Source organism: Desulfuromonas acetoxidans DSM 684, from assembly GCF_000167355.1.
Taxonomy (GTDB): domain Bacteria; phylum Desulfobacterota; class Desulfuromonadia; order Desulfuromonadales; family Desulfuromonadaceae; genus Desulfuromonas; species Desulfuromonas acetoxidans.
In genome coordinates this window covers 1-57,671 of the sequence record NZ_AAEW02000021.1, presented here as the reverse complement: position 1 = coordinate 57,671, position 57,671 = coordinate 1, and the positions used below count along the sequence as shown (strand labels likewise).

The 57,671-nt window shown below is 54.8% G+C and carries 51 protein-coding genes (1 of these 51 running past the window's edge); 18 read left to right on the top strand and 33 right to left on the bottom strand.

Annotation, left to right across the window (positions count from 1 at the left end; all coding sequences use genetic code 11):
- Together DACE_RS14615 and DACE_RS14610 are read left to right on the top strand one after the other, a co-directional pair.
- A protein-coding gene (locus DACE_RS14615; protein ID WP_006002485.1) for an efflux RND transporter periplasmic adaptor subunit crosses the window boundary here: on the top strand, nucleotides 1-593 show its 3' portion. Its footprint begins 643 nt before the window's first position; the window shows 593 of its 1,236 coding nt (coding positions 644-1,236); its start codon lies off the left edge, out of view; its stop codon occupies nucleotides 591-593.
- Nucleotides 590-3,712, top strand: a complete 3,123-nt coding sequence (locus tag DACE_RS14610; protein ID WP_006002484.1) for an efflux RND transporter permease subunit — start codon at nucleotides 590-592, stop codon at nucleotides 3,710-3,712. Before DACE_RS14615 ends, DACE_RS14610 begins: the two co-directional genes overlap by 4 nt.
- Nucleotides 3,713-3,795: 83 nt before the next feature.
- Here DACE_RS14610 and DACE_RS14605 read toward each other — a convergent pair whose 3' ends face one another.
- Complete coding sequence (locus DACE_RS14605) at nucleotides 3,796-4,461, bottom strand: hypothetical protein (protein WP_006002483.1); 666 nt, start codon at nucleotides 4,459-4,461, stop codon at nucleotides 3,796-3,798.
- A gap of 310 nt (nucleotides 4,462-4,771) precedes the next feature.
- Here DACE_RS14605 and DACE_RS14600 point away from each other — a divergent pair, with 310 nt between their 5' ends.
- From DACE_RS14600 to DACE_RS14585, 4 genes are read left to right on the top strand one after another with little or no spacing between them, the layout of a single operon-like run.
- Nucleotides 4,772-5,026, top strand: coding sequence for a FeoA family protein (locus DACE_RS14600; RefSeq protein ID WP_006002482.1), 255 nt, complete (start codon nucleotides 4,772-4,774; stop codon nucleotides 5,024-5,026).
- A complete protein-coding gene (gene feoB / locus DACE_RS14595) occupies nucleotides 5,023-7,449 on the top strand; it encodes a ferrous iron transport protein B (protein WP_006002481.1) in 2,427 nt (808 codons plus the stop codon). The genes DACE_RS14600 and feoB overlap by 4 nt, the downstream gene beginning before the upstream one ends.
- Nucleotides 7,450-7,487: 38 nt before the next feature.
- Nucleotides 7,488-7,799 (top strand): hypothetical protein, encoded by a 312-nt coding sequence (locus tag DACE_RS14590; protein WP_006002480.1) that lies wholly within the window; start codon nucleotides 7,488-7,490, stop codon nucleotides 7,797-7,799.
- Nucleotides 7,800-7,852: 53 nt separating this feature from the next.
- Nucleotides 7,853-8,671: a DUF4198 domain-containing protein gene (locus DACE_RS14585; RefSeq protein ID WP_006002479.1), complete on the top strand. Its 819-nt coding sequence runs from the start codon at nucleotides 7,853-7,855 to the stop codon at nucleotides 8,669-8,671.
- 1,200 nt (nucleotides 8,672-9,871) lie between these two features.
- Here DACE_RS14585 and extKL read toward each other — a convergent pair.
- The 29 genes from extKL to DACE_RS14440 all read right to left on the bottom strand — a co-directional run bounded on the left by extKL (nucleotide 9,872) and on the right by DACE_RS14440 (nucleotide 40,229).
- Complete coding sequence (gene extKL / locus DACE_RS14575) at nucleotides 9,872-11,233, bottom strand: multiheme c-type cytochrome (seleno)protein ExtKL (RefSeq protein ID WP_272940876.1); 1,362 nt, start codon at nucleotides 11,231-11,233, stop codon at nucleotides 9,872-9,874.
- 81 nt (nucleotides 11,234-11,314) lie between these two features.
- Nucleotides 11,315-11,548, bottom strand: coding sequence for a selenite/tellurite reduction operon protein ExtJ (gene extJ, locus DACE_RS14570; RefSeq protein WP_006002477.1), 234 nt, complete (start codon nucleotides 11,546-11,548; stop codon nucleotides 11,315-11,317).
- 45 nt (nucleotides 11,549-11,593) lie between these two features.
- Nucleotides 11,594-13,336 carry a DUF3373 family protein gene (locus tag DACE_RS14565; protein WP_006002476.1) on the bottom strand — a complete coding sequence of 581 codons (1,743 nt, stop codon included), beginning with the start codon at nucleotides 13,334-13,336 and terminating at the stop codon, nucleotides 11,594-11,596.
- A 408-nt stretch (nucleotides 13,337-13,744) separates the two neighbouring features.
- Nucleotides 13,745-16,057: an FAD-dependent oxidoreductase gene (locus DACE_RS14560; RefSeq protein WP_006002475.1), complete on the bottom strand. Its 2,313-nt coding sequence runs from the start codon at nucleotides 16,055-16,057 to the stop codon at nucleotides 13,745-13,747.
- A gap of 11 nt (nucleotides 16,058-16,068) precedes the next feature.
- Complete coding sequence (locus tag DACE_RS14555; protein WP_006002474.1) at nucleotides 16,069-17,712, bottom strand: glutamate synthase-related protein; 1,644 nt, start codon at nucleotides 17,710-17,712, stop codon at nucleotides 16,069-16,071.
- Nucleotides 17,700-18,806, bottom strand: coding sequence for a class II glutamine amidotransferase (locus DACE_RS14550; protein WP_006002473.1), 1,107 nt, complete (start codon nucleotides 18,804-18,806; stop codon nucleotides 17,700-17,702). The genes DACE_RS14555 and DACE_RS14550 overlap by 13 nt, the downstream gene beginning before the upstream one ends.
- A 254-nt stretch (nucleotides 18,807-19,060) precedes the next feature.
- The gene (locus DACE_RS14545; RefSeq protein ID WP_006002472.1) at nucleotides 19,061-20,128 is read right to left on the bottom strand and encodes a branched-chain amino acid aminotransferase; all 1,068 of its coding nucleotides are present in this window, start codon (nucleotides 20,126-20,128) and stop codon (nucleotides 19,061-19,063) included.
- Nucleotides 20,129-20,423: 295 nt separating this feature from the next.
- Entirely contained in the window at nucleotides 20,424-20,582 is a 159-nt protein-coding gene (locus DACE_RS18240; RefSeq protein ID WP_155809155.1) for a hypothetical protein, read from the bottom strand.
- A gap of 132 nt (nucleotides 20,583-20,714) precedes the next feature.
- Nucleotides 20,715-21,458 carry a ComF family protein gene (locus DACE_RS14540; RefSeq protein ID WP_006002471.1) on the bottom strand — a complete coding sequence of 248 codons (744 nt, stop codon included), beginning with the start codon at nucleotides 21,456-21,458 and terminating at the stop codon, nucleotides 20,715-20,717.
- 20 nt (nucleotides 21,459-21,478) lie between these two features.
- On the bottom strand, nucleotides 21,479-23,014 hold the full coding sequence (gene gpmI / locus DACE_RS14535) for a 2,3-bisphosphoglycerate-independent phosphoglycerate mutase (protein WP_006002470.1): 1,536 nt from the start codon (nucleotides 23,012-23,014) through the stop codon (nucleotides 21,479-21,481).
- 5 nt (nucleotides 23,015-23,019) lie between these two features.
- A complete protein-coding gene (locus DACE_RS14530; protein ID WP_006002469.1) occupies nucleotides 23,020-24,375 on the bottom strand; it encodes a tetratricopeptide repeat protein in 1,356 nt (451 codons plus the stop codon).
- Nucleotides 24,376-24,488: 113 nt separating this feature from the next.
- Complete coding sequence (gene rlmH, locus DACE_RS14525; protein WP_006002467.1) at nucleotides 24,489-24,965, bottom strand: 23S rRNA (pseudouridine(1915)-N(3))-methyltransferase RlmH; 477 nt, start codon at nucleotides 24,963-24,965, stop codon at nucleotides 24,489-24,491.
- Between the two features lie 12 nt (nucleotides 24,966-24,977).
- The gene (gene rsfS, locus DACE_RS14520; protein WP_006002465.1) at nucleotides 24,978-25,343 is read right to left on the bottom strand and encodes a ribosome silencing factor; all 366 of its coding nucleotides are present in this window, start codon (nucleotides 25,341-25,343) and stop codon (nucleotides 24,978-24,980) included.
- A 5-nt stretch (nucleotides 25,344-25,348) separates the two neighbouring features.
- On the bottom strand, nucleotides 25,349-26,002 hold the full coding sequence (nadD, locus tag DACE_RS14515) for a nicotinate (nicotinamide) nucleotide adenylyltransferase (RefSeq protein WP_006002462.1): 654 nt from the start codon (nucleotides 26,000-26,002) through the stop codon (nucleotides 25,349-25,351).
- 13 nt (nucleotides 26,003-26,015) lie between these two features.
- The gene (locus DACE_RS14510) at nucleotides 26,016-27,272 is read right to left on the bottom strand and encodes a glutamate-5-semialdehyde dehydrogenase (RefSeq protein ID WP_006002460.1); all 1,257 of its coding nucleotides are present in this window, start codon (nucleotides 27,270-27,272) and stop codon (nucleotides 26,016-26,018) included.
- A 28-nt stretch (nucleotides 27,273-27,300) separates the two neighbouring features.
- Nucleotides 27,301-28,443 (bottom strand): glutamate 5-kinase, encoded by a 1,143-nt coding sequence (proB, locus tag DACE_RS14505; RefSeq protein ID WP_040367614.1) that lies wholly within the window; start codon nucleotides 28,441-28,443, stop codon nucleotides 27,301-27,303.
- Nucleotides 28,444-28,447: 4 nt separating this feature from the next.
- Complete coding sequence (gene obgE, locus DACE_RS14500; protein WP_040367608.1) at nucleotides 28,448-29,482, bottom strand: GTPase ObgE; 1,035 nt, start codon at nucleotides 29,480-29,482, stop codon at nucleotides 28,448-28,450.
- A 248-nt stretch (nucleotides 29,483-29,730) separates the two neighbouring features.
- Nucleotides 29,731-29,985, bottom strand: coding sequence for a 50S ribosomal protein L27 (gene rpmA, locus DACE_RS14495; RefSeq protein WP_006002455.1), 255 nt, complete (start codon nucleotides 29,983-29,985; stop codon nucleotides 29,731-29,733).
- Nucleotides 29,986-29,996: 11 nt separating this feature from the next.
- Nucleotides 29,997-30,305 (bottom strand): 50S ribosomal protein L21, encoded by a 309-nt coding sequence (rplU, locus tag DACE_RS14490; RefSeq protein WP_006002454.1) that lies wholly within the window; start codon nucleotides 30,303-30,305, stop codon nucleotides 29,997-29,999.
- 89 nt (nucleotides 30,306-30,394) lie between these two features.
- Nucleotides 30,395-30,847, bottom strand: coding sequence for a PaaI family thioesterase (locus tag DACE_RS14485; protein ID WP_006002452.1), 453 nt, complete (start codon nucleotides 30,845-30,847; stop codon nucleotides 30,395-30,397).
- Entirely contained in the window at nucleotides 30,837-31,172 is a 336-nt protein-coding gene (locus tag DACE_RS14480; RefSeq protein ID WP_006002451.1) for a NifB/NifX family molybdenum-iron cluster-binding protein, read from the bottom strand. The genes DACE_RS14485 and DACE_RS14480 overlap by 11 nt, the downstream gene beginning before the upstream one ends.
- Complete coding sequence (locus DACE_RS14475; protein ID WP_006002449.1) at nucleotides 31,169-32,083, bottom strand: ATP-binding protein; 915 nt, start codon at nucleotides 32,081-32,083, stop codon at nucleotides 31,169-31,171. The genes DACE_RS14480 and DACE_RS14475 overlap by 4 nt, the downstream gene beginning before the upstream one ends.
- Nucleotides 32,080-32,928, bottom strand: a complete 849-nt coding sequence (locus DACE_RS14470) for a nucleotide-binding protein (protein WP_006002447.1) — start codon at nucleotides 32,926-32,928, stop codon at nucleotides 32,080-32,082. Before DACE_RS14470 ends, DACE_RS14475 begins: the two co-directional genes overlap by 4 nt.
- On the bottom strand, nucleotides 32,925-33,293 hold the full coding sequence (locus DACE_RS14465) for a NifB/NifX family molybdenum-iron cluster-binding protein (RefSeq protein ID WP_006002445.1): 369 nt from the start codon (nucleotides 33,291-33,293) through the stop codon (nucleotides 32,925-32,927). The genes DACE_RS14470 and DACE_RS14465 overlap by 4 nt, the downstream gene beginning before the upstream one ends.
- A 122-nt stretch (nucleotides 33,294-33,415) precedes the next feature.
- On the bottom strand, nucleotides 33,416-33,667 hold the full coding sequence (locus DACE_RS14460; protein ID WP_006002443.1) for a DUF5320 domain-containing protein: 252 nt from the start codon (nucleotides 33,665-33,667) through the stop codon (nucleotides 33,416-33,418).
- Nucleotides 33,668-33,685: 18 nt separating this feature from the next.
- Entirely contained in the window at nucleotides 33,686-34,078 is a 393-nt protein-coding gene (locus tag DACE_RS14455; RefSeq protein WP_006002441.1) for a NifB/NifX family molybdenum-iron cluster-binding protein, read from the bottom strand.
- Between the two features lie 201 nt (nucleotides 34,079-34,279).
- A complete protein-coding gene (locus DACE_RS14450; RefSeq protein ID WP_006002439.1) occupies nucleotides 34,280-35,656 on the bottom strand; it encodes a sigma-54 interaction domain-containing protein in 1,377 nt (458 codons plus the stop codon).
- A gap of 11 nt (nucleotides 35,657-35,667) precedes the next feature.
- A complete protein-coding gene (locus tag DACE_RS14445; RefSeq protein ID WP_006002438.1) occupies nucleotides 35,668-37,176 on the bottom strand; it encodes an Rne/Rng family ribonuclease in 1,509 nt (502 codons plus the stop codon).
- A 539-nt stretch (nucleotides 37,177-37,715) separates the two neighbouring features.
- Complete coding sequence (locus DACE_RS14440) at nucleotides 37,716-40,229, bottom strand: TIGR03960 family B12-binding radical SAM protein (protein WP_006002434.1); 2,514 nt, start codon at nucleotides 40,227-40,229, stop codon at nucleotides 37,716-37,718.
- Between the two features lie 148 nt (nucleotides 40,230-40,377).
- Between DACE_RS14440 and DACE_RS14435 the strand changes: the two genes are divergently transcribed.
- Both DACE_RS14435 and DACE_RS14430 read left to right on the top strand, forming a co-directional pair.
- Nucleotides 40,378-41,109, top strand: coding sequence for a phosphatase (locus DACE_RS14435; RefSeq protein WP_006002432.1), 732 nt, complete (start codon nucleotides 40,378-40,380; stop codon nucleotides 41,107-41,109).
- Nucleotides 41,106-41,762 carry an L-fuculose-phosphate aldolase gene (locus DACE_RS14430; protein ID WP_006002431.1) on the top strand — a complete coding sequence of 219 codons (657 nt, stop codon included), beginning with the start codon at nucleotides 41,106-41,108 and terminating at the stop codon, nucleotides 41,760-41,762. Before DACE_RS14435 ends, DACE_RS14430 begins: the two co-directional genes overlap by 4 nt.
- 94 nt (nucleotides 41,763-41,856) lie before the next feature.
- Here DACE_RS14430 and DACE_RS17985 read toward each other — a convergent pair whose 3' ends face one another.
- Both DACE_RS17985 and DACE_RS14420 read right to left on the bottom strand, forming a co-directional pair.
- Nucleotides 41,857-42,111, bottom strand: a complete 255-nt coding sequence (locus tag DACE_RS17985; RefSeq protein WP_006002429.1) for a hypothetical protein — start codon at nucleotides 42,109-42,111, stop codon at nucleotides 41,857-41,859.
- A 102-nt stretch (nucleotides 42,112-42,213) separates the two neighbouring features.
- Nucleotides 42,214-42,534: a hypothetical protein gene (locus DACE_RS14420; protein ID WP_006002427.1), complete on the bottom strand. Its 321-nt coding sequence runs from the start codon at nucleotides 42,532-42,534 to the stop codon at nucleotides 42,214-42,216.
- Nucleotides 42,535-42,900: 366 nt separating this feature from the next.
- Between DACE_RS14420 and murI the strand changes: the two genes are divergently transcribed.
- The 10 genes from murI to DACE_RS14370 all read left to right on the top strand — a co-directional run bounded on the left by murI (nucleotide 42,901) and on the right by DACE_RS14370 (nucleotide 55,396).
- Nucleotides 42,901-43,737 carry a glutamate racemase gene (murI, locus tag DACE_RS14415; protein ID WP_040367601.1) on the top strand — a complete coding sequence of 279 codons (837 nt, stop codon included), beginning with the start codon at nucleotides 42,901-42,903 and terminating at the stop codon, nucleotides 43,735-43,737.
- A gap of 5 nt (nucleotides 43,738-43,742) precedes the next feature.
- Nucleotides 43,743-44,351, top strand: a complete 609-nt coding sequence (locus tag DACE_RS14410) for a GerMN domain-containing protein (RefSeq protein ID WP_006002423.1) — start codon at nucleotides 43,743-43,745, stop codon at nucleotides 44,349-44,351.
- 9 nt (nucleotides 44,352-44,360) lie between these two features.
- On the top strand, nucleotides 44,361-46,772 hold the full coding sequence (locus DACE_RS14405) for a homocysteine S-methyltransferase family protein (RefSeq protein WP_006002422.1): 2,412 nt from the start codon (nucleotides 44,361-44,363) through the stop codon (nucleotides 46,770-46,772).
- A gap of 14 nt (nucleotides 46,773-46,786) precedes the next feature.
- Nucleotides 46,787-47,200, top strand: a complete 414-nt coding sequence (locus tag DACE_RS14400) for a hypothetical protein (protein WP_006002420.1) — start codon at nucleotides 46,787-46,789, stop codon at nucleotides 47,198-47,200.
- 27 nt (nucleotides 47,201-47,227) lie between these two features.
- A complete protein-coding gene (locus DACE_RS14395; RefSeq protein WP_006002417.1) occupies nucleotides 47,228-48,736 on the top strand; it encodes a sensor histidine kinase in 1,509 nt (502 codons plus the stop codon).
- Nucleotides 48,729-50,093, top strand: coding sequence for a sigma-54-dependent transcriptional regulator (locus DACE_RS14390; RefSeq protein WP_006002414.1), 1,365 nt, complete (start codon nucleotides 48,729-48,731; stop codon nucleotides 50,091-50,093). Before DACE_RS14395 ends, DACE_RS14390 begins: the two co-directional genes overlap by 8 nt.
- Nucleotides 50,094-50,159: 66 nt before the next feature.
- Nucleotides 50,160-52,835 (top strand): DNA polymerase I, encoded by a 2,676-nt coding sequence (polA, locus tag DACE_RS14385; RefSeq protein WP_006002412.1) that lies wholly within the window; start codon nucleotides 50,160-50,162, stop codon nucleotides 52,833-52,835.
- Nucleotides 52,836-52,983: 148 nt separating this feature from the next.
- On the top strand, nucleotides 52,984-53,850 hold the full coding sequence (locus DACE_RS14380; protein ID WP_006002411.1) for an NAD(P)-dependent oxidoreductase: 867 nt from the start codon (nucleotides 52,984-52,986) through the stop codon (nucleotides 53,848-53,850).
- Between the two features lie 90 nt (nucleotides 53,851-53,940).
- Nucleotides 53,941-54,753, top strand: coding sequence for a DUF4405 domain-containing protein (locus DACE_RS14375; protein WP_006002409.1), 813 nt, complete (start codon nucleotides 53,941-53,943; stop codon nucleotides 54,751-54,753).
- 280 nt (nucleotides 54,754-55,033) lie between these two features.
- Nucleotides 55,034-55,396 carry a hypothetical protein gene (locus DACE_RS14370; RefSeq protein ID WP_040367597.1) on the top strand — a complete coding sequence of 121 codons (363 nt, stop codon included), beginning with the start codon at nucleotides 55,034-55,036 and terminating at the stop codon, nucleotides 55,394-55,396.
- A 367-nt stretch (nucleotides 55,397-55,763) separates the two neighbouring features.
- On the opposite strand, the gene DACE_RS14365 is transcribed toward DACE_RS14370, so the two are convergent.
- A complete protein-coding gene (locus DACE_RS14365) occupies nucleotides 55,764-57,605 on the bottom strand; it encodes a TonB-dependent receptor plug domain-containing protein (RefSeq protein WP_006002407.1) in 1,842 nt (613 codons plus the stop codon).
- Nucleotides 57,606-57,671: the final 66 nt, after the last annotated feature.

The window sequence follows — 57,671 nt, the reverse complement described above, 5'->3', positions numbered from 1 at the left end:
AAGCCGTTGATCTCGGCAGCCAGCTCAGCAGCCAATCCACGGTTGCCACTCTGGTCGCCACCGACGAATTCTGGGTGGAACTGTCCGTGCCGATGCAGGCTCTGGCATGGATTGAGATCCCCGACTACAACGCGACACAAGGCTCTCACGTGAAAATCACCACGGCTGCCGGCAACCGCACAGGAACCATTCTGCGGCTGCTCGCCGATTTGGAAACCCAAGGCCGTATGGCACGGCTGCTGGTACGCATCAGTGACCCGCTTGATCTGGGCCATCCGGTCGCCCAACGCACCCCGTTGCTACTTGGCGATTATGTTGAGGTGACCATTCTTGGCCGTACCCTCGCTGAAGCCACCAAGGTGCCACGCCAGATAATCCACGACAACCGCCATCTGTGGCTGGCCAAAGACAAAAAACTGCATATTCGCCCGGTTCAAATCGCCTGGCGCGATAAGGAATACTTTTATCTGACCTCCGGCGTTTCTGCCGGCGAACTGATTGTTACCAGCGATCTGGCTGCTCCGGTCGAGGGTCTGCCGTTGCGCCTTGATCGGCCGAAGGCCCAAACCAGCGGTGACGAGGCCGGCCGATGAGCGACCAGTTTCGTAGCCCCGGTGAAGAACGGGGGGCCATTGCCTGGATGGCGGGCAATTCGGTGGCGTCCAACCTGCTGATGTTGATCCTGATGATCGGTGGCCTGCTCATTGCCACCCAGATCAAGCAGGAGGTGTTTCCCGAGTTTGACACCGATATCGTCACAGTGACCGTGCCTTACCCCGGTGCCAGCCCCGAAGAGGTGGAACAGGGAATCATCCTCGCCATTGAAGAGGCGGTACAGGGCCTCGACGGTGTGGATGAGGTCACCTCCAGCGCCAGGGAAGGTGTTGGTGTCGTCACCGTCGAGCTGCTGCTCGGTGCCGATCTGCAAAAACTGGCCAGCGACATCGAAAGCGAAGTGGATCGCATCAGCACCTTTCCCGACGATGCCGAAGAGCCGGAAGTGGAGATTCTAAGCCGCAAACGCGACGTGGTATCAATCGTCGTATACGGCGACCAGAGCGAGATCGTTCTGCGCAATGTGGCTGAACAGTTGCGCGACTTCCTGTTGCAGGACAAAAACATCACCCAGGTGGAGCTGGAGGACGTGCCTGATCTGGAGATCTCCATTGAGATCCCCCAGCAAACCTTGCGTCGCTACGGCCTGACCACCGGTGAAGTGGCCAGCCGCCTCGCCGCCGGTTCCATCGATCTTCCCGGCGGCGGCATCAAAACCGACGCTGGCGAAGTGCTGGTCCGCATGAAGGAGCGACGCGACACGGCGCAGCAATTTGCCAGCTTGCCGGTGGTCAGCAATAACGACGGCAGCATTGTCCGGCTCGGCGAGATGGCCACCATCAAGGACGGCTTTGAAGACACCGATTATCGCGCGGAGTACAACGGCAAACCCGCCCTGATGATCGAGATCTACCGCATTGGAGAACAGACCCCTATCGACGTTGCCAATGCCGTATTTGCCCAGATGGAGGCATTTGACGAGCACCTGCCGCCCGGCATTAAGCTGGCAGCGGTCAAGGACCGTTCTGAGATCTTTAAACAACGGGCGGACTTGTTATCGCGCAACGCGTTTCTCGGTCTGGCGCTGGTGCTGGTGCTGCTGAGTATTTTCCTCGAAACGCGATTGGCCTTCTGGGTCACCATGGGCATTCCGATTTCGTTTCTCGGCGCCTTTCTGATGATGGCCATGACCGGAGTCAGCATCAATATGGTGTCGATGTTTGCGTTTATTATCGCGCTCGGTATCGTGGTTGATGACGCCATTGTCGTCGGTGAAAACATCTATAAATTCCGCCAGCAGGGCTTGCCCTTTGTCCAGGCGGCGATCGCCGGGGTGCGTGAAGTGGCCGTGCCGGTCACCTTCAGCGTGTTGACCAACATTGTGGCGTTCATGCCGCTGTACTTTATTCCCGGCACCATGGGCAAGATCATGATGACCATCCCGGTGGTGGTTATCAGCGTCTTTGCCATCTCTCTGGTCGAGTCGCTGTTTGTGCTGCCGGCCCACCTTGGCCACCTTAATGATCGCCACAAGCGCAAAGGTCCGATGGCTTGGCTGCATGAGCGACAGCAGCGTTTCAGCGCCTTTTTCACCCGAATGATTGAGAAATACTACGGCCCGTTCCTCGACAAGGTGCTGCACACCCGCTATATCACTATCGCCATTGCCGTGGCTGTGCTGCTGGTCACCATTGCTTATGTCAAGAGCGGCCGGATGGGCATGAGCATGTTTCCGAAAATCGAGTCGGATTATGCCCAGGCGTCCGTCACCCTGCCCTACGGTGCGCCCATAGAGCGCACGGAACAGATCGCCCGCCAGATCATGTCTGCGGCGGATGAAATCATTGCTGAAAACGGCGGGGACCAACTGGCCGTCGGCACGTTCAGCCAGCTTGGCCGCAGCGGCAGCCACCAGGCACGCATCCGCGTCTATCTCACCGATGCTGAAATCCGTCCCATGTCGACGGATCAATTCACCAAGCTATGGCGTCAACGCAGCGGTGAATTTGTCGGCGTTGAATCGATCAGCTTTTCTTCGGACTCCGGCGGTCCCGGCTCCGGAGCCGCGCTAACCATGGAACTGAGCCATCGTGACCTGTCGGTGCTTGAAAACGCCAGCGAGGAGCTGGCCGCGGCATTGGAAAGCTACAGCCAGGTCAAAGATATTGACGACGGTTTTGCCCCAGGCAAACAGCAACTCGATTTCACCCTGAAACCGGCGGCGCGCAGTCTCGGCCTCACCGCTTCTGAGGTGGCCCGGCAAGTGCGCAACGCCTATGACGGCGCGGATGTCCTCAAACAGCAACGCGGGCGCAACGAGATCACCATTGTCGTGCGCTTGCCTAAAAAAGAGCGCATCTCTGAATACAATTTGGAGCAGATGATCCTGCGCAACAGTGAGGGCATTGAAATTCCGCTACTCGATGCTGTCGAGATCAAACGCGGTCGCGCTTACATCACCATTGACCGCCGCAGCGGTCGACGCATTGTCACCGTCACCGCCGATGTCACGCCACGCCCCCAGGCCGGTCAGGTCATCGCCGCCCTGGAAGAGGAGACCATCCCCGACCTGCTCAATCGCTATGCCGGGCTGAGCTTGTCGTACGAAGGTCGTCAGGCCGACATGAAGGAGAGCTTTCAGGGGCTGGTGTCCGGTTTGCTGCTGGCGCTGCTGTTGATCTATCTGCTGCTGGCCATTCCGTTCCGCAGCTATATCCAGCCCGCCATCATCATGATCAGCATTCCGTTTGGTATGGTCGGCGCCACCCTTGGCCATCTGGCCATGGGCTACAGTCTCAGTATCATGAGTCTGCTCGGTGTTGTCGCGCTGTCCGGCGTGGTGGTCAACGATTCACTGGTCTTGATCGATTTTGCCAACCGTCGTCTGCATAAAGGGGAAAATCCGCACGATGCTGTACTGGCCGCCGGGATGCAGCGCTTTAGGCCGATTATGCTCACCACCCTGACCACCTTCTTCGGTCTGGCACCGATGATCTTCGAAACCTCACGTCAGGCGCGGTTTCTGATCCCCATGGCGATCTCGCTGGGGTTCGGCATTTTGTTTGCCACTCTGATCGCCCTGGTGCTGGTGCCGGTGTTGTATATGGTGGTGGAGGATATTCGCGCCCATTGGAGAGAGACGCACCCGATGGAATAAGAGTCGGGAACACCCTGAAAAAACGAACGGCCACTCAATGATTTTGAGTGGCCGTTCGTGGTCTGATTTGTCGCTAAAGAAATTTACAAACGATCTGCCGAAATATTTTCGTAATCCGGCGTCCTTACCGCGCTATAGCCAAACGAAATATCCAAGTTGATGATCTCTTCATCCCAATCCAGATCAACGACCAGAGCCTTATCATAGTAATCCGACACAAAAAAAGCCGCATGGTCAAATTCGCCATAAGCCCCCAGGTAAATCGCCGCATTATCCCAGACGAAGTCATTATCATAATCTATGAAAATGATGTCGCCGACGGACAACAACTCCCAACGCATGTTTTTTAAATCGTCTTGCGTGACGCTGGAGGCAAGAGTGTAGCTGAAGTCATTAACAGCAACATCCGGATCGGATCCATCTTCCGCATAGCCATTACTGGTATATTCATTGTCAAACAAACCCTGGACCGTTGTTGGCGGCACGGAATAACCCATTTCTTGAAATGTTTCGACAAAAACCACAGCATCGTCAGCATCAATGTCGCCATCGCCGTCGGAATCAGTCGTCCCATCGGGATTGACCATTGAATAATCGTAGTCCTCCCAAAGCTCAACAGCGCGAAGAGTAAAACTCTCTGCATCAACCTCGGAAGGTTGTGATGAGCGAGAGGATGAATCATCTCCGCAACCATAAAGAGTCAAAAGCAAAATCAGCATCAGCTCCATAATATAATTATTTTTTTTCACGTACGCCCCCTCTTGTTTCGCTGGTTGAATTGAAATCTAACCATTTTTAGTAAAATCGTATCGCAATGTCAAACAATGCAACCCGCTTGTTTGGATTTTGCTAAAGGGCCTACAAAAGTCTTTTTCAGCCGGCAAATTATCGGAATGCACCAAGACGCACACACCCAATGTTGTTCCAAACCAGATTCACCATCTGCGTGAACAACCTGCCATATGCGTGACCACGGTCACAGACTTTTCCTCCTTACCTTGTAGAATGCGTTCCTATTCGCCGTATACCTCCTCAGCGAAGCTACTCAAGGAGTTCAGCATGATCCACCTCAATAATCCACAACAGACCATCCCGCTGTCGCAACTGGCCGAACAGCATAAAGCCATTGTCCACGCCTGCTCCGCCGGGGGCGCGCTCAAGCAGAAACTTCTCAACATGGGGTTTATTCCCGGTGCTGAGATTCTGATGATTCGCAACGCTCCTTTACGTGACCCTATTGAAATTGGAATTCAAAACTATTTTCTTTCACTGCGCCGCAGCGAAGCGGAAATGATTCTGGTGGAACAATTATGATCAATGTCGCCCTGGCCGGGCAGCCCAATTGCGGCAAATCAACCATCTTCAACATGCTCAGCGGTGTCAACCAGCACGTGGCCAACTATCCCGGCGTAACCGTCGACAAAAAATCAGCAACGGTCAAATTTAATCAACACAATTTTCAACTGGTCGATCTGCCCGGCACCTATTCGTTCAGTATGTTCTCGCTTGAAGAGCGGGTGGCCAAATCATTCCTGCTCAATGAAACCACCGATGTCATTGTCAATGTGGTGGATGCGGCGAATCTGCGTCGTAACCTCTACCTGACCTTTCAGCTTCTCGAACTGGGCAAGCCGGTGGTGATGGTGCTGAACATGATGGATGTCGCCGAGCGACGTAACATCGCCATCAATGTCGACCTGTTATCCCAACTGCTTAATATCCAGGTGATTGAAGCGGTCGGCACCCGGCAAAAGGGCAAGGCCGATATTCTCAATGCGATTGAACGGGCCAGTCAGCAAACGGTATCACGTCCGTTTCGCATTGACTATGACCGCTTCGAACCCTACATCGCCCAATTGGAAGAAAAGATTACCGTTGAATCGACGATTGCTCGTCGCTGGCTGGCCATCAAAGCGCTGGAAGGTGATGATGTGGTACTCGACAAAGTTGGCCTGACCACGGAAACCATCCAATCCCTGACGGAGGAGATCCACGAACGCTGTGACCTTGATGTGGATCAGACCTTTGCCGCCATGCGCTATCAGAATGCCGACATTGTCTATCACCGCTGTGTCCGCGAAACACCCACTATGAAGCGCAACCTCACCGACAAGCTCGACCGGATCATTCTCAATAAATGGCTGGCGTTCCCTATTCTCGGCCTGATCATCTACCTGGTCTACCAACTCTCTATTGTCGCCGGCTATCAACTGACCAATTACACCTGGCCGCTGTTGGCCTCGATCAAAAATTTTATTGTCGGTTTCCTGCCGCCACCGGCCATGGTTGATGTCCCGTTATTCACCGATTTGAGCGTATGGATGATCAACAGCACAATTGCCCTGCTCAATTATCTGCCGATCTTCTTCATCCTGTTTGCTCTGATCGCCATCCTTGAAGATGTCGGCTACATGCCGCGCATGGCATTCATTCTCGACCGTGTCTTCAAGCGCTATGGTTTGCATGGTCAATCCACCCTGCCGCTGGTGCTCGGCGGGGCCCTTGTCGGCGGCTGCGCTGTGCCCGGTGTCATGGCCACCAAAGGGATTGCCGATGAACGCGCACGATTGGCGACCATTCTCACGGTTCCCTACATGAACTGCCTGGCCAAGGTGCCGTTTTACACCCTGCTTCTCGGTGCCTTCTTTGCCGACAACATGACACGGATGATGTTTTACATCTCCACCGTCACCCTGTTTATCGCCCTGATCGTTGCCCGGCTGTTAACGTCAACGGTGTTATCCAATCGCGAAACCGCACCGTTCATTATGGAGCTGCCACCCTATCACTTGCCGACCGTCAAAGGGGTGCTGCTGCGCGCCTGTCAACGGGTGTGGCTGTACATCAAAAAGGTGGTCACTATAGTTCTAGCCGTTGCCGTGGTGTTGTTTGCTTTGCTGCAATATCCCGGTGTGCCGGACGACACCATGACCAAACTTCGCGCCGAGGCGGATCAGGCCCTGCAGACCTTTGATCGTAACGTGAAGAAAACCGCGCTTTACACGTTGGTCGACGAACAAGACGAGGTGGTGACTCTGCTCAACCTGTACAACAGTTACAAGGCCAAGCGGATGCTGACCAGCAGTAAAGAGGCGGTTGCAGCTCTCGACAATGACTTCCTCAACACCAATCCACATCTGTTCCCGATTGTCCGCGGCAAAAGTCACGATGAAAAAACCGTCAACCGGGCAGTGCGCAAACTGTCAAAAGTTGCCAAAAAACTGCAGATAGAGATCAAAAACGAAAAGATCACCCACTCGTTCCTCGGCATGTTTGGGCGCGCTCTGGAGCCGGTAACGCAATTCTGCGGGTTTGATTGGCGGGTCAATGTCGCCTTTCTCAGCTCCTTCGCCGCTCGTGAAAGTGCCGTGGCCACTCTTGGTTCCATCTACGAAAAAGGCAAACAGGAACGGGCCGAAACCTCCATCGCTTCAGATGGTGCCTATACCCCCATCCATGCCGTGGCCATGTTGATCTTCATGATCCTGACACCGCCGTGTATTGCCACCATGGTGGTGGTGAAACTGCAATCCGGCTCGTACCGCTGGATGACGTTTGCCATCTTCTTCCCCATAACACTCGGACTGCTGTTATCGGCAGGTTTTTTCACCATGGCTCGCAGCTTCGGCTGGAGCGGTGTCGACATGATGCACTACTTCTATCTCAGCGTCGTCACCGTTGCCGTACTGCTGGCATTTATCCGTTCTAAACAACCGGCCTGGGAGGTCGGAGAATAAATTCACCCCGTTCACCTATGAACAGAAAGGTTATTCCCATGAAAAAACATATTCTCTTTACGTTGTTAGTCCTGTTGCTCAGCGCCACCTCAGTGATGGCTCACACCGCTCTGATGTCGTGCTTTGATGAAGGCGACGGCACTATCACCTGCGAAGGCGGCTTCAGCGACGGCAGCAGCGCCAGCGGCGTCGAGGTGCGGATTGAACAACAGGGCAAAGTGCTGCTCAAAACAAAAATGGATGACTATAGCGAAGTGAATTTCAAAAAACCGCAGGGTGATTACACCGTGATTTTTCACGCAGGTGAAGGTCACAGCGTCACGGTTTCCGGTAAGGACATTGTCGAGTAAGCCGCTCCTTAGCAAACAGCGTGTTATCTACTTTCAACCAAGGAAGGATCATCATGAAAAAAGCATTACTGCTCAGCATCACTGCCATGATTTTGGCCGCCTCTCCTGCCCTGGCCCATTTCCAGATGCTCTACACACCGCAATCGGCTCTGGATGGCAGTACAACAATTGAACTGCGTGAAGTGTTTACCCATCCATTTGCTGATGAACACACCATGGATATGGGGTTGCAGGAGGGTGGTAAAAAGAACCCTGTCGAAGCGTTTTATGTCATCAACAAGGGCAAGAAAAAAGATCTTCTCAACACCTTGAATCCGATCAATTGGCAGGGTCATCACAACAGTGGCGCTGCTTATCAGTCGCAGTACAAGGCCCGGCGCATGGGCGACCATGTCTTTGTCATGCAACCCGCTCCGTACTATGAAGGCGGAGAGGGGATCTACATTCAGCAAATCACAAAAATGATGGTCAATGTGGCTGGCGCGCCGACAGATTGGGACACGGATCTCGGACTGAAAGCAGAGATCGTTCCGCTGACAAAACCCTATTCCATCTGGACCGGTTCTACCTTCAGCGGCATTGTCAAAAGTAACGGTAAACCAGTCCCCTTTGCCGAGATCGAAGTGGAGTACCTCAACCATGACGTCGATCTGGAGAAAAACGCCATGGGCAAAGCGTATGTCGAAGCACCGCATGACAGTTTTGTCACCATGGGCATCAAGGCCGATGCGAACGGCAAGTTTACCTTCGGTCTTCCCAAAGCCGGCTGGTGGGGTTTTTGCGCCCTCGGAGTCGGCAGCGACAAAGAGTACCAGGGCAAAGAACTCAGTCAGGATGCCGTCATCTGGGTTCAGGTGACGGATATGAAATAAGCAGCGTGATACACTCGTAAGCCAGCATCTAGTCGCTGTCCGGTGGTCGGGCAGCGGCTTTTTGTTTTCCCCTTTCTCCAAAAATGTTTACAGCCACGTCACGTCAGACCATCTTCGCAAACGGGTGGCCTGTTATTTAGCAACTAAGCTCTCCCGTTCAGCAGCACCGAACGCAATGAACGTCAGCGCGATGTTTGTCGGCAACCTGTCTGAGCGGTAGCGAGTTTTGCCGACATCGCGATGTAAGAGAATGGAGAGAGGGAACCCGCAAGGGTGCAATGGTCGGGAGTCGATTTTGCGCCACTTTTGTCGACGCAAAATGTGGCCCGAGGTGTGGGCGCGGAAGCCCAAGTCACGTGGGTACCAACATTACGAGCGGATGAAGTTTGCCAGCGCGATCAGTTCCGTATAGCGAACCACTAAAGATCAAGATTAAAGTCAAGGTCGCCGGGTTTCGTCCCGGCAGCCGACATACTTTTGACAGGCCGCTCAAAAGTATGCAAAAGCCAGCTTGAACACCTCCTGAACCTGGACTCACCGACAATGGGTCTGCTTCCGTGATGCTTCACAGATTCGGCTCGCCGCCCTTTAGGTCGACGAATCGTGCAACTTATCATTTTTGGCGTAAAACGTTGATAACGGTTTGACGTTGCACTCTATTTCTTCCGTGGCACCGATTAAACGGGTGGGCAGTGCCACCCTGTCTGGGTTTGTTATTGTGCAACCCAGCTCTCCCGTTCAGCAGCACCGAACGCAATGAACGTCAGCGCGATGGTTGTCGGCAACCTGTTTGAGCGCTAGCGAGTTTTGCCGACATCGCGGTGTAAGAGAATGGAGAGAGGGAACCCGTAGGGTGCAATGGTCGGGAGTCGATTTTGCGCCACTTTTGTCGACGCAAAATGTGGCCCGAGGTGTGGGCGCGGAAGCCCACGTCACGTGCGTACCAACATTACGAGCGGATGAAATTTGCCAGCGCGATCAGTTCCGAATGACGAACCACTGAAGCTCAAGGTCAAGACCAAGGTCGCCGGGTTTCGTCCTGCCAGCCCACGTCACGTGCGCATCCAAATTGCGAACGGATGATGTTTGCCAGAGCGATCAACTCCGAATGATGAACCACTGAAGATCAAAGAGGCCCACAAACAAAAAAGCCCCTGCAGAGATCTCTGCAGGGGCTTTAAAGTGTTGCTTTAGCGCCTTTTAGCGCGGGCTACCAAGACCATCTGACTTGATCGTGATAGTTTCTTCCCACTCTTTCCACAATTGAGCAGAAGTCCGCTTGTTGCCGAAAGGCAGGTACCACAGCTCAACGGTGACGTCCATCTCGCGCTCGAGAGTTTCTCGTACCATTTTGCCGGCAGCATTTTTTACGTCATCCGTGGGGAAGAAGATGTCGAAACGCTCTTCAACTTCTTTTCCTGGAGGAAGACAGGTGTCTTCGATGATGCCGCTCTTTTCGTAAGGTCCACGACCCATGATGTCGCTGCGACCGAACTGCTGAGGCGTCGGCATGTAGATGATGTCTTTGGTGAAAATTTCCCCTTCTTCTTCAGTTGTTGCACGTACCGACAGAACCAGTCGGTTAGGGGTCGGTCAGCCATCAGGGATTGCGTGGCCGGCACGGTTGGTCATTTTCACTTTCAGGACGGTTTTCGGAGTCAGCTTGCTGCCATCACGCCAGCGGGTGGCAAAGGCTTCGACGTCGAAGTCAACAGCCATTTCCTGCATGGTGGGATCGCTGTAGCTCAGGATCTTGTGACCCAGGCCGGATTTCTCCATGTGGCATTCCTGGCAACGCTCGTGGCCACCTTCAGCGGTGTAAGACCACAGGTAGCTGCCGTACAGGGTGGCGCACTGGGTGGGGTTTTCCAGCTCGAAGTTGGGGCCGAGACCGTGGCACTGACCACAGAAGATCGACTCGTTCATGATCGGGCTGACCTTCATTTTGGTGAAGTGCTCGTCTTCGTGCTCACCTTCGTTGAAGCCATAAACGGTATCGCTTTGCGGATAACCGTCGGTCCACTTGTGAGTGATGGCCATGCGGTTGTGACAGATCAGGCAGTTGATGTTGAGGGCCAGCAGAGTTTCCTCGTACTTGGCGCGCTCGTCAGCTTTGCCGGCTTTGGCAGCGGCATACCAGCTGTTGAGAGTTTCAACCAGCTCAACGGCAACGCTGTCTTCGGCGTCAGCCAGTTGCGGCAGGTGGCACTTGGCGCAGCCCATCAGGTGCTCAACCTTAACGTCTTCCGGACCATTAACACCGGAGTACGCCCAGGACATGAAACCGTTTTTCATAGCGGTGATCATGGTGGCAGCGGTGCGGCCGGTGCCGTACATGGGACGAGCGTGGGGAGATGCCGCCCAGTCGTCGTGAATCTCTTCGTGACAGTCGATGCAGGCGGTCGAGTCATACATCTCGATCAGCTCTGCCAGGGTCTTGGCTTTGCCTTTGGTGGCTGCGATGGTGCCGTCACGACCAACGCCGGCGCCAATGGCGAAGACGCAGGTGGCGCTGAGCAGCACGATCAGCAGCGAAAGGCTGATGTTTTTGATTGATTTCATTGTGTATTCCTATTGATGTGCGTAAAAGAGACCCGCATCTTGCGATGCGGGCCTCGGGGTCAAGCTATGATCGCGAAAGGCTTAGCAGCCAGTCAGCATATCGTTGCCGCCGGAAGGAGCTGCAGCAGCACCTTTTTCAACGTCCATCTCAACTTTGTCGCCTTTAGAGATGTCTTTAGCGTCAGAGCGGGATACTTCTACAGTTACTTTGCTGCCGCGTACTTTAACAACTTCGCCTTTAACACCGGCGAAAGCAGCGCAGCTCAGGCCACCGATAAATGCAGCAGTAGCCATCAAAACGATCATTTTTTTCATGTTGCTTCTCCTTAAGTGATTGAAATAAAACCTGGAAGTCTTAGCTTAAAAGAACGCTTCCATGGTCAGGTAAACTTGGTCCATGCTGTCGATCGGAGCGAAGAACTGGGCCTTGAGAGGGTCGCTCAGCTCGTCAATGTCAGCCGGGGCACCCAGCCAGTTGCCGCTGCCAGTGTACTCGTACTCGTAGTGCTGGTAGCCGAGGCGCATGAAGGCTTTGGTCTTGCTGCTGAGCAGGTTGCCAACAGGCAGGTCCCAAATCAGGTACGCTTCGCCAACGTGACCGCGAGTCGCCAGTTTGGCTTGAGTCATGTCGTCGTGTGCCGGAGTCATGGAGATCCAGTTCTTGGTGCCGTAGTTGTACTCAAGACCGAACTTCAGACCGTAGTCATCCATGTCGTAGCGGACACCGCCGTAGACGCAGTAGCCGTCTTTCTGGCCGGGATCTTCCCACCAGGAACCGAGCAGGGTGGAACCCATCTCGTCAACACCATCAGGGTCAGTGCGGCTCCAACCACCTGCGATGAAGTAGTTGAGGTCGGCAGCTTTGTCCATGTAGACGGTAGAGATGTGGTAGATGTCACCAAGGTTTTCTTGGTCCAGGGTACCGTTAAAGTTGGTGCCGAGAACATCATTCATGGCCAATTCCATCGGGTTAGCGAAGGTAACGCCATCAGGAACGTTGATGATGTTGGCAGCCAGGAAGGCTTGGATGTTCATGAAACGGGGACCTTTGTTGATGATGTCCCAGCTCAGACCACCGAAGTCCATGTCGTCCAGTTCGTTGCTGGTTTCGGTCGGGCCTGCTTCGAAACCACGGCCATAGCAGAAACGGATTTTGCTGTAACCCATGAATTCAAAGGGATTGTTGAATACGGCACCCAGAGTTGCACCGTCGAAGGCATAGTCCATGAAGTTAACCGGAGTTGCCATGCGCTTGCCGGTACCCATACGCAGGTGCGCCGGGGGACCATCGGTAGTCGGACGACGACCAACGGAGAACCAGATCGGCAGATCAGCGATGCCGGTCCAGTTGATGTAAGCACGGTCAACACGGACAATGCTGTCGGAAGGTTGACGGGTGGTCGCACCATCCATCTCAGTGAAGGAGTTCATGAAGTAAGGACCATTGGAGGTCGGGTTAGACTGCATACCCCAAGCTTTGTACATGGCCAGACGACCTTTGAACTCCATTTGATCGGAGATCTTGGCTTTCATGCCGAGGCGGAAGCGGTTGGTGTAGAGAATGTCATTCTCATAGTTGTTCTTGGGGGTCATTTCATACCCCGTGGCTACTGCGGGATCCCATGCCATCATGGCCGGACCAACAACTGCAGGATCCATGCTGTAACCGACGCTGCGAACGATGTTGAAGTTTTCCATCAGGAACTGGCGGTCTGCAGCAGATACGCTGTTCATCATGCCGAGAACTTGGTCCACACTGAAACCATCGCCAACCATAACTGCCATGGCACTGGCTACTTCGCCAGCACCCCAGTATGCTTCGGTGTCGGTGTCGCTGTAGTCCATGCGGAAGCGGTAGTCGCCAAAGAACTCAAAGCGGCTGTGCTCGTCCCATTTTTCAGCGCTGGTTTCCAGCAGCTCAACGGAATCGGCATTGTCATAAGTTGTGTCTTGAACTTCGTTCAGTTGCTCCTGCAGATCGCTCAGTTGCTTGGTCAGCATGTCGATCTGACGGGCGAGATCTGCTGTCGAGGGTGCTGCAAATGCGCCTGCGGGCAGGAGCATCAGAGCGACCAGGATCAGACCTAGTGTTCTTTTCACCATGTGTTGCCTCCTTGTGGTGCGTTTTGATTGAGTTAGAGCGTTCGCTCTACGAAATCATTTCACAGCAGACCGTCTGCTGTGCTCTAAGACGATGTATGAGATCAGGCGTGTGTGACAGGGGCCACGTCTGATCACGTATCGCATTTATCTAGATAGCGACAATGTTATGTCCTTATATACGCATATCACAATGTGTGCCACTTTTTGTAACTGGTGGTTTTTGTGTCTTTTCTTGATTTCTTCCGTGATGGAAACGTGAAAATAAGGGTTTTGTTAGGCGATATGACGACTCCTGTTTCGTAAAATGACCGTATCGGCTGAAGTTCATCACAGGAGTATACTGCAGGAATAAAAAAAGGCGAGCCGCAGCTCGCCTTTATTAGGGTTTTTATTCTTTAGAATGTGTAACTAAACCACTTGCTCCATTGTCCAGATGCCGCAGGGGCAGAGGCCGGCACAGATGCCGCAGCCGATGCAAACGTGGTCATCGGAGACGTATTCGAAGGTGCCGTTCGGCCCTTCAATGCGGCGGATTGCCGCTTCCGGGCATGCTTCGAGACACATGGAGCAGTCACGACAGGTGCCACAGGAGATGCAACGGGTGGTCTCTTCACGACCGTCGGTGATATTGAGCCGTCCGCGATTTCGCGGGCGGAACAATTCTTTGCTCAGGCGGTGTTGGGGGATCACCTCCAGCTTTTTGCGTTCCACCACCTCAAGACCGTTGAGCCAGTCGCTGCAGTAATCTGCTGCTTCATGGCCATGACCAATGGCATTGGTCAACAGGCCGGGGCGTGTAGTGTCGCCAATGGCGAAGATGTTGTCCTGGCCGTGAACCTGCCAGCAGCTGTTGACATCCATCATGCCGCGATCGGTCAGCCATTCGCTGGGAACGTACGACAGGTCTGGACGTTCACCGATGGAGATGATGACATCATCCGCTTCGATCAGTTCGCCATCCTTGGTGTGTAGGCCTTGTTCGCTGATGTGGTCGGTAAAGACCGGCCAACGGATTTCACCACCGAGTGATTTGACGTGATCGATCTCTTTCTGGTAGGCCGCAGGACGTTGAACGTCGATGGCAATGACCTTTTCTGCACCCATGGCGTAGGCGCCGAGAACAACGTCCATGCCGGCGTTGCCTGCACCGATAACAACCACTTTTTTACCAATGGACGGTTTTTGACCGGCATTGATCTGTTTGAGGAAGTCGAGTCCTTTGACCATGCGCTCGTGGCCGGGGAATGGAATGACCACTGGGTTGTGAGCTCCTGTGGCAATGACGACAGCATCGTTGTTCTGACGGATTTCGTCAAACAGGGCGGCATCGACCTTGGTGCCGGTCTGGGCTTTGATACCGCTGCTGAGCATGCGATCAATTTCGCCTTGAAGAATCTTTTCAGGCAGGCGTTCTGTCGGGATGGCCTGGTACAGCTTACCACCGAGGCGCTCGTCTGCTTCATAGACGGTGACGTCGTGCCCTTTGAGGCGCAGTTGCCAGGCTGCGGACAGACCGCCGGGGCCACCACCGATGACGGCGATTTTCTTGCCGGTGTCCGGTTCACATTCTGGAGCCGGTGTGCCGACGGACAGGGCACCGAGTTGCTTCATGGAAACCGGACTGTCGAGGAAGCGACGGCTGCAGGCGTCCATGCACAGATTGGGACACACCTGGCCGCAGACGCTGGCCGGGAACGGCGAGTAGCGCAACACCAGTTCCATGGCCTCTTTTTCTTTGCCTTCACGCAGCAGTTTGAGGCGGTCCTGGGTCGGGATGAACGACGGGCAGGAGGACTGACACGGTGCGGCGTAGCGTTTTTCCATCCAATGTGGCACTTTCAGGCGGTCGTCGCCGGCATTAACCAGTCCGGCAACGTGGTTGTAATCGTCGTCAACGATGTCGCCGAAAATGCCGCCCTCGACCCACTTGCCGAGCCGGAATTCATTCAGAGAGATGCGCTCCTTGGCGTTGCGTTCTTCGTAGGTCTTGGCAACAATCTTTTTCCACTGGCGCATATCGGTCAGGGTGTCGGTCAGATCCTGACGCTCAATGCGCTCCAGAAATTCCGGAAGACCCTGGCGGAGGAATTGGTGGTCAGCTTCGTCCAGTTCCATCAACCAGACGTCGTTGGACAGGCCGGTAACTGGGCCGCGGATGTACAGAGTGCCGCCAACCATACCGGCGCAGCCGCGATCACCGAGGATGGATTCCTCGTTTTCGCAGTCAACACCGCAGATGACACCAATACCGCCACCCATAAATTCAAACGAGAAGGATCCGGTCTTTTTCAGAACCCACAGTTCCGGGGCGTCAAATGCCGGATCGTGTTTCATCAGCGAACCACTACGGGTTCCCACCTGGCCGGCGACGTAGATTTTACCGCTTGCCGCACAGTGGGCCGTGGTGTCGCCGCTGTCGCCGAGAATCGTCAGGGTGGCACCGGCATTGAGCCAGCCGGCATCAGCCGGTGCTGAGCCATCAACAACAATATCGGTGCCATTGAGGCCGAAAGAGCCGACACGCTGGCCGGGGTTTTTAACCCGGAATTTCAGCGGTGTGCCATCTTCGGTCCACAGCGGGCCGCCAATATTGTGATGCCCGGAGGAGAGTACCTCAAATTCGGTTTCTCCCTGTTCCAGAGCGGTGTAGATTTTTTGCAGTAATATTTGAGTGGAGAGACGCCGGGCATTGGCATCAAAACCATTAATTTGTGCAGCCATTGAGATCCTCCTTAACACACGTACTGGATTTGCAGGCGATCGGCGACGGCTTTATCCATGGCGACCAGTGCATCGGAGCGACCGATGGGCAGCGAGGAGTTGCCGATAGGAGCCATGAGCTTTTTCAGCTCCTGGTCCATGGCCAGGAAGTAGTTGACGATGTTTTCGGCAACCTTTTCCGGATCGAGACGGTGGGCCAACGCCGGGATTTGCGAGGTGATTCCTGCCGGGCACAGGCCGGTGTTACAAGCATTGCAGCGACCGAGGTCGTTGCCGACACAGCCGGCCATCTGCAGGATCAGCTTGCCGCTGAACACGCCGTTGGCACCAAGGCACATCATTTTAAAGGCATCTGCCGCCAGATCGCCGGTTTTGCCAAGTCCGCCGGCAGCCCACAGTGGGATCTGCCCCTGGCGTCCCTGGGTGACAGCCGCAAGGTAGCAATCGCGCAGCTTGCTGACGATCGGATGGCCGGTGTGGTCAAGAGAGACCTCGTGGGCTGCTGCGGTACCGCCATCGATACCGTCGAGGAAGAAACCGCCGACGATATTGTAAGGGTCACGGACCAGGTTGTTGAACACCGAAACACTGGTCGCTGAAGCCGCTACCTTGATGGACACCGGAACTCGGAATTTGAATGCCGCGTTGAACGACAGGAACATCTTCTGAACACTCTCCTCAATGGAGTAGAGGCCCTGATGGTTCGGTGGGCTAAGCAGGTCGGCTTTGGGAACCCCGCGAATGGCCATGATATGTTCGGCTACTTTCTGCGCCTGAAGTAGACCGCCGTCGCCGGGCTTGGCGCCCTGGCCGATCTTGATCAGGACACCGGCCGGGTCTTCCACCATGTGTGGCATGGCTTTGATGATCCGGTTCCAGCCGAAGTGGCCGGAGGCGACCTGTAGGATCAAGTATTTGAGATATTTGCTGGTGAGTAAACGCATCGGAACGCCACCTTCACCGGAGCACATGCGCACCGGCAGGCCACATTCCTCGTTGAGGTAAGCGACGGCCATAGCCACGCCTTCCCACATCCGCCACGACAACGCGCCAATGGACATGTCGCCAATGATCACCGGATAGATCCAGTTGACTGGCGGTGTCTGAGCGTTGTTGACCAGCTTGCCGCTGCTGTCCAATGTCATGGACAGTTCGTCGGCAGGTAGAATGCGACCGAAGGGGGCCAGCATGTCAAAGGTGTGACGCTGGGCATCGAGGCTTGGGTCGGTCATTTGCGAAATGCGGCCAACGCGCAGTTGGTCCAGGGTACGGGTGCTGCCGGTAAGGTTTTTACGACCGCCACGTTTGATCGAGTCACCACCGCTGCAGCGGGTGACGATGGGGTGGCGCGTATCCGGATTGCGCACTGGGGCAATGGCGTCGTTAGGGCACACCTTTTCGCAGATACCGCAGCCGCGGCAGTAGTTTTTCAGCGAGTTGACCTGTTGGATTACCGGCACCGCGGAGAAGCGGGCACGCGGATCAGGCAGGTCGCCTTCGGAAAAGACCATGCGACGACGCTCGATTTTCGGCTCGATGGCGCGGAAAGAACAGGCCGCAACGCAGGAGCCGCACAGGGTGCAGCGGCTGGCGTCGTAGCGTAGCTTCCACGGCAGGTCATTGGGGGTGATGTCCTGTATTTTTACTGTTTCCATCGTGCAACCTCCAGCTCATCATTGATCACGACGATTTCGCGTTCGTTGGGGTAAATATCAGTCGACCATTCACGATCCGGCAGGATTTCGTTAATGCCGCATACTTCTGAAGCGATAGCGATGGTGTCCTCGGTTTGGCCAAGAACAACCGGACGCAGTTTTTTAGCGTCGCAGCAGGTGAACAGTGTGTTGTCCGGCAGCACACCGATGATGGTGTTTGGTCCGTTAATCTCCAGGTGAGCAAGGGACTGACGGATGGAGCGCAGCTGGTCAGCATCGTCACGGCTCTGCAGCTCATCGAATGGCAGGGGCGTGATGACGTGCTTGAAGTACTGCAGTGGCCATTTCAGTTGGCGGTGGATGTAGTGCAGGCTGTAGAGGAAGCACTGCGAATCCGATTCAAAGCCGATGTAGCCGCGGTGCAGCTTGGCCTGCATCTCCTTGTTCTTCTGGTAGAATGTGTTCTCGCCGTTGGCCAGTCCGGTATATCCCTGGAGGAAAAACGGGTGAGCCGCATAGCGCACGATGTCGTAGTTGGTGTTCTGACGACATTGGGCGGTAATGACCTTGGCGGTAAAATTTTCGTCTTCCTGCCACAAGTTGAAGAATGTGCCAATATCGCGCGGATCGCCAATCTCTTTCAGGGTAACGACGTCCGGCCAGAATGAGTAAACGAATCCCTGCTCATCCGGCTCCAGCGCGGCGCGCATTTTCAGGCGCATGTCGAGCAGCAGTTCCTCTTTCTCTTCCTGGGTGGCATGTTTGTAGCTTTTGGGGTAGCTGAAGGTCTCAAACACGTAGTTCGGCATCGCATTGATGTCGAGTTCGTCGCTGGGGAAGGTGTCAGGCACCCATTGCAGAACGCGGCGAAAGCCGGCTTCGTGCAAGATGTTTTCCGCCAGATTCAGACCCTCATCGGTACAGGCCATAGACAGGGTGGGCAGATGTTTGTAGCCCTCAAAAATACCGCCCAGGTCTTGCATGACCATGGCAAACCCAGAGTTGTCGTGCCCTTTTTGCTGAGATTGCATTAACTGCAGGGCTTTACTCGGGTGGGTATAATTTTTACTTTTAATTGCTCCAATTCGACACATTGGCATTGTCCTCCAATCGAATGATTTCTTTGTCCTCGGAACTTATAAGCAAAGGGTGTGCCTATTCTTTTGTTTTGACGGCAAATCCTGTAACTAGCTAAATAAGCGAATGAATTTTCTAGTGTTAGGGGCGGATGTGGAGTGTGTTATGGGGGGAGGTGAGTTTCTGTGTGTTTTTCTGTGTACTCAATGGGGCGTATACAACAAAGCCCCGATTGTCGTGTCGGGGCTTTGTTGGTGTAAAGAGGTCGGATTTACAGGGTTTCAACCCAGTTGTATTTGTCTTCACAGCGACCGTACTGAATGCCGGTCAGGGTGTTGTAGAGTTTCATGGTCAGTTCACCGGCTTCGCCATTGCCGAGGTCAACTTCGCGTTCTCGGTACGTGAAATGGCCGACCGGAGAAACGACTGCGGCTGTGCCGGTTCCAAAGGCTTCGGTGAGTCGACCATTGGCCGCGCCGTCGAGGATTTCGTCAATGGTCAGGGCGCGTTCCTCAACCTCATAACCCATCTCCTTAACCAGCGTCAGAATTGAGCGGCGGGTGATTCCGTTGAGAATCGAGCCACTCAGTGGTGAGGTAACGATCTTGCCGTCGTAGAGGAAGCAGATATTCATGCTGCCGACCTCTTCGACATATTTGCGCTCAACGCTGTCAAGCCACAATACCTGGTCGTAGCCTTTTTGCGCAGCCAGAGCTGACGCGTAGAGGCTGGAGGCGTAGTTGCCGCCGGTCTTTGCTTCGCCGGTTCCGCCGCTTGGAACACGCACATACTCATCGGATACCCAGATTTTAACGGGTTTCAACCCCCCTTTGTAGTAGGCGGCAACTGGTGACAGGATGATGTAGAACAGGTACTCATCGGCCGGTTTGACACCGAGAACCGGTTCCGTGGCGATCATGGTTGGGCGAATGTACAGGCTGGTGCCTTCACTTTTCGGGACCCAGTTTTGTTCCAGTTTGAGCAGTTCGCGCAGTGCTTTGAGGCACAGATCGACATCCAGTTCCGGCATGCACATACGACGAGCGCTGAGGTTGAAACGCTCGAAGTTGTCTCGAGGGCGGAACAGGGCAATCTCTCCGTCTTCGCGGCGAAACGCCTTGAGGCCTTCAAAAATTTCCTGGGCGTAATGCAATACCAGTGCGGCCGGATCAAGACTGAATGGGCCGTAGGGCTGGATGCGTGGTGAGTGCCAGCCTTGTCCGGTTTTGTATTCCATGACAAACATACGGTTGGTGAACTCTTTGCCGAAAACCAGCTGTGATTCATCCTGAACCGGTTGTTTGGTCTCATCCACGGGTAAGATCTGGATGTCCTGCATAGTGTGCTCCTTCACGAGAGGTATGATAACAGCGTATAAATTTGTTTGCAGCAGTGAGGCTGTTGGTGGCTGATCGCGCAAGTCATTGACCCGCCTGAGCTTTGAAATATACCGCCAAACCTACGAAGACGGCACTGTTCTTTTCGAAGCCTCATTCGGGTCGCGCGGGCGCTTGAACACTCGTGGCCATCATGGTCTCACTGTTTACAGTAAAGAAAATTTCTAGCACATTGGCTGGGGGCGGGCAAGGAGATTGTGCGGTCTTGTCGGGGGTGACAGGTGCCTGCTGGGAAAGTCAGGACTCGTTGCTCGTCTCTGAGGGTCCGTAGAGGAGGTTTTTCATGTTGCGCTGTTGCTCTTCGCTATTGAAGTAGCGGCTTTGGCGCTCTTTTTCCGCTTTTCTTGCTTGGTTTTCAAGCTGTGCGGAAGAGGGTGTCTGATGTTTTTTTGCCATGAGAAACTCCTTTGTGCTTCTCAACGATGTTAGCACCTGTGCTGCGTCAGTCAAGGCATAAAATACCAAGATTGGTAAGATGTTGATCTTGCGTCAAGCTGGTTTGTTGTTAAGCGTTGGTGTGGTTGAGTGTCAGTGGTGAGGCAGCGCTCGGGCGACAACCAGTACAGCGACCGTGTGGCCGCGTTGAGTCAGGGCGCGGCTGCAGGCTCGGGCGGTGGATGTTGTGGTGGCAATGTCGTCTATCAGCAGGATTCTTGAAGGGCGTGCTTCCGGGCTATAAAACACGCCGCGCATATTATCGATGCGTTGGTTCAGACTGAGTGTCGATTGTGGCGGTGTTGGTCTGTTGCGCAGGGCTAGTGAGCAGTTAACGGGGAGGTTGAGATGTCTTGCCAGTTGTTGGCCGATCAGCTTGGCTTGGTTGTAGCCGCGTTCACGGAGCCGTTGGAAGTGAAGTGGTGTCGGGACGATGATGTCGGCTGCAAACTCATCGATAGCCTGCTGATGTTGGAGCAGGATCAAGTCGGCCAGGGGGGATGCCAGGGATGTTTTGTGGTGAAACTTGAACTGTTGCAGCAGCTCGGCAAGCTGTCCTTGATAGATTCCGGCGGCCTTGAGCCAGTTGAAAGGAGGGGGGGAGGTCAGGCAGCGGTTGCAAAGATGGTTCTGCGTGGTTGTTGCGGGGTGGGGTTGGCCGCAGCGTGGGCAGTGGGCTGTCGGCTGTTGCAGGCATGATGTTTGACAGTCGTGGCACAGGAACGGCTCATTGGTGTTCAGCCGTTTCTGACATGCGTGACATGCGGCTGGAAACAGGCTGTTGTCGACAGCCTTCAAGAGCTTAACCAAGGGATGGATTGCGCGGGCAATGGCCATCTTTTGAGGCTGTCCTTATTTCAGCTATTGCTGAGCAGGCTGTGGCCGGTCATCTCTGTCGGTTGCGGCAGGTCCAGCAGTTGCAGTAATGTTGGGGCCAGATCCGCGAGTTTTCCAGGGGACAGGGTAACTCCGTCAGTGTGCTCACTGACGTAGAGGAGCGGAACCGGGTTGCTGGTGTGTGCTGTGTGTGGCGAGCCGGATGCGTCCGCCATCTGCTCGCAATTGCCGTGGTCAGCGGTGATCAGAAGGCATCCGCCGGCGTCCAGAGCGGTTTCTACAACCTGTTTAACGCAGTGGTCAATCGTTTCCATCGCGGTGATGGCTGCGGAGAGAACGCCGGTGTGACCGACCATGTCCGGATTGGCAAAGTTGAGGATGATCAGGTCGTAGGTGTTGCTGCGAATTTGCTCCGTAACTTGGCGGGTGACCTCTTCAGCGCTCATTTGTGGTTTCAGGTCGTAGGTGGCTACCTCTTTTGGTGACGGGACCAGGATTCGGTCTTCGCCGGTGTAGCTGGTTTCATTGCCGCCATTGAAAAAGAAGGTGACGTGGGCATATTTTTCTGTTTCGGCAATGTGCAGTTGTTTCAGTCCGGCCGCTGAGACTGTTTGGGCCAGAATGTTGGGATAGGTTTCGGTCGGGAAAGCAACGGGCAGTTTGAGGTGCTCGTCGTACTCGGTCATGCACACGTAATGGGCCAGATCGATTTTTCTCTGTCGGGAGAACCCGTCGAAATCCTCTGTCGTGAAAGCGCGGGAGATTTCGCGCGCCCGGTCTGCACGGAAATTGAAAAAGATCATGCCGTCACCGTCGCTGACGGCTTTGCCGCCGTCGATGAGGCAGGGCACGATAAATTCGTCGCTGACATCATTGGCGTAGGAGTCTTGAATTGCGGCAGCGCTGGAAGGGAATGTGTTGCCTTGGCGCTCGACCATGGCACGGTAGGCCTGTTCAACCCGCTCCCAGCGTTGGTCGCGGTCCATGGCGTAGAAGCGGCCGGAGATGGTGGCAATGGTTCCCGTGCCGAGTTGCTGCAGCTGCTTTTCGAGTTGCTGTAAATAGTTTGCGCCACTGCGTGGCGGGGTGTCGCGGCCATCCATAAAGGCATGGATGTAAACTTTTTCGATTTCCTTGTCTTTGGCCAGCTTAACCAGTGCGTAGAGGTGGCTGTTTAGCGAGTGGACTCCGCCATCGGAAAGCAGACCCATGAGGTGTAGATCACCGCCCCGGGCTTTGGTGTGGTCCATGGCTTCGCAAAGAGCCGCGTTGGTGAAGAAGTCGCCGTCGCTGATGCTTTTGGTGATGCGGGTCAGGTCTTGATAAACGACCCGACCGGCACCGATATTTAAATGCCCCACTTCCGAATTGCCCATTTGTCCTTCCGGCAGTCCGACAGCCAGCCCTGATGCTTCCAGGCGGCTGTTGGGGTAGCGCTGGAACAGTCCGTCAAGAAATGGCGTGTCAGCCAGGGCTGCAGCGTTATTCTCCCGGTCGGGATTGATTCCCCAGCCGTCGAGAATGGTCAGGATGACGGGACGTTGGGCAGCGGCCATGATGGTTATGCTCCTGGCTGGGGGATCACCGGCTCGACAACCTTGCGGTCTTCGATCAGCTTGCGGAAGGCGATGCTGTAGCTGCCCCAGGTGCCACACTGTTCGCAGCGGCTCATCCACTCCAGAGAGGTGGTGCCGCAGCAGTCGCAGACATATCCGAGGCTGAGTTGGTTGTCGACGCCAAGGGCTTTCTGGTATTCCCCGATCGCTTCGTCAATGCGGTTACGGCGACGATGCGCTTCGGCCAGCAGCAGGTGGATCTGCGGGAAGTCGGGTGCGGAGCTCTCCACGGTGTAGATGTGCTCAAGAGCTTCGTCAACCATTTCCAGACGCAGACACAGTTTGCCGTAGAAAAAGCGCAACACCAGGTCGTTGCTGCGTGCCATCAGAGCGCTGCTGTAAAAGGACAGCAGGGATTGCGGATCTTCCTGCTCAATGTAGAGATTCTCCAGGCGAGAGAGAAACACACTGCGGCCGAGTTTTTTGTAGCTGTCTTGCCAGATGAGTGCTGCATCTTCCGCATTGTTCTGCTGGGCGTAGGCATCGCCGAGGGTGACGCGGGCCGCCGTAAACTCCGGTGCTTCCTTGATGATCTGTTTTAGGGACGAAATGGCCTGATCTTCATCATTGTTGGCCAGTTTCTGGCGAGCAACCTCGTAACGGATGGAGAGAAGTTTTTCTTTCTCCTCCTGGATGCGGTTGCCACTCGGGCCAGCCTTGAGCAAACGCTTCTGCAGCTCAAGTGCCTGTTCCCAGCGCTGATGCTTCATGTGGAGGTCGCGTAAGGCGCGGATAGCTTTGCGGTTATCCTTCTCCAGTTCAAGGATCTCTTCGATCTCCTTGCACGCTGAATCGTCTTCGCCCAGATCTTCGTAGGTGGCCGCCAGTTTGAACAGAACTTCGAGGCTTTTGCCGTTAATACTTTTGGCTTTGCGCAGTAAGGTGATTGCCCCCTGTTGGTTGCCTTCCTGGGTGTTGACGCTAGCCAGAGCGATGTAGCTTTCCACCTTGTTTGGATTTTTGTCGATGGCTTTTTGCAGTAGGGCGTGGGCTTTTTTGATGTCACCGGAGAGCAGGCGACCGACGCCGTCACGGTAGATGGTCTCGATCTCTTTGTTTCTCTTCTCACCGCGGCCACGCAGCCAGTTGCGCATTCCGTAGGTCAGTGCGCCGTAGAGGTGAAAACCGTAGCCGATGAACAGACCAACCAGAATACAGCCAATGACCACAACCGTGACCGGGTACGTGACCGAACTGTCCGGCAGGAAAAAAATAGTCATTTCCTGGGGGTTGATGCCTGAGAAGAAGACAAAAAAAGCCAGGAACATGATGACAACGAGAAGAAATGACATGAGGGTCATACGGTCCTCCTGCGGGAAATTCCCGAGATAAATATAAAATTATATCTACAATATACCAGATGTATGGATGCTTCAGTTTTGTCCCGTTCGACGAGACCGGTCGACGGTAGCCGTTAACTGTTGTGATACGGCTCCCGACGGATAATTGTCATGGCCCGATACAGTTGTTCGTAAAGGAACATGCGGGCCATCTGGTGGGTCATGGTCATGTCAGACAGCGATAGCAGGCTGTCGCAACGTTGCCGCAATGCCTCTGTTAGACCATACGCGCCACCGATAATCAGACATACATTGGCTGTGCCCTGATTCATATGTCTTTCGAGGTTGGCGGCCAGCTTTTCGGAGCTGAGCCGGCGCCCCTTTTCGTCAAGACCAATGACGTAGCTTCCTGCCGGAATGCGTGCCGTCAGTGCTTCGGCCTCATGGTTGCGAACAAAGTCGGCCGTGGCTTTTTTCCCACCGCGCTTTTCCTCTTTTAACTCAATCTCGTCAACGGGCAGATAGCGCTTCAGACGTTGGCGGTATTCGTCACGTCCCTCCTTAAGGAAGGGGAGCGACAGTTTTCCGACACAAAGAATCGTCAGTTTCACGGTTCTCTGTTGTTAACCGTTAGCTTTGTTTGTCTGGGGCTGTTCCAGTTCAGCCGCCTCAGACCACAGGCCGTCCAGATCGTAAAATGAGCGGACCTCCTGTTGAAAGACATGCACCATCACATCGCCGTAGTCCAGCAGGACCCAGCGCCCTTCGTTCATCCCTTCGATAGCGAGGGGTTGCAGGTCGTGGTTCTGCTTAAGGCCCAGACGGACAGACTCGGCAATGGCCTGCACCTGACGGTCCGAGGTGCCGGTGGCCAGGACCAGATAGTCGGCCAGGGATGACAGTTTGCTGATGTGGAGCACCTTGACGTCGAGAGCTTTTCTGTCCAGAGCGTATTCAGAACACAACAGAGCGCGTTGATCGGATTGCAAAATCGTTAACCTTTCCCGGACGCATACAGGTGATGCGTCTTGATGTATTCGTAGACCGCCTGTGGAAGTGCCTCTTCAACAGGGCGGTTGTCAGCCAGGTTGTGACGTATTTGTGTTGACGAAATGTTGATGAACGATTCCGTCAGGAAATACAGGTGGCTGCCACTTGTGTGGCAAAAAGTTTTAAGTACGGAATCATAACAGAACTGCCCGCGGATAGCAACGGGCAGAGCGTCTGTCGACGCTGGTTTCGCCACGCCCGGACGACGGGCGACGACCAGATTGCATAAGGGGAAAATATCCTCGAAATGGTACCAAGTGTGCAAGCTGTGAAGCGAGTCCATGCCGATAAGGAAATAGAAGCTGTCCTCGGGGTAAAGAGCATGAAGCTGTTGCAGGGTGTCGCGTGAATAGCTTTTGCCTTGGCGATGTCCTTCAATGTCGCATGCCTCAAAGCCGTCTGTCCCGGCAATCGCGCACTCAACCATGGCCAGTCGTTGTGCAAACGGCGGCAATCCCGCAACCTTTTTATGTGGTGGGATGGCTGCCGGGATAAATAACACCCGGTCTAACGCAAAGCGTTGCTGCATTTCCCGGGCAATGGCCAGGTGTCCCAGGTGGATGGGGTTGAACGTGCCGCCGATAATCCCTGTCTTCATCGTGTCTGTTCCGTCAGGGGCGCACTTGGCCGTCGCCGAAGACCACGAATTTGCGCGTGGTCAGGTCCTCCAGCCCCATGGGGCCAAAGGAGTGCAGCTTTGTGGTTGAAATACCGATTTCAGCGCCGAGACCAAGCTGGTTGCCGTCGGAAAAGCGTGACGACGCGTTAACCATGGTGACACTGGAGTTGACGCTACGGGTAAATTTTTGCGCGTTGGCGTAATTGCTGGTGACGATGACCTCGGTGTGGAGCGAGGTATGGCGGCGGATGTGGTCAATGGCCTGATCGAGGTTGTCGACCACGCGGACCGCAAGGATCAGGTCGAGGTATTCCTCGTCCCAATCGGCTTCCGTGGCGGCGACCGCGTCATCAGTCAGGGCGCAGGTGGCCGGGCAGCCGCGTAGTTCCACTTTGTGCTGCTTCATGGCTCGGGCAATATGCGGTACAAAGGTTTCCGCAATGTCCTTGTGGATCAGCAGGGTTTCCATGGCGTTGCACACGCCGGGACGCTGCACCTTGGCATTAAGGCAGATCTCGGTGGCCATATCGGTGTCGGCGTCGGCATCGACAAACGTGTGACACACCCCTTTGTAGTGCTTGATCACCGGGATATGCGAGTTCTCGCTGACAAAACGAATCAGGCCTTCGCCGCCGCGGGGAATGATCAGATCGATCTCCTCGTCGAGTTTTAACAGCTCATTGACAGCCTGGCGATCCGTAGTGGTGACCACCTGGAGGGCGGCTTCCGGCAGTCCCATGCCTTTTAGCTCGTTTTTGAGGATGGCACCGATAGCGGTGTTGGAATGAATGGCTTCAGAGCCGCCTCGCAGGACCACGGCATTGCCACTCTTCAGGCACAGGGCGGCTGCGTCGGCGGTGACATTGGGCCGGGATTCGAAAATGATGCCGATAACGCCCAGCGGAATGCGCATGCGGCCTACCTGGATGCCGTTGGGGCGGCGCCACATGCCGGTAACTTCACCGACCGGGTCGGGCAGTGCGGCGACTTCCCGCAGGCCGTCAGCCATGGCTGTGATGCGGTCATCATTGAGAACCAGGCGGTCGATCATGGCGCTGGACAAGCCGTTGTCGCGAGCTGCCTGAAGGTCTTTTTCGTTCTCCTGTTGCAGCTGGCTGGTTTTGGATTCCAGGGCTGCAGCCATACGACATAACAGGTCATTTTTGACTGCCGAAGAGAGCTCGGCCATGGTTGTCGCCGCTTGTTTGGCCTCCAGGGCCAGTTGTTTCATCTGCTCTGCAACATTCATCCTCAACGCTCCTTGCGTGTTTTTTAAATTAACTGTTTTCGTCACCGTCGGCTTCGGTCAAGACCAGATTGTCACGGTGAATGATTTCGTCGCCATATTTATAGCCGAGAACCCGCTCGATTTCAGCGGTTTTTTTTCCCATGATCTGCAGCAGTTCAGCCAGGGCGTAGTTGGTGACCCCTTTGGCGAATTCATTGCCCTGCTCATCGCACAGACGCACGGCATCGCCACGATCAAAGCCGCCTTCGACGCCCTTGATGCCCGATGGCAGCAGGCTGCGGCCATTGTGAACGACGGCATTGACGGCGCCTTCATCGACGAGCAACTTGCCGCGTGGTTTTTTGGTAAAGGCGATCCAGTGCTTTTTTGCTGCCATGCGGTTGCTGGCCGGGAAAAAATAGGTGCCGATATCTTCGCCGTCAAACAGACGGAGCAGGTTGCCGGGCGTCAGGCCGTTGATAATGGCAGTGCCGACTCCGTGCATGGTGGCGCGCTTGGCCGCCTTGAGTTTGGTGGCCATGCCACCGGTGCCGAGTTCGCTGTCGGCCACACCGGCCATGGCTTTGACCTTTTCATTGATTCGCTCCACCTCCTGGATCAGGGCGGCATCGGGGTGTTTGCGCGGATCTTTGTCGTAAAGGCCGTCGACGTCGGACAGGATGACCAGCAGGTTGGCGTCGACCAGATTGGTCACCAGAGCCGACAGGTTGTCGTTGTCGCCAAAGCGGATTTCGTCAACAACGACGGTGTCGTTTTCATTGATAATCGGGACAATGCCGTAATCAAGCAGCGTTGTCAGGGTGTTGCGCGCGTTGAGATAGCGGCGGCGATTGGCCAGGTCGTCACGGGTCAGCAGCACCTGAGCAACGTTCTCCTTGCGCTCGCGAAACGCTGTGCGGTAGTAACGCATCATGCGGCTTTGGCCAACGGCAGCAGCCGCCTGTTTGAGTGGGATGGTCTTCGGCCGGCCGGTGATGCCCAGATCTTTTTTTCCGGCCGCCACGGAACCCGACGAGACCAGGATGACTTCGTAGCCACGCTGCTTCAACGTGCAGATGTCCTGGGCCAAGGCGTCAAGGTGGTTGCGATCGAGGCCGTCCTGATCAGAAATTACCGCACTGCCAACTTTGATTACCACCCGTTTTGCCGGTGAAATCAATGTTTTGCGCATGGCTTTAATTCGTCGTGCCATCATCAGAAGTTGCTTCCTTTAACGCGTCGAGACGTGTTCCCACTTCCTCGACCAGTTCTTTAAGGCCATCACCGCTGATGGCGGAGATGGTAAACACCTGATAGCCGCGTTGTTCAAACAGGGGACGGGCGATTTCAGCCCGCTCGCGGACATCGGTGACATCGTTTTTAGTCAGCACCACCAGTTGCGGTTTGTTGGCCAGGGTGGCATCGTGACGTTTCAGCTCGCCATTGATGATATCAAACTGCTCAAGTAGGTTGTCCTCCGGGGCGCTGGTCAGATCCACCAGGTGGAGGAAGAAATCAGTCCGTTCCACATGGCGCAGAAAGCGGGTGCCAAGGCCTTGACCGTCGCTGGCGCCCTCAATCAAGCCGGGGATGTCGGCCATGACAAAGGTTTTAAAGCCGCCATAGCGAACCACGCCGAGGTTGGGCACCAAGGTGGTAAACGGGTAGTCCGCTACTTTGGGCCGGGCTGCGGACACGGCACGGATCAGGGTTGATTTTCCGGCGTTGGGCATGCCCACCAAGCCGACGTCGGCCAGCAGCTTCAGTTCCAGCCGCAGGGTAAGTGTCTCGCCGGGGGTGCCTGGTTGACAGTGGCGCGGTGCTCGGTTGGTGCTGGTGGCAAAACGGGCGTTGCCGCGGCCGCCCTGGCCGCCGCTGAGCAGCTTGGTGGTCTGCCCGGGTTCGACCATGTCGGCCAGCAGTTCATCGCTGTCCGCATCGTAGACCAGCGTGCCGGGAGGCACGTGGATGGTCAGGTCGTCGCCGGTTTTTCCGTGCATGTTTTTGCCCATGCCGGGGGCGCCGTTGGTTGCCTTGTAGTGGGCATTGTAGCGAAAATCGAGCAGGGTGGTCAGGCTGGAGTCGGTGTGCAGATAAACGTCGCCACCGTCACCGCCGTCACCGCCGTCAGGACCGCCACGGGGAATAAATTTTTCACGCCGAAACGACATGCAGCCGCGGCCGCCGTCGCCGGATTTGATGTGGATTTTGACTTGATCAACGAAGCGCATGATCGGGTATTGTCTTTCTTGCGACGCGCGTTGTAAACGCGATGATCGCATGAATTATAAAGTCGGCTGGTGTTGTGAATCGTGTTGCCTGGCAACACCGCAACGTTTTTTAACGGTTTATGGGGCCACGGGTAGTCGAAATGAATATCCGGCGTCTTTTTGTAAAAACGTTCTCCCAATTTACCATAAAAAAACCCGAAGTTCTCAACGCTGAACTCCGGGTCTTTAGTTGTGTGTTGTTCGCGCGACTAGTTGGCGTAAACAGAAATTTTCTGACGCTTCTTGTCTTTGCGTTCAAACTTGACAACGCCGTCGATCAGGGCGAACAGGGTATAATCCTTGCCGCAACCAACATTGTTACCTGGGTGGAACGTGGTCCCACGCTGACGTACCAGGATGGAACCGGCTGTCACTTCCTGACCACCGAATCGCTTGACGCCAAGGCGCTTACCAACACTGTCGCGACCGTTCTTGGAACTGCCGCCCGCTTTTTTGTGAGCCATGAGTAGCCTCCTTAAGCCTCAATGCCTGTAATCATCAGACGAGTGATGGGTTGACGGTGTCCATAGGTCTTGCGAAAGCCCTTGCGACGCTTGGATTTGAAGACGAGAACTTTTTTGTCCTTGCCCTGCTCGACAATGCGAGCTGTAACCTTTGCGCCTGGCAATAGAGGTGCTCCGATTTTTACCTCTTCTCCGCCGACCATGAGGACCTCGCTCAGTTCGATGGTTTCACCCACAGAACCGGCGATTTTTTCAATTTTTACTGTGTCACCTTCGGATACTTTGTATTGTTTTCCTCCGGTCTTGATCACCGCATACATGTACTTCACCTCGTTTCTCTGTGTTTTTATGCTTCAGTAACGGCGCACTGTACCGTTCGATCGGGGCGCTGTCAAGGAGATTTTTCCCCTTAACGGGCAGGCTGGTCCGCCCCGTTTGGCAGGGCATCGAATTGCATAAACTTCGCATCGGCGCGTGCCATCAGGCAGTTCTCCTGGTGGAGTTGCGCCTCGACTCGATAAACAGGTGGCAGGCTGTGGGTGATGCGCGCCGACAACTGCAGAGTGGCTTCGGCGGGGACCGGCTGAACAAAACGGATTTTCAATTCTCCGGTCACCGCCTTAATGCGATGGGCGAACAGGCAGTGGGTCATGGCGCTATCGAGCAGGGAACAGATGATGCCGCCGTGGAGCAGGCTCTGGTAGCCCTGTAGCCACGGCGAACCGCGAAAAGAGGTGTGGACACCTCCCTGACCGTCGTCGCTGAACGAAAGTTTCAGCGACAGCGGATTGTGCTCACCACACATAATGCAGTGTTGATGCCCTTGACCTTGACCGGTGGCTGTTGCCAGATCAATGGTCACAGAGATTGATCCCGGTGGTCAGGCTGCCGTTGAGATGTTGTTGGACCAACACTTGAGGCAGTTCGGCAGGTGCGCCGGTAATGACCTGAATGCCGTTGTTGTCAAATAACTGCTGGGCACGTTGGCCCATGCCGCCGGCAATGATCAGAGTGACCTGCTTTTCAGCCAGCCATTGCGGCAGAACACCCGGCTCATGTGGCGGCGGGGTGATAAATTCAGGGCTGCCGATTTCGGCATTTTCGTCGACAGTGACAATGGCAAATTTTTCACAGTGGCCGAAATGGGGGGTTAGTTTGCCTTCGGCTGTAGGGATAGCGATTTTCATACACGAGACTCCTGGTTTTTCGGTAAGAGGTTTGAGGGTTCAAGAACGGTTACAAGACCGTTGAGGTTATTCCATAGATCGCGAATGGCCATGGCGGCAATGCTGTCGTGCTGGCGGACCACTGGTTGGGCCTTGAGCTGGGCGTTGACCATATGGCGATCAAACGGGATCAGACCGACGCAGTCTACATGGCGACGGGCTGCCGCGTCGCGAATCTGCCGGGTCATGTTGGGGTTGATGTCCCAGCGGTTGATACACAGGCTGCCGGGGATGGAAAAATGTTCCAGCAAGTCAATAATTCGCTCCATGTCGTGTAACCCCGACAGGGTGGGTTCAGTCACGATCAACACATGGTCGGCGCCGGTGATGGAAGCGATAACCGGACAACCAATCCCTGGGGGGCCGTCGATCAGCAACAGGGGGATGTTGTGTGCCTTTGCCCATTGATGTGCCTGCTCGCGGACCAGACTGACCAGTTTTCCGGAGTTTTCGGCGCCGACATCAAGCCGAGCATGGATCATCGCGCCTTGCTCGGTGTGAGACTGATACCATTCACCGCAGCGGCGTGGTTCCATGGTGATGACCTGTTGCGGGCAGAAACGGGCACACACTCCGCAGCCTTCACAGCCGGACGGCTGAATGGTGTAGGGTGGTGTGGCGCTGATGCCGCCAAATCGGCACAAACGTTGGCATTCACCACATTGGGTGCACCCTTGTTCGTCGATCACCGCAATGGTGCCGCTGATAAATTCATGACAGTGGTCAACTTGCGGTGACAGCAGTAGATGGAGATTGGCCGCATCCACGTCGCAGTCGGCGATGACGCAGTCGTCAGCAAGATCGGCCAGAGCTGCGGTCAGGCTGGTTTTGCCCGTGCCGCCCTTACCACTGATGATAGTCAGTTCTTTCATGACAGACTCTCCCGATACAGTTTCTCGGCATGTTGCAGTACAATTTCAAGTTGCGTCTCCAGGCCGGGCAGGGCGTCAAGCAGCCCTTCGCCGCGCGAATACGCCACGGCCACCCGTTTTTCATACGGCAACTGCAGTAAAACCGGGATCCTTTCTCGGCGACAATAGTTAGTAACGCTGTTGTCGCCGAGATCGCTGCGGTTAATGATCACGGCGATGGGGCGTTTGAGTTGACGCACTGTTTCGACGGCAATCTCCAGATCATGCAGGCCGAACGGAGTCGGCTCGGTGATCAGCAGGACCATGTCCGCATCCTGAATGGTGGTCGACAACGGGCAGGATGTGCCCGGTGGACAATCAAGCAGGATCAACGTCTCGTCGTTTTGATGGCGCTTCAGAGCGCGAATCAGTGGTGGTGACATGGCCAGCCCGACATCCAGCACACCGCTGAACAGGTCGATCTTGCCGTGGCGGGCTTTGCGGATTACGCCGATGCGTTGCTGCTGTTCGCTGATGGCATCGTGGGGGCAAACCAGACGGCAGCCGCCACAGCTGTGGCACAGCCCTTCAAATAGAACCGTTTCCGTCGGCAGGCAGGCCAGAGCATTAAATGCGCAAAACTCACCACACGCGCCACAATGCTGGCAGCGTTGTTCATCAATGCGTGGCACCGGCACCGTGACAATTTCACAATCTGTCGCGGCCTGCTCAAAAAACAGATGGCTGTTGGGTTCCTCGACATCGCAATCGAGCAGTTGAACCGGTCTGTCAGCGACCTGGGCCAGAGCAACGGACAGCGTCGTTTTGCCGGTTCCCCCTTTTCCGGAGGCGATGGCCAGTTTCATACCTCACCCCAATGGCCCTCAACCGTGGCATCTTTGGTGGGCGAAAGCTGGCCATTTTTCAGCGCGTCAAGTGCCTCACTGATTGTCATGGATGGCGTTGGGTACACGGTAATATCTGAGCGATTCAGCAGAGCAAACGCTTTTGGGCCGCACTGGCCGGTGACTACGGCATTGACGTTGTTCTGGATCAGGTGTGTGGCGCTCTGAATCCCAGCGCCTTGGGCGGACTGGCGATTCTGAGTGTTTTCAATGACTTCAATGGATTCCTGCTCGGTATCAACAATCAAGAAGCGTTCGCTGCGACCGAAACGGGTATCCACCAAAGCCGTAAGATCGTTTCCTTGGGTACTGAAAGCTATTTTCATGGTTCCTCTGCTCATCACAGCGGCTGAAATCCGTCATGATGCCTTGAGTTGCTGGGAGTCTGTCGATAGGCTGGTTTGTTGTGTCGCCCCGGCATGTTCGACAGACTCCTGATGTGGAAAGATCAGTTACGTTGACGACCGAGTTCTTCCAATGCTTTGCTCATGGTGTTGAGCTGTTGTTGCATCTCATCCATTTGTTGGCGCAGGGCCGCGTCATTGGTGTCGTCGAGACGGCGGACGCCTTGACGCATCATTCCCTGGCGGCCCATACCGCGGCCGGAAATACTATTGCGCTGTCCGCGGCCGCAACGACCGGCACCGCGACCTGTCATTGGGCCCTCTCCTAATGGCCCTGTTCCGTTCTGATTGGGCATGATCGACTCCTTTTCAGGTTATTTCAGAGGACGCAGCATCGTTTGTTTGTTGCGTCGTCCTCGTCGCTGCCGTCCGGCACCACCGCAACCCGGCATGGGGAAGTGGTGTTCCAGCGGCACATGGTTAAGCCAGCCGTCAATGACGGCCTGGCAAGGTCCGGCGATAAAACGGTATACCGTGATGCCGTAACCGTCCGCCGCGTAGTAACTGCTGCAGGTCATGGCGCCACACACCAGTGTGGTCACCTGTTGCTGCTTGAGAAACCACAGTTTGTCTAAGGCGGAACCTTCGGGAAGGGTCAATTGTCGCCAGGGCTGATCCAAATGTTCATCGACAATGATCAGTTGACTGGCCACATCAAATACCGGCGCGATGCGGTCATTCCAAATCGTAAATCCTGCAGTAGCCACAGGCAGCTCCTTCCCGGGTGGTTTCCAGAGTGTTGCTTGACCATATGAGCAAAGGGAGTGCCAAAGCGGCTCTTTTGCGGGGTGTTTTGATTTATCTCGCTGGTTTCACAGGGTGTTTTTTTGTTTTTGTTTTGATGGGCATTGATGTGCGAAGGTGGGAATGTGACGCGTTTGTGCGACGGTACTGGTGGTGGCGTTGCTTTATTGCGACGCTGTGCTGTTGCGCCCGTCCTGGTCGGGCAGGGAGATGTTTAATGTATTGATTTTACGGTAGAGCGTTGCCTTGTGGATGTTGAGTTCGCGGGCTGTCGCGGCACGGTTGTAGTGATTGCGTCGCAGTGCGGCGAGAATCACCTGGCGCTCGTGCTGCTGGCGGCTGGCGCGCATGGCTTGGGCACCGCTGTCGGCGGCTCCCCGTTGCAGTGCTGCAGGCAGGCAGGGTAGGTCGATTTCGCTGGTTTTGCACAGAACAAAGGCCCGTTCGATGATGTTTTCCAGTTCGCGTACGTTGCCCGGCCAGTGATGGGCCATCAGGGCGCTGAGCGCCGCCGGTGTGACGGTTTTGATGTTTTTATTTTGCAGCTGGTTGAAGCGTTGGATGAAGTGATCGACCAGCAATGGCAGATCTTCCATGCGCTGGCGCAGAGGGGGCAGATCGATCTGTACGACCTGAATACGATAGAACAGGTCGCGGCGGAAGGTTCCCTCCTCCACCATCTGTTCCAGGTTGCGGTTGGTGGCGGCCAGGATACGGGCATGGCAGGGTTCACTGCGGTTGGCACCGAGCGGTTCAAACTGATGTTCCTGTAACACGCGCAACAGGCGCACCTGCAATGCCTGACTGATCTCGCCGATTTCGTCGAGAAACAGAGTGCCGCGTCCGGCGGCGGCAAAGCGTCCCGCTTTGTCGGCAACGGCACCGGTAAACGCCCCTTTTTTGTGGCCGAACAGTTCGGATTCAAGCAGGGTGTCGGGCAGTGCGCCGCAATTGACGGCGACAAACGGCTGCTCGGCGCGGTCGCTGATACTGTGGATGGCCCGGGCGACTAGTTCTTTGCCGGTGCCGGTTTCTCCCTGAATCAGCACCGTGCTGCTGCTGGCGGCCACGGCGGTGATCAGTTGAAAAATATCGTGCATCACCGGACTGTGGCTGACCAGATCGCCCAGTTGGCGCCGGCCGCTGAGTTGCTTGCGCAGCGTTTCCACTTCGGTGAGATCGCGAAATGTTTCGGCACCGCCGATGATGTGACCGTGACTGTCGCGTAGCACAGCAGTGGAGATACTGATGGGGATGCGGCGGCCCAAGGCATTGATCATGTAGCCGGTGCGGTTGATAATTGGCTTGCCGTCGGCCAGGGTCTGACGCAAGGCGCAGTGGTTTTCGCACATGCTTGAACGAAACACCTCGGAGCACAGTTGGCCGATGGCCTGATCGCGCGGCGTGCCGGTGATCTCCTCGGCGGCGCGGTTAAATGAAGTGATGCGCCAGTCGTTATCAACGGTGAACACGCCATCGCTGATGCTCTCAAGGATCGCCTCGGTGGAGGTGGTCAGATTGTCGTCATCCTGTTTGGCCATGGTTCACCCTGCTAGCCCGCGCCGATCTCGAACTGTTCAATGTGGAAATTGGGCCGGGCGATAATGGTGATCTGTTTCTGGTAATGACGCTCCAACTCGTCAATGACGCTGCTCTCCTCGTCGTAAAGCAGTGCGGCAACATCGGGATGAACCTGCAGGTTGACCCGATAACCGGGCAGATCGTTCATCTCCCGCTTCAACTTGCGGAAAATCTCAAACACCATGGTGGTGCGGCTTTTGATGTAGCCGGTGCCTTCGCAATACGGGCAGGGTTCGCACAGGGTGCGGCCGATGCTTTCACGCACCCGCTTGCGGGTCATCTCAACCAGGCCCAGTTCGGAGATCTTAAGGATATTGGTTTTGCTTTTGTCGCTTTTCAGCGCTTCTTCTAAGGCACTATGCACCTGTTCGCGGTGGGCCTCCTTCTCCATATCGATAAAATCGATAATGATCAGGCCGCCGATGTTGCGCAGTCGCAGTTGGTAGGCAATCTCGCGCACAGCTTCGAGGTTGGTTTTAAGGATGGTGTCCTCGAGATTACGTTTGCCGACAAAACGGCCGGTATTGACATCCACTGCGGTCAGTGCCTCGGTCTGCTCAATGATGATGTAGCCGCCGCTTTTCAACCACACTTTACGCCCCAGAGCCCTGGCGATCTCCACTTCGAGACCGTATGTGTCGAACAGTGGCTCGTTCTTGTCGTGCAGCTCAATGGTGTACTGCTGCTTGGGCATGTAGGTGCCAAGGAACTGGACGATCTTGTCGTACTCACTTTGCGAATCAACAACGATGTGGCGGATGTCCTCAGTGAGGATGTCACGCAGTACTTTGCTGGTTACGTCGAGATCGGAGTGGATTAGGCACGGTGCCTCAGCATCCTTTTGACGCGAATCAATATCTTTCCACAATTCAGAGAGATAGAGCATGTCGGCACGCAAATCCTCCTCGCTTTTACCTTCGGCCGCAGTGCGAACGATATAACCGCTGCCTGCCGGGCGGATCTCTTCCACGGTAGTCCGCAGCCGTTCCTTCTCTTCCTCATTTTCAATGCGTCGCGAAATGCCGATGTGGTCGATGGTCGGCATGTAGACCAGGTGGCGCCCAGGCAACGAGATGTGTGAGGTGATGCGGGCGCCCTTGGTGCCGAGAGGTTCCTTGGCGATCTGGGCGAGGATCTCTTGGCCCTCCTGAAGCAGGTCTTCAATGGGCGGCAGTGGTTTTTCCTCCATCCCTTCATCACCGGGATCGGCGCTGGAACTACGGCCGTCGACATAATCGACCACGGCATCCATTTCGTCGATCACGTCAGCGACGTAAAGGAAGCCGGCTTTTTCCAGGCCGATATCAACAAAAGCAGCCTGCATGCCGGGCAGTACGCGGATCACTTTGCCCTTGTAGATGTTGCCGACAATGCCGCGTTCGCAGCAGCGTTCGATGTAGAGTTCGGCGATGTGGCCGTTCTCCTGCAGGGCAACGCGGGTTTCGCGCGAGGTGGTGTTGATGACCAGTTTTTTGGTCATGGGAGACTCCTTTTATATAGAAAGCAGATAGATTCTTAATTTTTTAAGGACCGAGTAATGGAAAGCGGATGTTGCATTGATTTGTGCCATCCGTTCACTACGCTTGGTACCCACGTGACGTGGGCTTCCGCGCCCACACTTCGGGTTGTTTTTGCGTCGTCAAAAGAGACGCAAAAACGACCCCCCGACAAAGGGTTGGTATCAACCGGGCCTCACGGTGCTGTTGCGAATCTTTTGCGCGTCAGCGGTGTTATCGGTCGTCGCCATAGAATCACTATAGCTCCTCTCTCTGCTTTGCTGACCCGAAAAATATCTCGCAACATCCCTCGTTCTGCTGATTGACAACAACCCTAGTGCCCTGCGGGTTCCTTCACTTCGTTCACTTACCCCGCGATGTCGGCAAAACTCGCCCAGTCGGCATCAGTCCTCAAACATGTTGCCGACGACCATCGCGGTGACGTTCACTCTGTTCGGCGCTGCTGAACGGGGGAACAGTCGTGTTGCGCAGACCGTGAGTCATTGAAAATCTTTCAATTTGTTCAATCCTCAAACGACTCGGGAACCACCAGGGTTACTGCTGTTTTGCAGATGCGCAGGCTGCGCACTTCGTGGTCGCTGAGGCCGAGCAGGTGGGCGGCAATGGCGACCGGACTGCCTTTGCGCAGGGTCATGATCAGGGCATTCTGTTCCAGACGCAGGGCCTCAACATCGCCACGGATGTCCATTCCGACCACTTTGTTTCCCTTGTTACGTTGTACGATAACATGGTCGGCGTCCAGAAATGGATCAATTTGTTCATGTACCCGTTGGCGGACGGTTTCATCCAGGGGGACGCGGTAGTCGCTGGCGACGATACAGCTGCCTGGTGATGGCATGCGCCAATGAACCGTTTCAACCGATGTTACGGCAAAACCGCTCGGCAGTTCCGCAGCCAGTTGTTGGCCGAATTGCTTGGTGTCGATTGGCTGGAACAGCTCAATATCGACCACTTCGCTGATGCTTTCCACGCCAGTGGGCAACGCATCGGGGAACGACAGCCGTGGATGGGGGTGAAATCCCTGAGAAAAACGGACCGGCGCATTAATGCGACGCAAGGCGCGCTGGATGACAGTCATGAATTCCAGGTGGCTGACAAAACGGGCCTGATCGGTCTTGTGCAGACACAGGCGGACTTTGTAGCGTTCGTCACCTTGGGTTGGTTTGGTCGGCGGTGTCGGGAACTGCGGTTGAGCTTTGGCATAGCGCATGCGTAACTGATCAAAATCGCACACGCCGCAGCCGCTGCATGGCCCGGTACGGCAGTCGGGCGTGTAGTGTTCGGCCAAGGCATTGCGCCGTTCGGCGAGGAAGAACGTTTTTTCAATGCCGCAATCGATATGATCCCAGGGGAGGATCTCCGCTTCATTACGGGCACGCAGATAAAAATCGCTGTCGATACCGCAGTCGGCAAAGGCCTGCTGCCAGCGGCTGAATTCGAAGTGGTCGCGCCAACCGTCAAAACAGCTCCCCAGTTCGACCGCTTTTTCCAGCACTGCTCCGAGACGCCGGTCACCGCGGGCAAACACACCTTCGAGGTAAGACAGTTCGGCTTCGTGCCATTTCAGGCGTAGTTTTTTGCGCTGCAATGCATCGCGTAAGTAGTGCTGGCGTTCCACGGTTTCGGCAATGCTCAGTTGCGCTTCCCACTGGAACGGCGTGTGCGCTTTGGGTACGAAGGTTGAGACCGCGACGTTGACGTCACCGCCACCTTCGGTGCCTTTGGCGCAACGCTTGACCTGGCGAGCCAGTTCGACGATGGCGTCAAGGTCGTCACGGGTTTCCGTGGGCAGTCCCATCATAAAGTAGAGTTTGATCAGCCGCCAACCCAGGGTGTAGATGGTGCGGGCCGTGTCCAGCAGATCGTCGGCTTTGATCCCTTTGTTGATCACATCGCGCAACCGGTCGGTTCCAGCCTCCGGTGCCAGAGTGAAGCCGGTCTTGCGTACCTTGCGTACCTCTTCGATCAGCTCATCGGTCAGGGAGCCGACCCGCAGACTCGGCAGCGACACGGCCACGCGTTCCTCGGCGTAACGGGCCATGAGGTGTTTGAGTAGCGGTTCAATGGCGGTGTAGTCGCCACTGGACAGCGACAACAACGACACTTCGTCGTAACCACTGTGTTTCAGGGCGTTGTCGATGAGCTTGGCAATGGTCTCCGCTTTGCGTTCGCGTACCGGCCGATAGATGTACCCGGCCTGACAAAACCGGCAGCCGCGTGTGCAGCCGCGGGCGATCTCAACAGCAACGCGATCGTGAACGGTGTGCATGAACGGGATCACCGGTTTGTCAGGGTAGATGGCACTGTCGAGGTCGGTGATGAAGCGCCGGGTTACCTTTTTGATTTGCGCATCAAGAGCTTTACGTTCCTGAATGTGCCCTTCGTCATCGTAATGAAACTCAAACAAGTGGGGTAGGTAGATGCCGTCAATTTGTTTGAGACGATCATAGCATTGCTGACGGTTTTCCTCGGCGTGGCGGCTGTCGCGTACCGCCTGGCACAGTTCAATGATCGCCTCTTCGCCGTCACCGATCAGAGCCAGGTCGATAAAATCAGCCAGGGGTTCCGGGTTGTAGGCGCACGGGCCGCCGACCACGATCAGCGGGTGGCTGTCGTTCCGCTGGTCGCGGCGCAGGGGGATACCGGTCAATTTGAGCATGGTCAGCACATTGGTGTAGCACAACTCATATTGGAGACTGAAGCCGATCAGGTCAAATTCACCCAACGGTGTTTGCGATTCCAGCGACAGCAGGGGGATGCCCTGATCGCGCATTTCAGCGGCCATGTCCGGCCACGGGCAATAACTGCGTTCAGCGCCGATCCAGGATTGTGCGTTAAGTGCGCGGTAGAGAATGGCCGAGCCGAGATGGCTCATGCCGATTTCATAGGTATCGGGAAAGGCCAGAGCAAAACGTAGCTCAACCTGACTGGGGTCTTTATGGATACTTCCCGCCTCGCCGCCGATATAGCGGGCCGGGCGGTTGATGTGCAGCAGGGCATCGCAGGAATTCATCATTGTCTTTCAAAGGTGTCGTGTTAAATTAAGGGGCTGTTTGGGGCAATTATGCCATTTTCTGGCATGTTGCGCCAACAAACCACGCAATCTACAATGTCGCTTGCGGCACTGACAAGTTTTTTGTTTTTTAACTGTAAGGAGGGAACACATGTCGGAAATTTTGTCCCCCGAGGTGGATCTGCACGTCCACACCATCGCTTCGGGGCATGCGTTCAGCACCATTGAGGAAAACGCCCGGGCTGCTGCGGCACTCGGCCTTAAAGGGATTGGCATGACCGACCATGGCCCGTCCATGCCCGGTGCACCACACTTTTACCATTTTATGGTGCTCGGCTTTATCCCCGACACCCTGTGCGGGGTACGTATATTTCGTGGTATTGAGGCCAATCTGCTTGACGAGGGGCGGATTGATCTCGATGAAAGTTATCTGCAAAACCTCGATGTGATACTGGCCGGGTTTCACGCTGATTGCGGTTACACCGGAACAACGCGTGACGACCACACCCGGACCATGATGCTGGCCATGGAAAATCCTCTGGTGCACATCATTTCCCATCCCGGCAATCCGGAGTTCCCCATCGACTATGAGGCTGTTGTCCGCCAGTCCGTGGCCACCGGCACGGCGTTGGAAATCAACAGCTCGTCGTTCCGGCGTACGCGGCGCGGCAGCGCGCCCAACTGCCTGGAAATCGCCCGATTGTGCGCCGAACACGGGGCACCAATAGCCATCGGCAGTGATGCCCATATTGCCCAAGGGATTGGCGAATTCAGTGATTCTCTCGAGGCCGTGACGCAGGTCGGTATCGCGCCGGAACAGATTGTTAATCGCACGCTGGAGTCGACTCTGGCGTTTCTTGGCTTGGATAGGGATGACGCATGAAGCTCTCTTTTGAACGGCAGTTGATTGCCGATTACGGGCGTAAGTTGGTTCACGCCGGATTAACCACTGGCAGTGGCGGCAACCTCAGTCTCTTTAATGCCGATGAAAACCTGATCGCCATTGGTCCAAGCGGTATTGATTACGCGGATGTTTCTGCACAGGATGTGGTGCTGGTTGACCGTAGCGGCGTTGTGGTGGATGGCCGCTGGAAGCCATCGAGTGAGTTAAGCTTTCATCTGGCACTGTACGATCAACGTCCTGATGTCCGCGCCGTAGTCCATACCCATTCGGTTTATGCGACCACCATGGCTTGTTTGCATCGCGAAATTCCAGCGGTGCACTATCTGGTAGCCTTTGCAGGAAAGAAGGTTCCTGTGGCCCCTTATGCAACTTTCGGAACCGCTGAATTGGCGGAATCGGTGCGCACCCATATCAGTGACAACAACGCTTTGCTGCTGGCCAATCATGGATTGGTTGCCGTGGGGCGGGATCTTCCTCAAGCGTTCAACGTGGCGGAAGAGATTGAACTGGTGGCGCGTATCTATTATCAGGCCTGTTCCATTGGCGAACCGGTGTTGGTGGCGGATGAGGAGATGGACCGAGTGGTAGAGAAGTTTCGCACCTATGGGCAGCAGGATTGTTCCAAAGGGTAGGTTGGTTATTCAGGCAACACGGGTATGGATTGACCGTGTTTTTACAAAAACGCCCGGACTTTGTGTGCCGGGCGTTTTTGTTGTCCTCGTAAAATTAAGGCGTTGCCTTATGGCAGAACAGGCAACGGTTCGGATCGGGGTGATCCGGCGGGAATTCCATGCCTGGCTGGCCGTGACAGTCCTTGCAGAATTTTTCAGCGGCTTTTTTGCCGTCCTGCTTGACGATCTGGTGAAACTCCTTATGGGTGTCGTCCATGGGAAGATGGGGGGTGGTCTCGTCTGGGGCGGCCCAGAGTACGGCCACAACGATGAGCCCGAGAACGATCATGATAATATCGCGTTTACTCACTGAACATAGTCCTTCCAGATGGGGGTGATGCCTGGGGGCGGTTCTTTTGTGTCTGTTGAATTTTTAGTAGCGTAGATGTTGTCAGGGCGGGGTTTCGCGCAGCTACTCACTGCGTAGAAATACCATGTAGATCAGAAAGAAGACTATGATGGCGCCGCCGCCAATAAACATAAACAGACTGTCGGAGGATTTGTCAAGGTCTGTTCCCTGTTGGTGGACAACCGTGACCAGGCCAATCAGACCGGCCAGGCTCAGGGTGCAGGACAGCAGCAGGTACCATTTGAGAAGCAGGCTGACAACGATAAACAGGATCGCCCCGGCAATAAACCAGGGGTTGTGGATCAGGTCCAGTTCGGTGACGTAACTCACCACGTGCTTGGTCTCGAACATCGACAGCCCATCCATAAACTGATCCATTGTCATTTTTTGCAGCCCTTATAAAAGAAGCGGCGGTGGTTGTCGCCGACTGATTATTGCAGTATTCGCCGTTTTTAAGCTCATGAAACCACGTGGAGCATTAACAACCAAGCTCTTATCGAATAACCTGTTTGAAAGACTCTTCATAAAACAATTCATAAAAGATAGCATTTTTATGAGGAAATACAAGCGCGAAATGTGCTGAAAACCTTGACTACTCGTGGCTTTACACCTATCATCAGCAGCTCTGATAAGTTGATTGTTTTGTCGCGGCGGCAACACGTTGTCGCTGTTTTTATTCACTTCTATTTGAAATGCTTCAGGCGCGGTGTTTTCACGGTGTGTCCGGGGTGTTTCAGCGCAGGAACGTCGTTGTCTTTATCTGAAAACGCCATCGGTGTCTTTGATTCGGGTGTGGGCGGCCTGACCGTGTTGCACGAGTTGCGCAGGCTGTTGCCGGGAGAGAACCTGATCTATCTTGGTGACACCGCGCGGGTTCCCTATGGGAGCAAGAGCCCTGAAACCGTGTGCAGTTACTCGGAGCAAGCCGCCGAGTTTCTGCTTGCTAAGCAGGTTAAAATGATTGTGGTCGCCTGTAACACGGCGTCCTCATTTGCGTTGGAGCGTTTGCAACAGTGCTTGCCGGTGCCGGTGGTTGGGGTGATTTTGCCCGGTGCGCGGTGCGCGGTGCGTTTGAGTCGCCGTCATGTGGTTGGTGTTATCGGGACCCATGGCACGGTGAGCAGTGATGCTTACCCGCGAGCCTTGAAGGCTTTGCAACCCGATATGAAAGTCGTTTCGGAGCCCTGCCCGTTGTTTGTGCCGCTGGCGGAAGAGGGCTGGGCGGAGCACGCGGTGGCTCACCAGGTGGCCCGCGAATATCTGGCACCTCTTTTGGAACAGCAAATTGATACGCTGGTGTTGGGGTGTACCCATTATCCATTGCTTAAACCGACATTGCGACAGGTTTTACCCGATACGGTGCAGTTGGTTGATTCGGCACAGGAGACCGCATTGGAGGTCAAAGAACTGTTGTCGGAACACGGTTTGTTGAATCCCGGTGAACGAGGATCATGGACCTTTTTCGTGACCGATGTGCCGACACGCTTTGTTCAGGTTGGTCAGGGGTTTCTCGGTGAGCCTGTTGCGCCGGTAACACGGATCAGTTTGCCCGTGTGCCCGGACTGTGCCCAGGAGTTGTTATTGTGAAAAATATGTTACGCTGGTTTGGCTTGCTCGCCCTGGTGGCATTTATTGCCGGTGTCGGTGCGGTTTTTAATCCGTTTAATCGGGACAATGAGCCGGAAGCGGAATCGGTGGCGGTTGTGGTGGAAGAGGAACAGCCGGTACAACGCGATGTGGTGCTCTATTTCGGTGATCCCGCTTCGCCGTTTCTGGCTCAGGAAGAGCGACCGATCGCGGAATGTGATGACGACCTGACGTGCATTGAAGCCATTGTCCGTGAACTGGTTGCCGGTCCACAAACAGAGTTGGTGCCGGTTTTGCCGGCTCAGGCGCTGCTGTTGGGTGTGGAGATTGACGAAGACCGTGTGGTGCTGGATTTTAACCAAGCCTTGGTGACGAATCTCCCGGCGGGATGCAGTTCAGAACTGTTGAGCGTTCATGCCCTGGTCAATACTTTGGCAGCCAATATTCCGTATGTGCGTCGCCTGGTGCTTCATGTGGAAGGACGCGAGATCAAAACCCTGCGTGGCCATGTTGATTTAACTGAACCGGTTTCCGCTGATTTTTCATTGGTGCATCGTGAACGTGATGTGCCGGTGGTGGAGGATGTGGCTGTCCCGGTGAAAGAACAGGAATGAAATAAAAGAATGAACAGATTTCTTGAAGCGATACAACAGCGTGTACTGATCCTCGATGGCGCCATGGGAACCATGCTTCAGGCTCGTGGTCTCGCTGCTGGTGGTTGTCCGGAGTTGATGAACCTGGAGAAGCCGGAGGTGGTTGAGGGCGTGCATCGTGATTATGCGCAGGCCGGAGCGCAGATCATTGTCACCAATACCTTTGGCGGCACCCGCAGCAAATTGGAGCATTATGGTCTCGAGGACAAGGTGTATGAGATCAATGTCCAGGCTGCCCGTCTGGCACGCGCCGCTCTTGCTGACCCGGCCAATGATTTTGTTGCCGGCAGTATTGGTCCGACCGGCCGTTTTGTTGAACCGGTGGGCGATGCGACCTTTGACGAAATGGTCGAGATTTACGCCGAGCAGGTCAAGGCGCTGGTTGCGGGTGGGGTTGATCTGCTGACCTGTGAGACCTTCCTCGATATTCGTGAACTTAAGGCCGCTGTGATGGCGTGTCGCGAGTATGCTGATGTGCCGGTGATGGCCATGATGACCTTTGACGATGGCGGTCGCACGGTGTTGGGAACACCACCCGCCGCAGCGGCGGTAATGCTCGAGGGTCTCGGTGTCGACGTGGTGGGCACCAACTGTGGTCTTGGCATTGATGGCATGTACGAATTGCTGGGCCAGATGCGCGATGTATGTTCCTGTCCTCTCATTGCCCAGGCCAATGCCGGATTGCCGATTCTTAAAGATGGCGAGACCATCTTCCCGGCAACGCCCGTGGAGATGACCAGTCATCACGACCAGCTGATTGCGCTGGGGGTGCGGGTCCTTGGCGGTTGTTGCGGAACCACGCCGGAGCATATCCGGGTGATGCGTCAGGCCATGGATGAACGTGGTCAGCAGTGGACGGCTCCAGCACGCCGTGGCGTGTTGTCGAGTCGTACCCAGGTGGTTGCTGTCGGGCCTGAGCAGCCCTGTGCCATTATCGGTGAGCGGATTAATCCCACCGGAAAAAAAGGCTACAGTGCCGAGTTGCGCGAGGGCAAGACCGCCTATATCCGACGCGAAGCTCAACAACAGACCGGTGCCGGGGCAACCCTGCTTGATGTTAACTGCGGTGCGCCCGGTGCTGATGAGCCGCTGGCTCTGGAGCGGGCTGTGCATGCCATCACAGGGGTTGTCGGAACCCCGCTGGTTCTCGACTCGTCTGATCCCATTGCTCTGGAGCGCGGATTGAAGGCGGCTGACGGCAAGGTGTTGATCAATTCAGTTAATGGCGAGGAAAAAAGCCTTGCCACGGTTTTGCCGCTGGCGAAAAAATATGGTGCTGCCATTATCGGTCTGACTCTGGATGGCCAGGGGATCCCCCAGACAGCCGAAGGGCGGGTCGAGATTGCCGAACGTATCATTGAACGGGCACAGGCTGTGGGTATTCAGCGCTGTGATATCGTCATCGACTGTCTGGCGCTGACTGTTTCGGCGGAACAGGGGCAGGCGATTGAAACCCTCAAGGCGATCCGTACCTTGACTCAGGATCACGGCATGGCGACGGTGCTTGGGGTGAGTAATATCTCGTTTGGTTTGCCGCGGCGACCATTGATGTCATCGACCTTTTTCGCCATGGCATTGCAGGCTGGACTGAGCGCGGCGATTATCAACCCCAAAGATCAGGCCATGATGGATGCGTTTCGTTCTGCCATGGTGTTGCTGGGTAAGGATCTGCGTGCCGAGCGCTACATTGATGCCTATGCCGAGGTTCAGGAGACTGCTCCTGCCGTGGCAGCGGTGGCCGGTGCAGAGCCGTCTATCCGCGAGCGTTTGGCCCAGGCAATCATTGACGGCGATCAGGATGGGGTGGTGGCCCTGGTTGAGCTGGCTCTGAAGGACGGGCTGGATGTGCTGCAGATCAGTAATGAAGGATTGCTTGCCGGCCTCGAAGAGGTCGGGCGTCGTTTTGGCGCAAACCGCATCTTTTTGCCGCAGGTGCTGCTCAGTGCCGAAACCATGAAAACCGCCTTTGCCCGTCTCAGGCAGGAGATGAAGGGCGAGCAGGTTGCTTCGCTGGGCAAGATCATGATGGCGACGGTGGAGGGTGATATTCATGACATCGGCAAGAATATTGTCTGCACCTTATTGGAAAATCATGGCTACGAGGTGATCGATCTGGGTAAGAATGTTTCGGCGGCCCATATTGTTGAACAGGCCCAGGCCGCTCATGTCGATGCCGTTGGCCTGTCCGCCCTGATGACCACGACGCTGCAGCAGATGCAAATTACCATTGATGCCCTGAAAGAGGCCGGTGTGAAGGTGTTCACAATGGTCGGGGGCGCCGTTGTCACCCAGGATTATGCCGATGAAATCGGTGCTGATCTCTATGCGGAAGATGCGTTGGAAGCGGTGGCTAAAATCAAGCAAATGCTCCACAACGCCTAAAAGGAGAACCGCTTATGGTGGGAGGGTTTAACCATAATTTCCGTTATCGTGGACACATGTTTCATGTCCAGACGGAGGACAGTGGCGTTAAAAAAGCCGAGATCACCTCGCTGTTGTACAGTGGTGGAACCATTCTTGCCCGCCATACCTCAACCTACGAAGATCTGCGTGACCTGACGGATGTGTCTGAGCTGGTGGAAGAACGGATGAAGGAGCAGCATAAACAAATGCTGCGCGACCTCAAAGATGGTGGGTTTGATGACCGTATTGCGGCAATGAACATCCCTCTTACAGACGATGCATCGCCGGTTGAGAAGCCGGTTGAGAAGCCGGTTGAGAAGCCGGTCGAGAAGCCGGTCGAGAAGCCGGTTGAGAAACCGAAGAGTTTGCGGGAGTTGGTAAAGCTTTACCTCAAAGCCGGTCGTTAATAATCGACAGCGGCAGTGGAGTCAACGTTGTTTAGTAGCAGTCTGATCAGACGGATCATTGTCATGAATGTGTTGTTGTTGACGCTGGGAATCGGCTTTTTTGCCGCGTTCCATCACAAGCGTGATCAGCAGAACATGATTGAGTTGACCACGCAAGGGGCCGAAATTCTTATGGCCACCATTGAAAATGCCATTTTTAACTCCAAATGTAAGGGGGATGCGGAGCGGCTGCAGAAAACACTGCAGTTTATTTCTCAAAGTCCCAACCTGCTCGGGGTGCGCATTTTTGATCCTGAAGAGGGACGAATCATCAATTCCTCCTTTGACTCTGAAATCGATCAGCCGGTATCGCCTCAAGACCTTGAGGTCTACACCAGTGGTCGCACCTCCGGATTGATCAAGGGCGACCAGGAGGAAGTTCTCAGCATCGTCAAGCCGATTAAGGCTCGTGAGCTATGCAAAGAGTGTCATGGCGCAAGTGCCGGTGTGCTCGGTGTACTGAACCTCGAATATTCCATGCATGAGACCAATGCGCGACTGGCCAGTTCGTCGCGCTGTTTCTCGATGTCCATGGTGTTTATCACGGTGCTGTTGTCCATTGGTGTTGCTGTGATTCTGATGCGTTTTGTACGTAAGCCCATCCAGGTGATCAGTGACCGTATGGCACGGGTCGAAGCGGGTGATCTCAAAGTGCGTATGGTGCCGAAACACCATGATGAGATTGCTTTTCTGATGCGCAGTTTCAACTCCATGGTCGAAAAGCTCGAAACCGCCAAACACGAACTCGAAGCGTATCATTTCAGCCAGATGGAACAGGCCGATCGTCTGGCATCGATTGGTGAGATGGCCACGGGCATGGCCCATGAGATCAAAAACCCTCTGGCCGGGATCAGTGGTGCGGTGACCGTCCTGGCCGATGATCTGGCCAAAGATGATCCGCGCCGTCAAGTGGTGCAGGATATTCTGGCCCAAATTGCCCGACTCAACAAAACGGCCACTGATTTGCTTAATTTTGGCCGCCCCGGTTCGCCACAATGTGATTTTGTCGATGTCAATGATGTGGTCAAACAGACGCTGTTTTTCGTTGCCCAGCATCCGGAAGCTAAAAATATTCATCAGATCACTGAATTGACGCGTGACCTGCCGCCGGTGTGGGCAGATCGTAAGCAAATTCAGCAGGTGTTACTCAATATCATCATCAATGCCCTGCAATCCATGCCAAACGGCGGCTCACTCACGGTACAGACGGAGTTGACCCGCGAACATGATGAGCGCCGTTACGTGCGGATTCAGATTGTTGATACCGGTAGCGGTATTCCGGTGGAAACTCTGGACAAAATTTTCACGCCGTTCTATACCACGAAAAACCGTGGCACCGGTTTGGGGCTGGCTATCTGCAAACAGCTTGTTAAACAGAATGACGGGCATATTTCCGTATTAAGTTCCCCGGATGAGGGGACCTCTTTTGCCATTTCACTGCCAGTAGCGGACCTGCCGCAGATTGAGCAGTCACAACACGAGGATGCGCATGAATAACTATCGGGTACTGGTTGTCGATGATGAACATCTGATCCGCTGGTCGCTGGAGCAGAGCCTCAAGAAACAGGGGTACCATGTCCAGACCGTCGGTTCCGGCGAAGAGGCCCTTGATTATGTGCGCAGTGACTCGCCGGACCTGGTGTTTCTCGATATTCAGCTACCGGGCATTGACGGGATTGAAACCCTGGAAAAGATCAAGGAGATTGACAGCGATATCAGCGTGATCATGATCACCGCGCTCGGTGTTCTTGAAACAGCGGTCAAGGCCATGCAGCTCGGTGCCTACGATTATATCAACAAACCGTTTAACCTCGACGAACTATCCGTGGTGTTGCGTAAAGCTCTGGAAACCCAGGCGCTGAAAAAAGAGGTGGAACATCTGCGTACCGAAAAGAAACGGACCCAGAGTTCTTCCCGCATCGTCGCTGAAAGCAGCCACATGAAAAATGTGCTGGACATGGTGTCGAAGATCGCCCAGAGCGATGCGGCCACGGTGCTGGTGCAGGGCGAGAGCGGCACCGGTAAAGAACTGGTGGCGCGTGCCCTGCATTACGATAGTCCGCGCAGTGAACAGCCGTTTATGGCGATTAACTGTGCCGCAGTGCCTGAAACCTTGCTTGAAAGCGAGTTGATGGGCCATGAAAAAGGCTCGTTTACTGATGCCAAAGCTCAGAAAAAGGGTCTGTTTGAGCTGGCCAACGGCGGCACGGTTTTTCTTGATGAGATCGGCGACATGCCGATGGGCACCCAGGCTAAATTGTTGCGTGTTCTTGAGGAGCGTTCTTTCCGGCGTATCGGCGGTACCAAGGATATCCATGTCGATGTGCGCATTGTTGCGGCGACCAACAAAGAGCTACTCAAGGCCATTGATGACGGCACCTTCCGTAAAGACCTCTACTATCGCATCCAGGTGATCCCAATTTACCTGCCGCCGCTACGTGAGCGGCCGGACGACATTCTGGCTTTGGCCCATCACTTTGTTCAGCATTTTAATGCTGAATTCGGCAAAAACGTTACGGGGTTTTCCACTTCTGCCGAGCGCTATTTGCTCGATTATGATTGGCCGGGCAATATTCGTGAGTTGCGCAATGTCATTGAACGGGCGATCATTCTTGAAAGTGGTGACACGTTGAAACTGGAACTGCTGCCGAGGGAGATGCTCAGCCAGACACCAGCGACAACTAACGGAAATTTCCAGTTGCCGCCTGAGGGGATCGATATTGAAGTGGTGGAAAAACAGTTGATTCAGCAAGCCCTGGCCTTGAGTAATGGCAATCAATCTCAGGCTGCACGCAAACTTCATCTGGGCATTGATGCGTTTCGTTACCGGATGAAAAAATTCGGTTTGTTGTAATCTTTTCTGACAGTATCTTTTTTGTAAGGCCCGCGCTGCGGGCCTTACTGTTCTTTTGAGGTTTTCATGTCTTCTGCTCCCCGCCTGTTTCTCATTGACGGTTCGTCCTATATCTATCGCGCTTATTATGCCATTCGCCATTTGTCGACCTCGCAGGGGATGGCGTGCAATGCGGTGTTTGGGTTTACCAAGATGCTGCTCAAGGTCGTTCGTGATCACAACCCGGATCAACTGGCGGTGATCTTTGATGCAAAGGGACCGACTTTTCGCAAAGAGATCTATTCCGAATACAAAGCCAACCGCAGTAAAATGCCCGAAGATCTGGTGCCGCAGATCCCCTTGATCAAAGATGTGGTGGCGGCGTTTAACATTCCGGCGTTGGAAATGAACGGTTTTGAGGCCGATGACATCATTGCCACATTGGCCCGGCAAAAGTCGGCTGCGGGCATGGATGTGACCGTGGTTACCGGTGATAAAGACCTGATGCAGGTTGTTTCCGACAAAGTGTGTCTGCTCGATACCATGAAAGATAAGCAGTCGGGGCTGGCCGAAGTTGCTGAACGGTTTGGCGGGACCCCGGACAAGGTGATTGAAGTGCAGGCGCTGGCCGGTGACAGTTCGGACAATGTACCGGGGGTGCCGGGAATCGGCGAAAAAACCGCCAAGGCGTTAATTGAAGAGTTCGGTGACGTTGAAAATCTGCTGGCCCATGTGGACCAGGTCAAAGGGAAAAAACGTCAGGAGAATTTACGCGAGTTTGCTGATCAGGCGCGCCTGTCGCGTCAATTGGTGACGCTGGTCGACGATATGGATCTGAGCGGTTTGCCCGCGGATTTTGCACGTTGTGAGCAGGATCGCGAGGCTCTGTCGGAGCTGTTTAAGACGTTGGAGTTTCAGCAACTCTATGACGAGTTTGCTGTTGCTGAGCCCCACGAGCAGGCCGAAGGCGATTATGTGTGTGTCACTGAAACGGCTGAGCTGGATGCCATGGTGGCGGCGTTGCGTCAGGCCGAGGTGATCAGCGTAGATACGGAAACCACCTCGCTCAACCCGTTGCTGGCTGAGGTGGTTGGTTTCTGTTTTGCCGTTGAGCCCGGTCATGGCTGGTATGTGCCGGTCGGGCACTGTGGTGGCGGTGCCGAAGAGCAACTGCCCCGTGATGAGGTGGTGGCACAGGTGCAACCGCTTCTTGAGGACGCAACCTTAGCCAAAGTGGGGCAGAACCTCAAATACGACGCGCTGGTGTTACGGCGTGCCGGGATCGCGTTGCGCGGTGTGGTGGCTGACACCATGTTGCAATCCTACCTGCTCTATCCGGCAGCCCGTTCCCATGGCCTCGATGCGCTGGCTGCCGATCATCTCGGGTACAAAATGATCAGCTACAGTGAGGTGGCCGGTACCGGTAAAAAACAGATCGGTTTCGATGAGGTGGCTCTGGATGTGGCCACCCGTTACGCGGCCGAGGATGCTGATATCACCCTGCAACTCTATCAGCGCTTCGATGCGGAACTTGACGGTACCCTGCGGGAACTGTTCGAAACCGTTGAGATGCCTTTGTTGCAGGTGCTGATCGATATGGAGTGGTGGGGCGTACGGGTCGATCGTGAGCGGCTGGATGCGTTGAGTGCCGGGTTCAGCACCTCAATTAAACAGCTTGAGCAGCAGATCTATGAGTTGGCCGGTGAAGAGTTCAATATCAACTCGCCCAAGCAACTCGGTGTGATATTGTTTGAAAAGCTCGACCTGCCGCACGGCAAGAAAACCAAGACCGGCTGGTCCACAGCTGTTGACGTGTTGAAAAATCTCGCCGACAAACATGATGTTGTCGCCCTGATCCTGCAATATCGCTCTCTAGCTAAGTTGAAAGGTACCTATACCGATGCACTGCCGCTGCTGATCCATCCCGATAGCGGGCGGATTCACACCTCGTTCAATCAGGCGGTTACCGCTACCGGTCGGCTGTCGTCAAGCGATCCCAATCTGCAGAATATTCCCATCCGAAGTGAAGAGGGGCGGGCGATTCGCGAAGCTTTTGTCCCGGATGCCGGTCAGGTGTTGCTGGCTGCTGACTATTCTCAGATCGAATTGCGCGTCATGGCGCATATGGCCGATGAACCGATTCTGCAGGAGAGTTTTCGCCAGGGGGAAGATATCCATCAGCGCACTGCAAGTGAGATTTTTAGCGTGTTTCCCGACATGGTCGACAGTGAAATGCGCCGTCGCGCAAAAACCATCAATTTCGGGGTTCTGTACGGTATGGGTGCGTTCAGCCTGGCCAAGGATCTGGGCATCTCCAATAAGGAAGCCAAGCAATACATTGATCATTATTTCGAACGTTACCCGGCTGTTCTGGAGTTTATTGAACAGCAGAAACAGTTCGGTCGCGAGCATCTCTATGTCGAGACCTTGCTTGGCCGCCGTTGTGCGGTGAGCGACATCAACAGCAAGAACGGCCAAGTGCGCAGCTATGCCGAGCGCAATGCCGTCAACTACCCGGTGCAGGGCTCGGCCGCTGACATCATCAAAGTGGCTATGGTGCGTATTCACCAGCGTCTTCAGGATCTGCAACTCAAAACCCGTATGGTGTTACAGGTCCATGATGAACTGGTGTTTGATGTTCCCAAAGACGAAGTGGATGATGTTGTCGCTCTGGTGGTTCAAGAGATGGAGCAGGCTGTAGAGCTGCGCGTGCCTTTGGAGGTGTCGTTGGGCCGGGGCGCGAATTGGCGTGAAGCGCATTAGGCACTGTCGTGGCTGGACGGGCGTTTCATTTTGGTATGATAAAAATGACCTGATATGTTTGTTTTAACAAGGGCTTGAATTTACGGCATATCAGTTATACTATCGCAGATATCTGATGGTAATGGCGATGCCATAGAGGAGGCAGAGTATGATTAAGGAAATCGGGTTTATCGGGTTGGGAACTGTGGGCAAGTCCATGGCTACCAATCTTCTTAAGGGGAATTATAATCTCACTGTTTTTGATCACCGCACAGAGGCCGTTGATGAATTGGTGGCCAAGGGCGCAAAAGCAGCATCAACAACACTGGATGCGGTCAAAGAGAAAGATCTGGTGATGACGGTTCTTCCTGACGAGGAGGAGCTCAAGCAAGCCCTCTCGTCGGCCGGCAGCTTTCTTGAAGGCATTGCTCCCGGAACAATTCTGTGTGATCTGGGGACCCATTCCCTTGAAGTCACCATGGAAGTGTCGAAAAAGGCTGCTCAAAACAAGATCATGTTCCTTGATGCTCCGGTTTGGGGAACCAAGGAGCATGCCGCTCACGGTTTGTTGACCATTCTGATCGGCGGCGACAATTCGGTGGTTAGCCGTTGTCGCGAAGTGCTTTCCCATGTCGGGCTGAATATTCTTCATGTCGGCGATGTCGGTGATGCCACCAAGATGAAATTTGTCGTCACCCTGATGCAGTCACAATTGATGGAAGCGTTGGCGGAAAGCCTGGTATTGGGTGACCGCCTTGGTTTCACCAACGATCAGATTCTCGAGGTGTTGGACGCCGGTGGCGTTGCTTCTCCGTTGCTGCACAAGAAAGGCCGCTCCGTGGCCCGTGGCGACTTCAGTCGCAATCTGGCGCTTAAATATGTTCATGCCGGTTTGTGCAAAGTCAAGGAAGCGGCGGATATTACCGGTGCCAGACTGCCGGGCATGGAAGCGGTTCTTGATCTGTACACCGAAGCCATGGAAGATGGTCGTGGTGAGGAAGATTTTTCAGCGATTATCAAGGTGTTGCAGAAGTAGCATTTTTGCTGACAACGTAATTAAAACAACGGGAGAGCTTTGGCTCTCCCGTTGTCGTTTGTGTCATGTTTCTTATGAAAGGGGTCTGGGGTGCGTAAAACCATTTCATTGATTGCTCTGTTCTGCTTTATTTTGCTGCTGGTGACCAGTGTTGTGTTGTACATCATGCCGCATGGCCGTGTCGCTTATTGGGCCAACTGGCACTTGTTCGGCCTGCCCAAAACCACCTGGGATGAATTGCATATTACGCTTGGGGCTTTGTTTGTCGTCGTCGGCGTCTGGCACACGGTTCTCAATTGGTCGGCGATTGTCAGTTATCTGAAGCGTAGCCGAGAGGGGATTCGCTCCAAAGCTGGTGTGATGGCGCTACTCATCACTCTTCTTGTTGTGGTGGGGACTTTTCTGCACCTGCCGCCGATGAGCTGGTTGCTCGATCTCAATACCTTTGTCAAAAATCAGGCGAGTGCTACTTATGGCGAGCCCCCCTATGGCCACGCTGAATTGTCCTCGTTGGCTATGCTGATTCGTAATACCGGTCTTGATGTTCAAACCGTCGAAAAGCGTCTGGCAAATAAGAACATTGTGCTTGAATCGTTGGAACAGCCGGTGTTGCAGATTGCTGAGAATAATGGTCTGACACCGCAGCAGTTGTTTATCCTGATGCAGCCGGAGCTGACTGCGGGCGAATTTTCCGCAATGCCGAAATTGCCGCCATCCGGGCTTGGTCGCAAGACTTTGCACACGATTTGTACTACTTACGGACTTGATTGTGTCGCGTTGGTTGAGGCACTTAAGGAACAGGGTTTTGAGGCCTCTGCAGAGATGACGGTCAAAGAGGTGGCAGCGGCTCAAGGAGAAAATCCGATTGCTGTCTATGAGCTGATTTATGCCTTTAGTCAGTAGTGTGTGATTTATCGTGACATTCCTTGTAATCGGCGCTGCTGAATCGAAGAGCTGGAATGTTAAATAACACGCGACATACAAGGATGGGCACTGCCCACCCGTTTAATCGGTGCCACTGAAAAAATAGAAAGAGGCGTAAAATTGTTATCACCGTTTTACGCCCAAGATGATGAGTTGCATGATTTGCCGAGCTAAAGGGCGGCAAGCCGAATCCGTGAAGCATACCGGAAACAGACACAGCGTCGGTTGATCCAGGTTCAGGAGGTGTTCAAGCTGGCTTTTGCATACTTTTGAGCGGCCAGTCAAAAGTATGTCGGCTGCCGGGACGAAACCCGGCGACCTTGACTTTGAGCTTCGGTGGTTCGTTATTCAGAAGCTGATCGTGCTGACGAACATCATCCGTTCGCAATTCTGGTACGCACGTGACGCGGGCTTCCGCGCCCGCCCGTCGGCTCCCTTTTGCGTCGACAAAAGGGAGGCAAAATCGACTCCCGTCATTGCACCCTTCGGGTTCCCTCTCTCCATTCTCTTACATCGCGATGTCGGCAAAACTCGCTATCGCTCAAACAGGTTGCCGACAACCATCGCGCTGACGTTCATTGCGTTCGGTGCTGCTGAACGGGAGGGCTTGGCTGCTAAATAACAATCTCAGGCAGGGTGGGCACTGCCCACCCGTTTGATCGGTGCCACGGAAAAAACTAGAGAGCGGCGTCAGTCTGGCATCACCGTTTTACGCCAGAGATAATGAGTTGCACGATTCGCCGACCTCAAGGGTGGCGAGCCTAATCTGTGACGCACACCGGAAACAGACTCATTATCGGTTGATCTAGGTTCAGGAGGTGTTCAAGCTGGCTTTTGCATACTTTTGAGCGGCCAGTCAAAAGTATGTCGGCTGTCGGGACGAGACCCGGCGGTCTTGACTTTGATCTTAGGCGCAGCGATGAATAATAAAAAAGGGGAAATGGCACATGATGCCATTCCCTCTTTTTCTTACTGTGGTATCCCTGAAATTATTCCAGAAACGAATGCTCCATACGCATCCCCACCATAATCCAGCGCCCCGGCATCGGTGCATCACCCGATTCAATGTAGTCTTCATCAAACAGGTTGCTGACCTCAACACTCAGTTCCATCTCATCCGTCAGCGGATAGCTGAGCCGGGTATCCATCACCCAGCTCGAATCGCCGAGCAGACGTTCCTGCCAGCGCGCCTTGATCACTTGTTCCACGGTGTTAAACCAGGTCAGGAAGAGGGTGCCATGTGCTTGATGACGCAGATTGTTGAGAGTGTAGCGGGACTCCAGCCCCTTGGAGTCCACATCGCGGTCCAGATAGCTGTAGCCGACCGCAACACGATTCAACCAGGTCAACGCCGCAATGGGGCGGCGTATGTCTGCGTTGAATTCAAAGCCGGTGGTGGTTGTGTCACTGAGGTTCTGAACGTACCATGTCAAAGTATTTGGTTGACGTGCCCAGTCGATCAGATTGTCGGCATCGCGGCGAAAGACACTGGCGCTCATGGTGAGCCGTTTCTGCTGCCAGCGCAGACCTGTTTCATAGCTCCAGGCCTCCTCGGCTTCCAGATCTGGATCACCGATGTTGGTTGGGGTGTTGTAATACATTTCGGTGTAGGTCGGGATGCGAAACGATCTGGCTGCCGAGCTGAACCACCGCAGCTGTGGTGTCAGGGTCACCAGGGCATCCATCCCCGGCCAGTATTCCCAACCCCAGTCGGAATAGTGCACAGCGCTGAGTCCGCCGCCAATGGTCACGCGATCGCCGAGGGGCAGCTTGTGGTTGACAAATAGGCTGCGATTGCTCCGATCCTGGTCACCCAGGCTGGAACTGTCGATCTTTTCACGCTCGTAACCGATGCCAAACGAGGTCTGGCCGAAACGGTTTTGGCTGTTGCCGGTGAGCTGAAAATTATGGGTCGTGGTATCGCTGTTGTTTTCGTACCAGGAGGTGCCGTACAGATAGCGATAGGTGTCTTCGTGGCGGTTGACCGACCATTGGGGGCGCCAGTCAATGTCCAACCAATCGCTCTCCAGGGCAATGTGGCCAACCATCGTGCGGGTGTGCTCCTTTTGGTCCGGGGCGTCAAAATAGTAACGACTGGCACCAAACTTTTTGTCCACATAGCCGGCGCCGAAATCCAGGCGACTCTCATTGAAGCGGGTTTCCCCCTGATAGTTGAGCGTGCGAACATTGAAGCCGGTCGGCTCATCGTTGTCAAAGCCGGAGGAATACTGTTGGCCGGCGGACAGACGATGGTTAACCGGGCCGGTGGCAAAACCGGCCTGCAGGCTTTCGGCCAGATAATCGTACTCGCCCGCTTTGACCTCGGCACTGAGGTGGCGCTCCCCAGGACTGCGGGTGATGATATTGATGATGCCGGCCATGGCATTGGCACCATAGAGTTTTGACCCCGGCCCCTTGATTACTTCAATCCGTTCGATGTCCTGCAAAGAGACCGGGATATCCATATTGTGGTGTCCGGTTTGCGGGTTGCTCAAGCGAATGCCGTTGAGCAGGATCAGGGTTTGCTCCGAACCTGCGCCGCGGATGTAGATGTCGGATTGAACACCGTGAATGCCACGCTGGCGCACATCAACCCCGCTGACATATTCGAGCAGGTCAGCCACACTGTCAGCAGCACTGTTGGCGATATCTGCCCGGTCGATGACCTCAACAGACTGAGCCACCTGGCTCAGAGTCTCTGGAGCACGGCTGGCTGTAACGACAATGGGGTCAAGAACCAGAGGTTGTTGCTGGTTCGTTGCCGCTTGAACAGGTAAAGCACAGAGAATACTTGACAAAATGAAAAAATAGCGCAGTTTTTGTAACAGCATGTTAACTCCCACAGAAATCCATAGTCAACTTTGAGATCAGAAAAGGTTTACGGATTAAATCAAACA

Coding starts and splice junctions, on each gene's coding strand:
- DACE_RS14610 (WP_006002484.1), top strand. CDS start 590: ATGAGCGACCAGTTTCGTAGCCCCGGTGAAGAACGGGGGGCCATTGCC.
- DACE_RS14600 (WP_006002482.1), top strand. CDS start 4,772: ATGATCCACCTCAATAATCCACAACAGACCATCCCGCTGTCGCAACTG.
- feoB (WP_006002481.1), top strand. CDS start 5,023: ATGATCAATGTCGCCCTGGCCGGGCAGCCCAATTGCGGCAAATCAACC.
- DACE_RS14590 (WP_006002480.1), top strand. CDS start 7,488: ATGAAAAAACATATTCTCTTTACGTTGTTAGTCCTGTTGCTCAGCGCC.
- DACE_RS14585 (WP_006002479.1), top strand. CDS start 7,853: ATGAAAAAAGCATTACTGCTCAGCATCACTGCCATGATTTTGGCCGCC.
- extJ (WP_006002477.1), bottom strand. CDS start 11,548: ATGAAAAAAATGATCGTTTTGATGGCTACTGCTGCATTTATCGGTGGC.
- DACE_RS14565 (WP_006002476.1), bottom strand. CDS start 13,336: ATGGTGAAAAGAACACTAGGTCTGATCCTGGTCGCTCTGATGCTCCTG.
- DACE_RS14560 (WP_006002475.1), bottom strand. CDS start 16,057: ATGGCTGCACAAATTAATGGTTTTGATGCCAATGCCCGGCGTCTCTCC.
- DACE_RS14555 (WP_006002474.1), bottom strand. CDS start 17,712: ATGGAAACAGTAAAAATACAGGACATCACCCCCAATGACCTGCCGTGG.
- DACE_RS14550 (WP_006002473.1), bottom strand. CDS start 18,806: ATGTGTCGAATTGGAGCAATTAAAAGTAAAAATTATACCCACCCGAGT.
- DACE_RS14545 (WP_006002472.1), bottom strand. CDS start 20,128: ATGCAGGACATCCAGATCTTACCCGTGGATGAGACCAAACAACCGGTT.
- DACE_RS18240 (WP_155809155.1), bottom strand. CDS start 20,582: ATGGCAAAAAAACATCAGACACCCTCTTCCGCACAGCTTGAAAACCAA.
- DACE_RS14540 (WP_006002471.1), bottom strand. CDS start 21,458: ATGGCCATTGCCCGCGCAATCCATCCCTTGGTTAAGCTCTTGAAGGCT.
- gpmI (WP_006002470.1), bottom strand. CDS start 23,014: ATGGCCGCTGCCCAACGTCCCGTCATCCTGACCATTCTCGACGGCTGG.
- DACE_RS14530 (WP_006002469.1), bottom strand. CDS start 24,375: ATGACCCTCATGTCATTTCTTCTCGTTGTCATCATGTTCCTGGCTTTT.
- nadD (WP_006002462.1), bottom strand. CDS start 26,002: ATGAAGACAGGGATTATCGGCGGCACGTTCAACCCCATCCACCTGGGA.
- DACE_RS14510 (WP_006002460.1), bottom strand. CDS start 27,272: ATGAATGTTGCAGAGCAGATGAAACAACTGGCCCTGGAGGCCAAACAA.
- proB (WP_040367614.1), bottom strand. CDS start 28,443: ATGCGCAAAACATTGATTTCACCGGCAAAACGGGTGGTAATCAAAGTT.
- obgE (WP_040367608.1), bottom strand. CDS start 29,482: ATGCGCTTCGTTGATCAAGTCAAAATCCACATCAAATCCGGCGACGGC.
- rpmA (WP_006002455.1), bottom strand. CDS start 29,985: ATGGCTCACAAAAAAGCGGGCGGCAGTTCCAAGAACGGTCGCGACAGT.
- rplU (WP_006002454.1), bottom strand. CDS start 30,305: ATGTATGCGGTGATCAAGACCGGAGGAAAACAATACAAAGTATCCGAA.
- DACE_RS14480 (WP_006002451.1), bottom strand. CDS start 31,172: ATGAAAATCGCTATCCCTACAGCCGAAGGCAAACTAACCCCCCATTTC.
- DACE_RS14475 (WP_006002449.1), bottom strand. CDS start 32,083: ATGAAAGAACTGACTATCATCAGTGGTAAGGGCGGCACGGGCAAAACC.
- DACE_RS14470 (WP_006002447.1), bottom strand. CDS start 32,928: ATGAAACTGGCCATCGCCTCCGGAAAAGGGGGAACCGGCAAAACGACG.
- DACE_RS14465 (WP_006002445.1), bottom strand. CDS start 33,293: ATGAAAATAGCTTTCAGTACCCAAGGAAACGATCTTACGGCTTTGGTG.
- DACE_RS14460 (WP_006002443.1), bottom strand. CDS start 33,667: ATGCCCAATCAGAACGGAACAGGGCCATTAGGAGAGGGCCCAATGACA.
- DACE_RS14450 (WP_006002439.1), bottom strand. CDS start 35,656: ATGGCCAAACAGGATGACGACAATCTGACCACCTCCACCGAGGCGATC.
- DACE_RS14445 (WP_006002438.1), bottom strand. CDS start 37,176: ATGACCAAAAAACTGGTCATCAACACCACCTCGCGCGAAACCCGCGTT.
- DACE_RS14440 (WP_006002434.1), bottom strand. CDS start 40,229: ATGATGAATTCCTGCGATGCCCTGCTGCACATCAACCGCCCGGCCCGC.
- DACE_RS14435 (WP_006002432.1), top strand. CDS start 40,378: ATGTCGGAAATTTTGTCCCCCGAGGTGGATCTGCACGTCCACACCATC.
- DACE_RS14430 (WP_006002431.1), top strand. CDS start 41,106: ATGAAGCTCTCTTTTGAACGGCAGTTGATTGCCGATTACGGGCGTAAG.
- DACE_RS14420 (WP_006002427.1), bottom strand. CDS start 42,534: ATGACAATGGATCAGTTTATGGATGGGCTGTCGATGTTCGAGACCAAG.
- DACE_RS14410 (WP_006002423.1), top strand. CDS start 43,743: ATGTTACGCTGGTTTGGCTTGCTCGCCCTGGTGGCATTTATTGCCGGT.
- DACE_RS14405 (WP_006002422.1), top strand. CDS start 44,361: ATGAACAGATTTCTTGAAGCGATACAACAGCGTGTACTGATCCTCGAT.
- DACE_RS14400 (WP_006002420.1), top strand. CDS start 46,787: ATGGTGGGAGGGTTTAACCATAATTTCCGTTATCGTGGACACATGTTT.
- DACE_RS14390 (WP_006002414.1), top strand. CDS start 48,729: ATGAATAACTATCGGGTACTGGTTGTCGATGATGAACATCTGATCCGC.
- polA (WP_006002412.1), top strand. CDS start 50,160: ATGTCTTCTGCTCCCCGCCTGTTTCTCATTGACGGTTCGTCCTATATC.
- DACE_RS14380 (WP_006002411.1), top strand. CDS start 52,984: ATGATTAAGGAAATCGGGTTTATCGGGTTGGGAACTGTGGGCAAGTCC.
- DACE_RS14365 (WP_006002407.1), bottom strand. CDS start 57,605: ATGCTGTTACAAAAACTGCGCTATTTTTTCATTTTGTCAAGTATTCTC.